This window comes from Microbacterium sp. LWH10-1.2, from assembly GCF_038397765.1.
Classification (GTDB): Bacteria; Actinomycetota; Actinomycetes; order Actinomycetales; family Microbacteriaceae; genus Microbacterium; species Microbacterium natoriense.
Window position 1 is genome coordinate 230,686 of sequence record NZ_CP151638.1, and the last position, 57,046, is coordinate 287,731.

Below are 57,046 nucleotides of genomic sequence, written 5' to 3' on the forward strand. Positions count from 1 at the left end.
CCGGTCGGCCGTCGAGGTGTCGAGCAGCGCCTCGTCGGGCCAGTCCGGGTCGTACACGACGTCGCCGTCGCGCTGCAGCAGCAGATCCTGCGTCCAGGACTCGAGCTCTCCCGGTTGGGTCTGGAAGCCGTTCACGTAACAGATGGAGTACACCCCGTCTGCGGGATCGGCGGAGCGATCGCGGCCCACGATGCCCACTCCGTCGGCGGGCGGATACGCGCCGCCGAGCTGGTAGTCGGGCACGGCACCGGATGGCGGGAGGGCGATATCGCCGGGGGCGTCCGTCGAGCATCCGGTCAGGGTGAGGAGAAGAGCGAGGGCGGCCGTCGCGGCCAGGCGGCGGATCAGCTCCCCGCCCCGTACAGCGCGCCGATCTCCTTCGAGCCCATGCCCTGGCTGTAGGTCGGATGCTGCGGCCAGCCCTCGGGGGAGTCCTCCCACTCCTCCTGGCGGCCGTAGGGAAGAAGGTCGACCAGGCCCTGCAGATGACTGAGGCGCTCGGTGCCTCGGCCTTCCGTGTGCCATGTCCGGTAGACGGTGTCTCCGTCGCGCAGGAAGACGTTCACGCCGAAGCCGGCGTTCGGCGGGGCGTCCATGTCGGCGCCGAACGTGCTGTCGGCGCTCGAGAACCACTGCATCCGGTTGCCCACCCGCTCGCGGTAGGCGAGCAGCTCCTCGATCGGGCCGTTGCTGACGATCACGAAGCGCGCGTCGTAGTACCGGTCCAGCACGTCGAGCCGCGTGAACTGCGAGGTGAATCCGGTGCAGCCCGGGCACTGCCACTCGTTGCCGTCTGACCACATGTGGTTGTAGACGATCAGCTGAGAGGCCCCGTCGAAGACATCGGCGAGGCGCACGGGGCCGTCGGCGCCGACCAGCGTGTACTCGGGCAGCTCGACCATGGGCAGGCGGCGACGCTGCGCCGCGATCGAATCGAGCTCGCGGGTCGCGGCCTTCTCCCGCACGCGCAGCGCATCGAGTTCACGACGCCAGGTGGCGGCGTCGACGACAGGGGGCAGAGGGGTGGTGCTCACGATGATCCTCCGGTTTCGTGGCGGTGCCCCCAGTCTGCGCCGGGCCACCGACACGGTCAACGGGGTGCGTCGGCGGCGTTCGCCGCCTGCGCCTCCTCGGCGGGGTTGCGGCGGATCCCGATCCACGACACGACGCCGCCGAGCACGAGCAGGCTCGCTGTCACCCAGGCCGCGCTGTGGAATCCGGCGAGGTTCAGCGTGCCGCCCACGATCGTCGAGAGCATCGCGACGACGAGCAGGCCGGCGACCCTGGCGACGGCGTTGTTGACGGCCGACGCGATGCCGGAGTGCGCCTCGTCGATCGCGCCGAGGATCGCCGCGGTCAGCGGGGCCACCGTCAGCGAGAGGCCGAGACCCATCACGATCATGGCCGGAAGCACCTGCCACCAGTAGTCGAAGTGCTCCGAGACGAGCAGCAGCATTACTGCGCCGACGGCCATCACCAGCGGGCCGACCGTCATGAAGATGCGGGGGCCGAGGCGCCCGGCCCAGGCGCCGGCGCGCGAGCTGACCAGGATCATCAGGATCGTCATCGGCAGGCTCGCGAGCCCGGCGGCGGTGGCCGTGAGACCCGCTCCCTGCTGCAGGTACACGCCGACGACGAAGCCGTTGAGCGACAGCGCGGCGTAGACGAACAGCGTCGCCAGGTTGCCCCAGGCGAAGTCCCGCACGCGGAACAGCGACATCGGCAGCAGCGGCGACGCCGAGTGATCCTGCCGCCAGAGGAACAGCGCGAACAGCAGGATGCCGACGATGCCCGGGCCCCAGATCACCGGAGAGGCCCAGCCCCTGGTCGGCTGCTCGATGAGCGCGAACACCACGGATCCCAGTCCCAGCGCGCACAGCGCCCCGCTCCACCAGTCCACTCGGACGCCGCTCCGGCGCTCGTCGAGCTTCAGCCGCGAGAGCAGGAAGAGCGTCACGGCGATCGGGAGCACGTTGATGAGGAAGACGAGGCGCCAGGACAGGAAGTCGACGAAGAGGCCGCCGAGCAGCGGGCCGACCAGCTGCGCCGCCGTGGTGAAGGCCGTCCACACGCCGATCGCGCGCGACTGCACGTCGGCGCGCATCGTCGCGGTGATGAGCGCCAGAGAGCTCGGCACGAGCAGCGCTCCTGCGGCGCCCTGCCCCGCGCGGGCGATGATCAGCACCAGCGGGTCGGGGGCGACGGCGACGGCGACGGATGCCACGCCGAAGGCGATGAGGCCGATCCGCATCACGAGCACGCGGCCGTAGGCGTCGGACAGCGACCCGGCCAGCAGGATCAGCGCGCTGAGTGTGATGAGGTACGCGTCGACGACCCACTGCTGAGTGGTGATGCCTCCGCCCAGCTCCCGGCTGATCGCGGGGAGCGCGACGTTGACGACGGTGCCGTCGAGGAAGGTCACGAAGGACGCGAGGATCGCGATCGTGATGACGAGCCGCTGCAGAGGGGCGAAGGATGACACAGCCCGACACTACTGCCGAAGAGGGAGGGGTGGATCGGAAACGCCTCTCCGCGTGCGTGCGGGGAGGCGTTTCCGATACGTGGTGGGCCCGTGGGCCCGCGCGACTACTCCTTGAAGCCGTCCCGCAGATTCTCGCCGGCCTTCTTGGCGGCGTCCCTGACGTCGTCCGCAGCCTGCTTCGCCGACGCCTTGACCTGGTCGGTTCGGCCCTCGGCCTCGAGCTTCTCGTTGTCCGTGACCTTGCCCACGCCCTCCTTGACCTTTCCGGCCAGCTTCTCGGCGGCGTTCTTGATGTCGTCTGCTGCGCTCATGCGCTCTTCCTCTCGTCGACGGATCACTCGAAGAGGCCACGTTCGCATCCGAGCGCGAGCAGGGCCACGGGGTTGACATCCGGCTTCTCGCATGACAGCGGAAACCGCCCATCGACGTGCGATGCGGCGGGGACTACTCTGGCGTCAGGCGGGCTGTCCTGCCCGCTGACCCCCAGAGGAGAGCGGTGTGCGATGGACTCGATGATGATGGGCGCCATGTCGAAGAACATGATGTCGATGCCCGACATGGCGATGATGGACATGTCCGTCATGCAGGCGTGCATGGACGCGTGTTCGGCCTGTGAGCAGGCCTGTACGGTGTGCTCCACGCAGATGATGGACTGCGCGCCGTCGTGCATGAACTGCGCCGACATGTGCAACACGATGATGCGCTCGATGATGCGGATGCAGGGCATGACCCCCGCGTCGATGATGTCGATGCTCGACGCCTGCATGGCGATGTGCCAGACCTGCATGGACATGTGCATGATGCACGCCGACGACAGCGAGGTCTGCAAGATGTGCGCTCAGGCGTGCAAGGCCTGCATGGACGCCTGCATGGCCATGAAGGACATGATGATGGCGGCCGCCTGATCCGGAACGGATCCGCGTCGCCTCAGACCGAGGCGACGTTGAACTGCGTCCGGCCGACGGCCAGCACGCCGTAGCGCACGTGCAGGGCGACCGGCGTTCCCGCTGCGGCTTCGAGCGCGGCGCCGGTGGCGTTCCACAGCGAGTGCGCCTCGCCGTCGAGCGTGCGCACCACGAGCTCGCCGGAGTCGGCATCCGACTGCTCGACGATCGCGTCGACCCACTCCGCCGGCGTCGCGGAGGCGAGTCGGGCCTGGATCAGGTGCAGACCGTGACCCGACGCGAACGAGGAGCAGACGTCTCCGTGCTGGCACATGCACGCCGCACGCTCACGCACCGGGAGGGGCGAAAGGCGGTTCAGCGGCGTGGACACGGGGTTCTCCTGTCGATCGGATGGCGTTCCCGCAAGAGTAGGCGCGGGATCACGGCGAGGGAACCGGCGCCGACACGAGACGAAACAAACGGGTGTAAGCTCGCCGGGTGCTGTTGTCGATGAGCGCCGGTCAGGCGCGGAACGGAGCCGCAGGCGCATTCAGCGCCGCGGGCAGAGGCTGACGATCAGCCGGAGGCGGAACCCCCGTCCCCGGTGCTGAGACGTACCCACCTCACCCCTTCCACGAAAGCACTGTTCTGTCATGCGTCCCATCGACGAGCGCGCCATCCGCGCATCCTTCATCAACGCCTCCCGCAAGGAGGTCTCCGACCTCACGCTGCCTCCGGGCTTCGCCGACATCGACTTCGATCGGCTCGACTACCTCGGCTGGGTCGATCCGAAGCAGCCCCGCCGCGCCTACGTGATCGCCTGGCGCGACGAGCAGGCGGTCGGCGTGTTCCTGCAGCGCGCCGAGCAGCGGGTCGCCTCACGCGCCCAGTGCTCCTGGTGCGACGACGTCACCCTCCGCAACGACGTGCAGCTGTTCGTCGCGCGCAAGGCAGGACCTGCCGGGCGCAAGGGCGACTCGATCGGCACGCTCATCTGCGCCGAGTTCGGGTGCTCGCGCAACGTGCGCGTGCTCCCGCCCCTCGCGTACCAGGGCTACGATCGCGAGCTCGCGAGGGACCTGCGGATCCTGCGGCTGGAGGAGCACGTGCTCGCGTTCCTCCGGGGAGTCGAGGACTCCGCCTGAGGTCCTGCGCGGGGCGACAGCTCCGGAGACCTCGGTGGTGTCAGTCGATGCCGCCGGTGACGCCGCGCACGTGCGCCCACGCAGGCTCGGCGAGGGCGGACGAGAGGCGGGCGTACTCGTCGAAGCTGCGCGCCCCCGGCCAGTCGTCCGGGAGCATCGAGGGTGGCAGCCCCGGATCGACGTACGGCAGCACGCGCCAGGTGTCGACGAGCTGCACGTAGGCGGCGAAGGGCGCGGTGGGGAGGGTCGAGAGCGACTCCTGGAACGCGAGGTGCTCGCGGCGCAGCGCGTCGAGATCCCACCACTTCGCCGCGGCCTCCACGACGGGCACGGCCGTGGTGGGCGCACCCGCGGGGAACAGGGTCACCCACTGCCGGGCGCCCAGGTCGTTGAGGATGCGCTCGACCTCGTCCTGCAGGTGGCCGGGGCAGATCCACAGCGCAGGGGAGACCACACCGGCCCCGATCCACTGCAGCCGCTTGCGCAGCTGGTGGCGCACGCTGCGCTCGCTCTCCGGGATCGAGAACGACACGAGACACCAGGTGTCGGCATCCGTCATCGTGCGCATCCGGAAGATGCGTCGATCACCCGCTTCCAGCATCGGCAGCGCCGCGGGGCTCAGTCGATACCCCGCCGTGCCGTCGCGCTCGGCGAGCAGCAGGCCCTTCTGCTTGAGCCGGGTGATGCCGGTGCGGGCCAGGGCGGACGGGATGCCGAGGTCCCCGGCGAGCGAGACGAGATCGGCCGCGGAGATCCAGCCGTCCAGGCGGCGCAGGTACAGGCCGACGATCGTCCGCAGCAGCGAGGCCGTGCTGCCGGGGCGGGCGTCGATGTCATCGAGCACCGGGAGCTGATCAGCGGCCATGCGACTCCAGGGCGTCGCGCACCGCGAGGACCCCCGTGATCGTCTCGACGTGCGAGGTGCTCAGCGGTGAGAGCCCGAGGCGGATGCCGTCGGGGAAACGGAAGTCGGGGATGATGCCGTCGGCCCACAGCCGCTGCGTGACCTCGCGGAAGTCCGGGTGGCCGATCGTGACGTGCCCGCCGCGGAGGTCCGCGTCGCGCGGGCTCAGCAGGCGCACCCCGAGCGGGGCCAGCACCTCGTCGTAGGCCGTCACCGCGAGATCGGTCAACGACTGCGACTTGGCGCGGACGCCCTCGATCGTCGCCTGCTCGATGAGGTCGAGCATGCCCTGCATGGCCAGCATCGAGGTCACCGGAGGGGTGCCGCTCAGCAGCTGGCGGATGTCGCCGGCCGGCACGTACTCCGGCCCCATCGCGAAGATGTCGGCAGCGCTCCACCACCCCTGGATCGGCTGCCGCAGCACCCCCTGCAGCGGCCGGCGCAGATAGGCGAAGGCCGGCGAACCGGGACCGCCGTTGAGGTACTTGTAGGTGCAGCCGACCGCGAGGTCGACGCCCCACTCGTCGAGCTGCATCGGGATCACGCCGACCGAGTGGCAGAGGTCCCACATCATCAGGGCACCGGCCTCGTGCACGGCCGCGGTGATCGACGGCATGTCGGCCAGAGCTCCGGAGCGGTAGTCCACGTGGCTCAGCGACACGAGCGCCGTGCGCGCGGAGACGACGCCCTCGACGTCGGCGACGGTCACCCCGTGCACGGGGTCTGGTTCGAGCCAGACGACGGTCATGCCGGTCTCCGCCGCCACGCCCTCCGCCATGAACCGGTCGGTGGGGAAGTTGCCGGCCTCGATCACGAGCTCCGTGCGCGTCGGGTCCGCCCCTGCGGCTGCGCGCATGAGCTTGTAGATGAGCACGCTGGTGGAGTCGGCGACCACGGTCTGCCCGGCCGCCGCGCCGAGGGCGAGAGCGCCGATGCGGTCGCCGAGCTGCATCGGCAGGGCCATCCACTGCTCGTCCCACGAGCGGATGAGCCGGGTGCCCCAGTCCTCGCGCACGAAGGCGGCGAGCTTCTCCGGGATGTCGCGCAGCGGGCGGCCGAGGGAGTTGCCGTCGAGATACGCGCCGACGCCGGGCATGTCGGCGAACGCCGCGAGGTGCGAGCGCAGCGGATCGGCGGCGTCGAGAGAGCGGGCGGTGGCGAGCAGGTCGGTCATGTCACACCTTCAGGGGTCGGGCGTCGATCGGGTCGGAGGTCGGGTGGGGGAGCAGGAGCAGCACGGATGCCGGGTCGAGCGGATCGACCGGGGCGAGCGCCCGCAGCAGCGCGGGGCCGTCGACGCCCGCCTCGCAGAGAGCGTCTAGTTCGCGCGGGTTCAGGTCGACCGGCGTGGGGCCGTTGCCCATGTCGGTGCCGTACTGCACGGCGCCGCCCGCGGCGTGGAACCGGCAGACGTTGTCGACGGCGATCGCCCGGCCGGCGTCGTCGTGGACGGCGAGGGTGGAGATCCACGAGACGGATGCCGCCTGCGCGGCGATCTCCGCGTCGGAGAGCCGCTCGGTGAACGGGGCGTGCGCGAGGGATCGGGCTCCGAGCCGTGCGACGCGCTGCGCCTGGCCTGGTCCCTCCGCATGGGCGACGACGGGGAGTCCACGCTGCGAGGAAAGCTCGACGATCGTGCGGAAGAGGTCGTCGTCGAGGACCGGCCCTGCGCTGCTGTTGCAGGCGACCTTGATGCGCGTGGCTCCGGCATCCGCCATCTCGGCGACGGCCGCGGCGGCATCCTCGGCGGTCGCGATCTCGCGGAACGATCCCGTCGGCGCCCAGCTCCGGTCGGACGGATACCCTCCGACCGCGGTGAGGAAGGCACCGGCGTACTCGACGTCGGTCGCGCGTGCGGCAGTCGGTTTTCGCAACTCCTCAAGATCTGCGGACTTCGAGGGGAATCGGCGCGATTCCCCGGGGTCGGCGGAGATTCTTGAGGAGTTGTGAACGGCGAGCCGGGCGACCACGTCCGGGTTCGCGCCGAGGTCCATCACGCGGCCCAGTCGCGAGCCGCTGAGTCGGGTGTGCTCGACGAGCTGAAGATGCACGTGGTGGTCGGTGAAGCCGCCGACGATCACGCCGTCGAGGCGTGGCAGGTCGGATGCCGGGGAGTCGGAGGCGAGCAGCATCCGGTCGCCGTGGACGGACAGCGTGCCCTCGCGCCATCCTTCTCCGTCGAAGAACGTCGCGGCCCTCATCAGCCGCCGATCTCGGTGCGCACGGTGTACAGCTCGGGGAAGAACGTGAGGTCGAGGGCCCGTTGCAGGAAGCCGACGCCGCTGGAACCGCCGGTGCCGATCTTCATGCCGATCGTGCGGGCCACGGTCTTCAGGTGACGGAAGCGCCAGAACTGGAAGTTGTCTTCCAGATCCACCAGGTCTTCGCAGGCCTCGTAGAGATCCCAGTTCTCCTGGTGGTTCTGGTAGATCTCGCGGATCGCCGGGACGAGCGCGGGGGTCTCGCGGTAGGGCAGGCGCACGTCGCGCTCGAGGATCTCGGCCGGGACCGGCAGGCCGCGGCGTGAGGCGTAGCGCAGGAACTCGTCGTACAGGGTGGGCTTCTCCCACTCAGCGGTAAGGAGGGCGAGGTTCGCGGGGTGATCGCGGAAGACGCTGAGCATCTTCTCGTTCTTGTTGCCCAGGGCGAACTCGACCGCGCGGTACTGCACCGACTGGAAACCGGAGGAGCTGCCGAGCGCACCGCGGAACTGCGCGTACTCGGTCGGCGTGAGCGTCGCCAGGACGGACCACTGCTGCGTCATCACGTCTTGGATCCTCTTCACCCGCGCGACCCGCTTCAGCGCCTCGCGGAGGTCGTCGCTCGCGAGCAGCTCGCGAGCGGAGGAGAGCTCATGCAGCAGCTGCTTGAGCCAGAGCTCGGTGGTCTGGTGCTGGATGATGAACAGCATCTCGTCATGGTGCTCGGGCACGCTGACCGGATGCTGCGCCGTGAGCAGCTGGTCGAGCGACAGGTACGAGCCGTAGGTCATCCGCCCGGTCAGGTCGGTGACGATGCCCTCTTCGAGTGCGCGCTCATTCTCGGTGCCCATGCCGTCGAAGATATCACTTCTGTGTCGGGCGTCACAATGATGAAATGTTGGCAGATGATGAGGAGCCCGCCGCCGTGCGGCCGTGACTAGAGGCGCGGGGTGCGGGGCGGGGGCGTGCGGCCAGAGCCGGGAGCCCCCGTCGCCTCGAACGCGGTGGCCAGCGCCAGCAGGCGGTTGTCGTCGTAGGAGCGCCCGGCGAAGGTGAGCCCGATCGGCATTCCGATGTCGTCCATCAGTCCCATCGGCACCGTCACGGTCGGCACGCCGAGGTGGCGCACCATGAGATTGCCGTTCGCGATCCAGGTGCCGTTGCGCCAGCCCAGGTCGGCGGATGCCGCGTTCACGTCCATGTCGGCAGGGCCCACGTCGGCGACCGCGGGGAACACGACGGCGTCGAGGCCGAGCCCGTCCATCCACTCCTCGAGGTCGAGTCGCCTGGTCTCCTCCAGCCCGCGCAGGCCGTCGGGGAGCTCGGGCATGTCGAGGAACCCGACACCGGGATTGTCGCGCACCCAGCCGGGGTACTCGGCGATGTCGTCGTCGAACCCCGTGTAGCGGTCGGGCAGGGCCCCATCAGGGTGCGGGAAGATCGCGGCGCCGTCGACGTCGGCGAGGGTCGACAGTGCCGGGTCGCCGTTGGCCTGCAGGAAGTCCTCCCAGCCCCACGCCGACAGGTCGACGATCTCGCGCTCGAGGTACTCCGGGGTCACCAGGCCACGGGTCGCGATGGTCGGAGCGCCGGGCCGGTCGCCCTCGTAGTTCGACACCACGGGGAAGTCGACCTCGACCACGGTCGCGCCGGCGGCTTCGAGGTCGCGCCGGGCCGCCTCCCAGCGGGCGATCACGGAGGCTCTGGTCTCGATGCGCTGTCCGGTGGGGCCGCCGATGCCGGGGTTCTCGGCCGTCCCGGCATCCGGGTCGGCGTTGATGTACATGCGCGGGATGCCGATCCGCACGCCGTCGAGAGCGACCGAGCCCGCGAGTGCCGGGTACGACTCGGGCCGGACGGCGGATGCCGCGGGCAGCGGCACCCACGGCTGCGAACGCCAGAAGTCGCCCCGGGTCTCCGCGTCGTCGGCGACGATCACATCGAGCACCTCCAGCAGGTCGGCCATGGTGCGCGCATGCGGCACGACGACGTCCATCGTGGGCACCAGGGGCCAGTTGCCGCGCGTCGAGATCACTCCGCGCGAGGGCGTGTAGGCGCACAGGGCGTTGTTGGTCGCGGGTCCGCGCCCGCTCGACCATGTCTCCTCCCCGAGCCCGAAGGCGCCGAAGCTCGCGGCGGTGGCCGTGCCGGAGCCGTTCGAGGAGCCCGAGGCGAACGGGGCGGTGAGGAAGTCGCCGTTGTACGGGCTCTCCGCGCGCCCGTAGACGCCCCGTTGCATGCCGCCGTTCGCCATCGGGGGCATGTTCGTGAGCCCGAGGCAGATCGCCCCGCCCGCGCGCAGCCGCTCGATCGTGAACGCGTCGCGCTGCGCCACGAGATCCGCGAACGCCGGGCTGCCCGAGGCCGCGGTGAGCCCCTTCACGAGGTAGCTGTCCTTCGCCGTGTACGGGATGCCGTCGAGCGGCCCGAGCAGGGCCCCCGCCGCCCGCCGCGCGTCGGATGCGGCGGCCTCGGCCGATGCGTCCGGGTTCGCGACGACGATGGCGTTCAGCGCGGTCGCCGTGCCGGGGGCGTCGTAGGCGGCGATGCGCGCCCGGTACGCCTCGACGAGCTCCACCGAGGTGGCGGCTCCGGTCTCGAGCGCGCGGCGCAGGTCGGCGATGGAGGCTTCGACGACATCGAACATGAGTGCTCCTTGGGGGTGAGGCGTTTCGTCTCGTTCGCTGTTGAGCGCCGTCAGAGGCTGGGCTGCTGCTGCGTGATGCAGTGAATGCCGCCGCCGCGGGCGAACAAGGGCCGGGCGTCGACCGTCACCACGGAGCGGCCGGGGTACGCGTCGGCGAGGATCGCGCGGGCGGCGGCGTCAGCCTGCTCGTCGCCGAAGCCGCAGGCGATCACGCCGTCGTTCGTGACGAGGTGGTTGACGTAGCTCCAGTCGACGACGCCCTCGTCGTCACTCAGGGTGGAGGGGGCGGGCAGGCCGATGATCTCGAAGCTGCGGCCAGCGGCATCCGTCTGCTGCTCCAGGTGTGCGCGGAGCTCCTGCGAGACGAGGAAGTCGGGATGCTCGGGGTTCCGCTGCTCGTGCAGGAGCAGACGGCCGGGGGAGGCGAGCGTGGCGACGATGTCGACATGGCCGTTGGTTCCGAAGTCGTCATAGTCGCGGGTGAGGCCGCGGGGCAGCCACACCGCCTTCGTGGCGCCGATCGTGCGGAGCATCTCTGCTTCCACCCGCTCGCGGTCGGCGAAGGGATTGCGACGGGGGTCGAGCTGCACCGTCTCGGTGAGGAGCACGGTGCCCTCGCCGTCGACGTGGATGCCGCCGCCCTCGTTCACGAGGACGGAGCTGACCAGCTCGGCGCCGACGGCGCCCGCGATGATGCGGGCGTGCTGCGACGCCTTCTGCCACTGCGCCCACTCGGGGGCGCCCCAGCCGTTGAAGATCCAGTCGACGGCGCCGAGGCGGCCGTCGTCCGACACCACGAACGTCGGTCCGGAGTCGCGCATCCAGAACTCGTCGACCGGCGCCTCGACGATCTCGATCGCGCCGCTCAGCATGCGCCGTGCGCGGTTGAGCTCGCTCGGGTCGACGAGCATCGACACGGGGGTGAACTCCGACGTGGCGTGCGCGACGGCCGTCCACGTGGCGTACCCCTCCTCGCGCTCCGCTGCGCTCTCGCCGAGCGTGGGGCCCTCGGCGGGGAAGGCCATCCAGATGCGGTCGTGGCGGGCTGTCTCGGCGGGCATTCGCCAGTTCATGGGGTTCTCCTCGCTGGTGGCGGGTGAGCGCGTCATCGCTATTGAACACCCGATCAACGAGTGCTACGGTATCTCCCGATGAGCACCACGTCAAGAGCCGCGGCACCGCGGAGGATGCCGCCGGAGGAGCGCGAGCGGTCGATCCTGCACGGCGCGACCGCGCTCGCGTACGAGAGCGGCCTGGAGGCCCTCACGGTGCGCGCGGTGGCGAGCCGCGTCGGCGTGACGCCCGCGCTCATCGCGCACTACCGCCCGGTCATGGACGAGTTCGTCGCCGAGGTCTTCGGAGACATCGTCTCCGCCGAGCGCGACGAGGTGCTCGGCGGCTTCGCCCCCAGCGGCGACCTGAGGGAGAACCTGCAGGCGCTGGTCGAGACGCTGCTCGACCGCACCCGAGACGACGTCGCACTGGTGTGGGTGCAGTCGTGGTCGCTCGGCGCCCGCAACGAGGCCCTCGGGCAGCGGGTGCGCGAGGAGATGGACCTGTGGCAGAGCGGGCTGGAGGACGTGATCCGCGCCTCGGGCCCCGGCGGAGTCGACCCCGCGTCGGCCGCCTGGCTGCTGCTCGCGATGGTCGACGGCATGAGCGCGCACTCGCTCGTCAAATGGGCCCCGCACGACAGGGCGGAGCTCGCCCGCCGCACCCTGTCGGCCGTGCTCGACCACGCAGACTGATCCGCCGACGCGACGACGCGACGGCCCAGATGACCAGGAGACACCCATGAACGATCCGCTCACACTCCTCCCCGCGGGGTCCGACGTCGCCGACGGCGTGCTGCGGATCTCCGGATGCCGGGTCGACGACCTCGCGCGCGAGTTCGGCACACCGGCGATCGTCGTGGCCGAGCCCGCCCTGCGCGCACGGGCGAGGGAGTACCGCGAGGAGCTCGTGCGCCGCTGGCCGCGGGCGCGCGTCGTGTTCGCGTCGAAGTCCTTCCCCGCGACGGCCGTGCAGTGCGTCATGGTCGAGGAGGGCCTGGGGCTCGACGTCGCGGGTGGAGGAGAGCTGCGCAGCGCGATGAAGGCCGGGGTGGACCCTGCGCTCGTCGTGCTGCACGGCAACGCGAAGACGACCGAGGAGATCGAGTACGCCGTGGCGCACGGCGTCGGCCTCATCGTGGTCGACAACGAAGACGACGTCGATCGCATCGAGGCGGCCGTTCCGGCGGGCTCTCGCCAGGGAGTCCTCGTGCGCATCGTTCCCGGCGTCGAGTCGTCGACGCATCCGCACGTCGCGACGGGACAGGTCGGCTCCAAGTTCGGCCTCACCCCCGAGGCCGCGCAGCCCCTGATCGAGCGACTGCGGCGTAGCGACCGCATCGACCTGCGGGGCGTGCACGCGCACGTCGGCTCGCAGATCCTCGACCCCGCCGAGCTCGCGGCCGCCGTCGAGCCGCTGGCCGCGATGGGCGAGTTCGAGGTGTACGACCTCGGCGGAGGGCTCGGCGCCCGCTACACGTACTCCGAGCATCCGGCATCCGTCTCCGACTACCTCGACGCGCTGATCGGCGCCGCCCGCGCGCACCTCCCCGCCTCCGCCGAGCTCATCATCGAACCGGGCCGGAGCATGGTCAACGCCGCCGCGACGACGCTGTACACGGTCACGACCGTCAAGCGCGATGCGCGCAACTTCGTCGCGATCGACGGCGGCATGGGAGACAACCTCGAGGTCGCGCTGTTCGGGCAGCGCTACGAGGCGGTCCTCGCCGAGCGGATGGGCGAGGAGGCCACCGAAGACGCCGTCGTCGTCGGCCGTCACTGCGAGAGCGGCGACGTGCTGATCGACGGCATCGCCCTGCCGTCGGCCCGAGTGGGAGACCTGCTCGCCGTGCCGGCGACCGGCGCCTATACGCACACCATGGCGAACAACTACAACGGGTACCGACGCCCGCCTGTGGTGTTCGCCGACCACGGCAGCGCACGTGCCGTGGTGCGCCGCGAGACCTGGGACGACCTCTTTGTGAGGGATCTCTGATCGCGGTACTGGTGGAAATCCTCTGACAGGAGGATTCTGTGGAGACGGTCGATGACGATCGTCCCGAAACAGTGGGGAGAACATCCATGTCGTCGTTGAGTCAGCAGCTGCTGCGCCGTAAGCCCACCACGCAGGAGATCGCGAGCGAGGAGGGCCTGAAACGCAGTATCGGGCTCTTCGCGCTGACGATGATCGGGGTCGGCGGCACGATCGGCACCGGCATCTTCTACGTGCTCTCCAGCGCCGTCCCGATCGCGGGGCCGGCGGTCATCTGGTCGTTCGTCATCGGCGGCGCCGTCGCCGGTGTCACGGCGCTCTGCTATGCGGAGCTGGCGGGGTCGGTGCCCGTCTCCGGATCGACATACTCCTACGCCTACGCGACGCTCGGCGAGGCTCCGGCGATGGGAGTGGCGGCCTGTCTGCTGCTGGAGTACGGCGTCTCCACGGCCGGCGTCGCCGTCGGATGGTCGCAGTACGTCAACCAGCTGCTCGACAACCTGTTCGGCTTCCAGATCCCGCCGGAGCTCTCCAACGCCCCCGAGCAGGGCGGCATCATGAACCTGCCGGCGGTGATCGTCATCGCTCTGTGCGCCCTGCTGCTGCTGCGCGGCACCGGGGAGTCCGCCACCATCAACGCGATCATGGTCATGGTCAAGATCGGCGTGCTGGTGTTCTTCGTCGCCGTGGCGCTGACCGGCTGGAACGCCGACCACTTCGCGAACTTCGCTCCGGCCGGGCTGCAGGGCATCATCGCCGGGTCAGGGCTCATCTTCTTCTCGTTCATCGGGTTGGATGCCGTGTCCACAGCCGGCGGCGAGGCCAAGAACCCCAAGCGCAACCTGCCGCTCGCGATCATCATGGCGCTGATCATCGTCGTCGTCGCGTACGTCGTCGTGGCCGTCGCCGCGATCGGCGCCCAGGCGCCCGACAAGTTCGAGGGGCAGACGGCCGGGCTCTCCGTGATCCTGGAGTCGATCATCGGCTCGTCGTGGCCGGGCACGGTGGTCGCGGCGGGAGCCGTGGTCTCGATCTTCAGCGTCACGTTCGTCGTGCTCTACGGTCAGACCCGCATCCTCTTCGCCATGTCGCGGGACGGCATGGTGCCGCCGGTGTTCTCGAAGCTGAACCCGCGCACGCTGGCCCCCGCGCGCAACACCGTGATCGTCGCCGCGGTGGTGGGCGTCCTCGCGGCGTTCGTCCCCATCAACTTCCTGCTCGAGATGACCAGCATCGGCACCCTCGTCGCGTTCCTCGTGGTCTCGGTCGCCGTCATCATCCTGCGCCGCCGCGAGCCGAACATCGAGCGGGGCTTCACCCTGCCGCTGCATCCGCTGATCCCCGTGCTGTCGATCCTCGGCTGCATCTGGATCATCACGCAGCTGCGTCCGATCACGATCATCGTGTTCGTGATCTGGACGGCCGCGTTCCTCGTCTACTACTGGTTCTACGGACGCACGCATTCGACGCTCGGGCGACAGGCCGCGGCCGGCGCCGACATCCCCTTCACCTCGACCGTGCGTCAGGTGGAGGAGGACGAGCGATGAGCATCCTGGTCGCGGTGAGCCCGGGGCACCGCTCGGTCGCGGTGCCGCAGCTGGCGGCGATGCTGGCGCGCTCGGCCGACACCGAACTGATCGTCGCGGCGGTCCTCCCGCTCACGTGGCCGCCGCTCGCGAGGAACGCCGACGTGGAGTGGCGCGACTATCTGCGCGGCTCCGCGGAGGTCGTGCTCGATCACGCGGCCTCCGAGCTCGGCGGAGTGAAGGCCACGTTCCTCCAGCACTCGGCGCGCTCCGCCCACCGCGGCATCCTGGAGCTGATCGAGGAGCACGACCCGAGCCTCGTCGTGGTCGGGTCGTCGTCGGGCGGGGCCTTCGGGCACATCACGCTCGGCTCGGTGAACGACGCGCTACTGCACGCCTCGCCGGTGCCTGTGGCGATCGCGCCGCGCGGGTTCAGGGCGAAGCCCACGGCCACGGTGCGCCGGGTCACGGCGGCATACGGGGGCACGGAGGCCGCGAAGGATCTGGTGCTCGGGGCCGCCGGCGTCGCGCAGAGCATCGGGGCCTCTTTGCGGATCGCCTCGTTCGCCGTCGTCCCCGAGGGGAGCGTGACGGCGGGCGTCGGACTCTCCGCCGAACAGGGCATCGCCGACGAGTGGGTGCGGATGATCGATGAGCACACCGCGGAGATCCTGCGCGACGTCTCCGCACTGCCGCGCACGCCCGCTCTCGACGGCGCGGTCGTCGGAGTCGGCGATTCCTGGGCGCGCGCGATGGAGGACGTCGAGTGGGCGGCCGACGACGTGCTCGTCGTGGGGTCCAGCTCGCTCGGACCGATCGCGAGGGTGTTCCTCGGCTCGCACGCGACGAAGGTGGTCAGGCATTCGCCGGTCCCGGTGATCGTCGTGCCCCGCGGCGCGGCGGGAGAGCTCCTGGAAGCGGCGGAGGACCCGGGCGCCTGAGCGCCTGCGTCAGGCGGGGCTGCTGGCCTGTACCTGGCGGCGCTGTGCGCCTGCGCCAGGTCGTGCTGCCGACCTGCGCCAGAACTCCGGAGATCCTGCCTGCATCGGCGCGGCTTGCGCCGCCTCCACCCGGATCGTGGCGATTCTCCGGAGTTCTGGCGACGGACGGATGTCGGGACGGATGCGACGGATGCCGGGACGGATGCGACGGGCGGATGCCGGGACCGCGGTCCCGGCATCCGTTGATCAGTCGCGCACGCGCACCGAGAGGCAGGTGACGCAGCCCTCGAGCTTCTCGAACTCGCTGATCGGCGTCTCGATCACGGTCAGTCCGCGGTCGCGGAACAGCTGGGCGCTCTGCGGCGCCTCGGACGACATGAGCACGGTCGTGTCGTCGAGGACGACGACCGCAGTGCCCTGCTCCTCCAGCACCGGGAGGAACTCGGGGTATACGGAGGCGTCGTCGACGAGCGGCGGGTAGCCGATGATGGTGCCGTCGGGGAGCGCGGTGACCCCGCTCTTGAGGTGGAGCACCTTGGTGACGGGCACGGCGACGACCGTCCAGCCACGAGGGGTGAGCAGGTCGCGCAGCTGCGCGAAGCCGTCGGCGTTCGAGCGCAGGGTCTGTCCGACGTAGACGGTCGTGCCGACTTTGAGCACGTCTCCGCCGTCGAGCGTGCCCGGGGCCTCGATCGCGACGAACGGGATGCCGGCGCGCTCCAGAGCCTCGCGCGTGGAGTCGATCTCGCCGCGGCGGGAGTCGGCGCCGGGGCGGCTGAGCACGGCGAGGTCGCCGAACATGATCACGGTGTCCTCGACGAAGACGCCGTCGGCGTGCTCGTCGGCGGCGTCGATCTCGATGACGTCCCAGCCGAGTCCGCGGTAGACGTCGACGTACTGCTCCCACTGTCGCTGAGCCAGTTCGGCGTCGACGGGGACGCGCTCGAAGTGGGTGAGCTCGCCTTCGGCGAGACGCGGAGAGGGACGGCGGACGAGAAGGCGTGACATGGCTCAAGAATACCGGCGGCCCGCGAGGGCGAGCCACCGGCGGTCCTGGCGGATCAGGTCACTCCATGGTGTCGAGAATGGCGACGAGGTCCTCGAAGGTGGTCAGCGGGTTCACGATCGCGAAGCGGGTGTTGGGTCGTCCGGCGTGCGAGCTCGGGACGACGAACGCGTACTGGGAGTCGAGCAGCCCGTCGGACCAGCGGGCGTAGTCGTCGCGGTCCCAGCCGTCGCGCTCGAACACGACGACCGTGAGCTGCGGGTCGCGGACGAGAGTGAACCCGGGGCGACGACGGATCTCCTCGGCGATGCGCTGCGTGAGCGCGAGCGTGCTCGACACCGCGTCACGGTACGCCTGCACCCCGTAGGTGGTCAGCGAGTACCAGAGCGGAAGCCCCCGGGGGCGCCGGGTGAGCTGGATCGCGTAGTCCGAGGGGCTGAAGTCGTCGCTGTCGGTGAGGGTGTCGAGGTACTCGGCGTGCTGCGTGTGCGCCCGACGGCCGGTCTCAGGATCGCGGTAGAGCAGCGCGCAGCAGTCGTACGGGGCGAAGAGCCACTTGTGCGGATCGACGATGGCCGAGTCGGCCCGCTCGACGCCGCGGAAGTGGTGCCGGGCCTCCGGGGCCAGGATGCCGGTGAGGCCGTAGGCGCCGTCGATGTGCAGCCAGAACTCGAACTCGTCCTTCAGCGCGGCGATGCCCTCGATGTCGTCGATGATGCCGAAGTTGGTGGAGCCGGAGGTCGCGACGACCGCGAACACGGCGTCGCCGTGCTCGACGAGGGCCTCGCGCACGGACTCCGCGTGCAGCTTGCCGTCGACGCCCGCGGGCACGGCGATGGTGTCGACGTCCATGACCTTCGCCGCCGACTTGTTCGAGGAGTGCGCCTCGGCGCTGCAGACGAGCTTCCACCGCGGCGGGAGCGGAGTGCCGGCCTCCTCGAGGCGGCGCTTGGCGGCGTCACGCGCGGCGACGAGGGCCGAGAGGTTGCCGATCGTGCCGCCCTGCACGAACACGCCTCCGGCGCCCTCGGGGAAGCCGATCTCGGCCGCGAGGAAGGACAGCACCTCGTTCTCGGCGTACACGGCGCCTGCGCCCTCGAGCCAGCTGCCGCCGTACAGGCCGGATGCCGAGACGACGAGGTCGAAAGCGATCGCCGCCGTCGTCGGGGCGGTCGGGATGAAGGAGAGGTAGCGCGGGTGGCTCGCGGTGAGGCACGCCGGCGCGAGGATGTGCTCGAAGAGCGCGAGCGCGCGGGTGCCGCCGATTCCCTCGTCGGTGATGGTGCGGCCGGCGAGGCGGCGCAGCTCCCCAGGGGGGAAGGGCTTGTCGAGCGGCACGTCCCGTGCCAGCATCCGCCGGCGGGAGTAGTCGAGCACAGCGTCGACGATCGACGCCTGCTCATCGGTCGCCGCGTGCATCCGCGTCGGGTTCATCGGACACTCCTCTTTCGCCCCGCGGCACACCCGCCGAGGCAGGGAAACGCTAACAGAACGGCGGCTCCGTGGCATCCTCCCGCCCTCTCCTCGGAGCACCCGCTCCCAGGGCTCCGAGACCGAGGACGCGACCGAGGCAGGTGCAGGATGAAGCGAAGGCGCTCCGATCGTGGAACTGCTGCGGGACCGTGCAGTCGTGCGCCCCGGATGCGCTCAGTCCCCGGCGAGCACCGATGCCGCGTCGCTGATCGTGATCTGCGGCGGGTACAGCCCCATCACGTGGAGTGCGGCGGCGTGGTTCTCGGCCGTCGAACCCGCGCACGCGTCGGCGGCCACCGTCACGCGCGCCCCGGCATCCGCCGCCGCCAGCGCGGTCGACAGCACGCAGCAGTCGGTCGAGACCCCGGCGAGGACGACGTGCGCTCCGCGGCCGACGATCGCCTCGATCTCCGGACCCCACTTCCCGAACGTCGGCAGGTCGAGGCTCGGATGCGGCGACAGGTCCGCGGCATCCGGCACCAGGTCGAACAGCGGGTCCGTCGGCGGTTGATCGGCGAACGGCCAGGCGGCGAAGTACTCGCCCCACGACGTGGAGCGGTCGGCCGTCGGCATCCACCTCGTGACGAGCACGCGCTCGCCGAAGGCATCCGCCAGGGCGCGGATGCGCGGCATGACATCGGCGAAGAACGGCGAGCCCCACGCCGAGTCGGGCGCCGCGAAGATGGCCTGCGGGTCGATCACGACCAGCCAGGCGCGTGTCGGCTCGCGTGGCTCGCTCAACGACCGGAATCTTCCTGCTGGCGGATCTTCGCGGCCCGCCCGAACCAGGTCACGAGGAACGACAGCACCAGCGCGAACAGCACGCCGAGGTTCGCGTAGCCCCAGTCATCGCGCCAGCCGAACAGGTCGAGGAAGTAGCCCTGCCAGTCGTTCCATCCGGTGTCGGGGATCTGGTTCATGACGAACCCCCAGCCGATCACGGTCGCGACGAGCATCGTGCCGATCGAGAGCCCGTCGAAGGCTCCGTAGCGTCCGCGGCTGTCGAAGAGCGCAGCGTCGTCGTAGTCCTTGCGGCGGCGCAGGATGTCGGCGATCAGGATTCCGGCCCACGACGCCATCGGTACGCCGAGAGTGATGAGGAAGGACTGGAAAGGGCCGATGAAGCTGGTCGCGAAGAACACGACGTAGATCGTGCCGGCGGTGAGGATCACGCCGTCGACCGCCGCCGCGGCCGGGCGGGGGATGCGGATGCCGAGGCTGAGCAGCGTCAGGCCGGACGAGTAGATGCCGAGCACGGCGCCGGACACGAGCGTGAGGATCGCGACGATCAGGAAGGGGAACAGCAACCACGTCGGCAGGAGCCCCGCGAGGGCGCCGATCGGGTCGGAACCGACCGCGGCAGAGAGGCCCTCGTTCGAGCCGGCGAGCAGGAGCCCGAAGAACACCAGGATGATCGGGGCCACCGAGCCGCCGATCGTGTTCCAGGCCACGATCTGCCCATCGGATGCCGTGCGCTTCTGGTAGCGGGACCAGTCGGCGGCGATGTTGATCCAGCCGAGTCCGAACCCGGTCATGACCATCACGAGCGCGCCGATCGTCTGTGCGAACGTGCCGTCGGGGCGGGAGAACGCGGTCTCCCAGTTGATCGAGTCGAACGTGAAGATCAGGAACAGCACCGTCATGGCTCCGGTCAGCCAGGTCAGCACCGACTGCAGCCGCATGATGGTGTGGTAACCGAGCACGGAGGCCCCGACGATCAGTGCGGCGACCGCGATCGTGGCGATGATCTTCACGGCGGTGTCGTCCTCGCCGCTCACCCAGCCGAGCGTGCGCAGGATCGTTCCGGTCGCGAGCACTGCCGTGATGGCGAGCGACGTCTCCCAGCCGATCGACGTCAGCCACGACACGATGCCGGGGAGCTTCTGCCCCTGCACACCGAAGGCGGCGCGCGAGAGCACCATGGTCGGCGCCGAGCCCCGCTTGCCGGCGATCGCGATGAGCCCGCACAGCAGGAACGACACCACGATCCCGACGATCGACACGACCGTCGCCTGCCACAGCGAGACGCCGAAGCCCAGGATGAAGGATCCGTACGACATCCCGAACACCGACACGTTCGCGGCGAACCAGGGCCAGAAGAGGTCCCGTGGCTTCGCGGTGCGATCCGACTCCGGGATGATCTCGATGCCCGCACGCTCGATCAGCGCGCCCGTGTTCTGCGTCATGACGACATCCTCCTCGCTCTCCGCGCGAAAAGTCGGAGTCTTCGCGCGGACACGCCGCTCCACGGCATCCGCCAGCCGGAGTGAACTCCTGAGGTGTGCAGGTGAGCGTCCGGTTGCCCTATGCTCACCCGCATGGGCGCTCCCGACACGGCACGGATCTCCGGGCGAACGATCCGCACGGTCGAGCAGACCCCGAGACTGGCCTACGAGCGCTACTGGTTCGACTCCGGAATTCGGGCTCCGTACACCGTGGAGCCCCGCTGGGGGTCTCTCGACGTCGTCGGGGAGTTCGCCGTCGAGGGCCTGCGGACCGGGCCGTTGCTGCTGTGGGACGAGGAGCTGGGAGACCGGGGCGATCTCGCGGCGCTTCGGGAGCGCTACTTCGACGGGAATATCGAAGCGTGGGAGCCGCCGCCGCCCGCGCTGGAGCGGGATGCCACAGGGCTCGATCCGCTGGACGATGACGACTTCTGGCCCTACATCGACCTGCTGGGCGGGCGCATGTGGGAGAAGACGCTGGCCGCCGCCTCCGTGGCCCTCGCGGAGCGCGACGAGGTGTTCATCCTCCGCTGGCAGGAGACCTGCGCGCTCAAACAGCTTGCCCTCGCGGACACTCTCGATGATATCGAGCAGTACGGGCACGATGGCTTTCCTCTCCTCGGCGCCGTCATCGGCAAGGGCAGAGCGGTGTACGAGTCGATGATCCCCGACTGGGTGCCGTGGGATCCGCGATGGGTGACTGATCATTCCCAGTCGGTGCCGCACCTCGGGTCCTTCGCGCTGCGCCGCAAACTGGGACGCTACGTTCATGTCACGACGTCCTTCACTCCTCTGCACGAGCGCCTGCTCGCCGCTGCGACGGCGCAGGGAGAAGCAGCAAGAGAGGCTTTCGAGTCACGTCCGGGCAAGGGGCGAGCGGAGGTCGAAGCGGATCTCGGGTCGGCGCCGAGCCTGGAGGAGACCGTGAACTACCTGCATGATCACGGTGACGAACTCTCGAAGGAAGGATGGGCTGCCGTCACGGAATTCCATGAGCCCGAACATCTGAGGGGCATGGACCGCATCTCCATGCGTGCGGCACGGGCGTTGATCGACGATGGACGGCGGATCCGCGTGCGGATCGTGTTCGGTGACGTCGATCGGCTGCCCCACGAACAGGTCGAGTCCGCGATGAGGGTCTCGCTAGAAGCCTTTGGCGGAGTGATCTGCTCCTCGGTCGAAATCGATCAGATGCAGTATGCCGGCCCGGCGGACACCGACGCGTTCGTGGTCAAGCGGCGCTTCAGGGGAACCCGCGAGGCGTACCTCGAGCGTTACATTCCTGCGTGAGCGGAGTCCGTCGCGCAGCGTCAGCCGCGGATGGCCGCGTCAGCCGCGGAAGAAGGCTCCGGCCACCAGGCTCAGGTCGTGCAGATCGGAGACCCCGGCGAGTTCGCGGGCCGAGTGCATCGACAGGATCGGGATGCCGACGTCGACGGTGCGGATGCCGAGGCGGGTCGCCGTGATCGGGCCGATCGTCGAGCCGCACGGCACGTTGTTGTTCGACACGAACTCCTGCGGGCGCACCCCGGCGCTCTCGCACCACGAGCGCCAGGCGGCGGAGCCCACGGCATCCGTCGCGTAGCGCTGGTTCGCGTTGAGCTTGAGGATGGGGCCGGACCCCAGCACCGGGTGCACGACGGGGTCGTGCTTGGCGGCGTAGTTGGGGTGCACCGAGTGCCCCACGTCGCTCGACAGGCACCACGACGAGGCGTAGGCGCGGCGACGTTCGGACCCGTCGGCGCCGAGACCGGCGTACACCCGCTCGAGCACGTCCTCCAGGAAGGGGCCGGCGGCGCCGGAGCGCGACCCGGAGCCGAGCTCCTCGTGGTCGAAGGCGGCGAGGACGGCGATGGGCCCCGACTCCGCGTCGTGCGTCGCGAGCGCCACGACCCCCGCGTGCACGGAGGCGAGGTCGTCGAGGCGGCCGGATGCGAAGAACGCGCTGTCCTTGCCGAACACGGCGCCGCGCGCGGTGTCGGCGATCACGACGTCGTAGCCGCGGATGGCGGATGCCGCGACACCGGCGGACACCGCGAGCTCGGCGAGGATGTCGGCCTGCGTCGGGTCGCCGAGGCCCCACACGGGCTGGGTCTGGAACTGCTTGTCGAGCGCGAGGCCGCTGTTGGCCTCACGGTCGAGGTGCACCGCCAGCTGCGGCAGACGCAGCAGCGCTCCGGTGTCGGCGAGCACGACGCTGCCGTCGGCGAGGGCGAGACGGCCGGCGAGGCGCAGCTCCCTGTCGAGCCAGGAGTTCAGCAGCGGGCCGCCGTACACCTCGACGGCGGCCTGCAACCACCCCGCGGATCCGGTCGTGGGCTGCGGCTTGAGCTTGAAGCCGGGGGAGTCGGTGTGGGCGCCGAGGACGTGCGATGGTGTGGTGGCGACGGCATCCGACGGGACGGTCCAGGCGATGGCCGCACCGTCCCTGACCACGACGAACCGGCCGCCCTGCTGAGCGGGCCAGGGGTCCTCCTCGCGCAGCCGGGAGAACCCGGCCGATTCGAGCCGGCGCGCCACCTCCTCGGCCGCGTGGTAGCTCGACGGTGAGGCGGAGACGAAGTCCGCGAGGTCGTCGGCGTGGGCGAGGGCGGATGGAGCGACGGGCATGAGTGGCCTTCCTGCGTGCGTGCACCTCCGATCGTAATCGGGTCTCGACCAGGCAACGGAGCACGGGGGAGGGCTTAAGTCGAGACGACCTCTCGGCTAGTCTCGACATCGGAGAGGTGCATCGTTCGAGCGATGCGCGGGGAGCCTCCGGGGAGAAACAGGGGGACTTCGGTGTCTTCAATCGCTCATTCGCGCGTCCGCCGCGCCGTCGCCGCCGTCACGTCGGCCCTGCTGCTGGCAGCCGGACTCACGGTGGTCACCGAGACGGTCGCGCCGACGACGGCATCCGCAGCGCAGAATCCGACGCAGTGCGCCGGATCGCTGTCGCTCACCAACGGCAGCTTCGAGCAGCCGGTGATGACGTCAGGCGTCACGATCACCAACGAGAACAACATTCCCGGCTGGCTGACGACAGCCACGGACAACCAGATCGAGATCTGGCGCTACCCCGGCAACCCGAACGGCTGGCAGGCCGGGCAGGGCACGCAGTTCGCCGAGCTCAATGCGAACCAGGCCAGCATGCTCTACCAGGACGTCGCGACCACCCCCGGGCAGACCCTGTACTGGTCGCTCAAGCACCGCGGGCGCGTCGGCGTCGACACCATGCGCGTGATGATCGGCGTCCCCGGCGGCACACTCACCAACGTCAGCGGCTCGCTCTCCGACGGCACCGCGGCGTGGGCCACGCACACCGGCTCGTACACGGTGCCCGCGGGTCAGACCCTCACCCGCTTCGGCTTCCAGGCCGTCAGCACGTCGACCGGCAACAACTCGGTCGGCAACCTCCTCGACGACATCTCCTTCGGCACCGGCCCCTGTCTCGTCTCCACCAAGTCGGTGCAGAACCTCACGGGCGGCGGCACGACCGCCAACATCGGCGACACGCTCCGCTACACCGTGACCACCACCAACGGTGGCGGCAACCCGGCGCTCCAGTCGGTCTCCACCGACATCGTCCCCGCGGGCGTCGACTACGTCCCCGGTTCCCTGAAGCTCGTGAGCGGGCCAGGAACCGGAGCGCTGACAGACGCGACGGGCGACGACCGCGGCGAGTACGTCCCCGGTTCGCGCACCGTCAGGGTACGCCTCGGTGAGAACGGGACGGCATCGGCCGGCGGTTCCATCGGCGTCGGCGCCGTGACGTCGTACACCTTCGACGCGAAGGTGCGAGCGGATGCCGCGACCACCACCATCGTCAACGAAGCCAGCGTCGCCTTCCGCGAGCCCGTCACCAACATCGACCGCACGTCGATCACCAACGAGACCCAGACCCCGGTGAACCCGGCGGCCGATCTCGCCATCACGAAGACCCTCGACACGGCCGCGCTGGTCGCTGGGCGCCCCGCGACCTTCACGATCACCGTGACGAACAACGGGCCGCAGACCGGAACCGGAGTGACGGTCACGGACGCGATCCCCGCAGGGCTCACGAACGTCCAGGCCACCCCGAGCGGCGGATCCTGCACGGTCGGCGGAACGGTCACCTGTTCCCTCCCCGACCTCGCCGTCGGCGCCAGCGCGACGATCACGCTGACCGGAACCGTGTCCCCGACGCTGAACCCGGGTGCGGCGCTGACCAACACGGCATCCGTCGCCGGCTCGCGGTTCGACCCGAACCAGGCGAACAACACCGCCACCGCGTCGGGCACGCTGAACGCCGAGGCCGACCTCTCGATCGTCAAGACCTTCCTGCCGACCGCTCCGGTCGCCGGCGACGACGTCACGTACACGCTCGCGGTCCACAACGCCGGCCCCTCCGAGGCGCGCGACGTCAGGATCACCGATCCGCTCGACCCCGCGACCGCCTTCGTCAGCGCGACTCCGCAGCAGGGCACCTGCTCGCTGAGCGGCGACGTGATCGGGTGCCTCCTCGGCACTCTCGCACCGAACGCCACCGTGACGGTGACCGTGGTCGCGCACCTCGATCCCGACGCCGTCGCCGCCGTGCAGAACTCGGCGAGCGTCACGAGCAGCACACCCGACCCCGACCCGTCGAACAACGTCGACTCGACGAGCTTCGACCCGACGATCATCGCCGATCTCGCCGTCACCAAGACGGCATCCGCGGCGCAGGTCTCCGCGGGCGGCACGGTCACGTACACGCTCGTCGTCACGAACAACGGCGCCTCGGATGCCGTGAACGCGGTGCTCGATGACACGCTGCCCGCTGGTCTCACCGTCGCCAGCGTCGCCACGACCTCCGGCAGCTGCGCGACGCCGTCGCCGTCGCGCATCCAGTGCACCTGGCCGATGCTCGCCGACGGCGCCTCCAGTACCGTCACCCTGCAGGCGCTCGTCGCGGCCGACGCCCCCACGGGAACCCTGACGAACACGGCATCCGTGGCCTCGCCCGCCGAGGACTCGAACCCGTCGAACAACTCCGACTCGGCCGACGTCGAGGTCGTGCAGAGCGCCGACATCAGCGTCGTCAAGACCGCCGACGCTCAGGCCGTGCCCGGAGGCGCCTTCGGCTACACCCTGACCGTGACCAACGGCGGTCCGTCCGTCGCCCGCGGCGTGGTGCTCACCGACACGCTCCCGGCCGGCTTCATCCTCGGAGCGACCCCTGCCGGGTGCACGCTCACCGGCAGCACCCTCACGTGCCCGCTCGGTGACCTCACCGTGGGTCAGATCGTGACCGTCCGTCTCGACGGGACGATCGCCGAGAGCGCGACCGGAACGCTGACCAACACGGCGACGGTGACCTCACCGACGCCCGACCCCGATCCGTCGGACAACACGTCCACGGTCGACAAGCCGCTCACCCCGAGCGCCGACGTGGTCGTCGAGAAGACGACGAGCACGCCGAGCGTCCCGCTCCAGGGCGAGGCGAGCTTCGTCATCACCGTGCGCAACGACGGACCGTCCACCGCTGCGGGCGTCGTCGTCGACGACGCGGTGCCCGTGGGCCTCGCGACCACCGGGGCCACCCCGTCGGTCGGCACCTGGTCGGCGGCCGACTCCCGCTGGACCGTCGGCACACTGCTGCCCGGCGAGTCGGCGACCCTCACCGTCACGGCGCAGGTCGTCGCGACCGGCTCGATGACCAACACCGCCACCGGCACCTCGCAGACGCCCGACCCCGACCCGTCGAACAACACCGACACGGCGACGGTCGTCGGCACGCCTTCCGCCGATCTCTCGGTCGTGAAGACGGCGTCCGCCAACCCCGCGAACCTCAACGCGCCGATCACCTACACGATCGTCGTGACGAACAACGGTCCGAGTCCGGCATCCGCCGTCGCGATCTCCGACCCGCTGCCCGCGGCACTGCTGACGCCGACCACGCCCACCGCCGGATGCTCGATCACCGCAGGCCAGCTGAGCTGCGCCGTCGGCACGCTCGCAGTCGGCGCCACGTTCACGGCCACCGTGACGGGAACGGTCGACCCGGCCACGGCCGACACGCAGCTGTCGAACACGGCCACCGTCACCTCGACCACGCCCGACCCCGACCCGTCGGACAACACCTCGACGAGCATCGTGCCGATCGCCGGCACTCCGCGGATCGAGCTCGTGAAGCAGGCGGCCGCCCCGGTCGACGCGAACGGCAACGGCCGCATCGACGCCGGCGACACGGTGGCCTACAGCTTCACGGTGCGGAACACGGGCAACGTGACGTTCACGAGCACGCAGATCACCGACCCGCTGCTGGGTGGGGCCGTGACCTGTGCCGCCCTCGCGACCCCGCTCGCTCCGGGAGCGGAGGCCGTCTGCGCGCCGGTGACCTACACGCTGACGCAGGCCGACCTCGACAACGGCACCGTGCACAACGAGGCCACCGTCACCGGCCAGTCGGCACAGGGAACCGCGACCGACGACGCCGAGGCGAACGTGATCGTCCCGAGCGTGAGCAGCATCGTGCTGACGAAGTCGCCGAACCCCGTGATCGACGTCAACGGCGACAACCAGGTGAACGCCGGCGACACGATCTCCTACACGTTCACCGTGACGAACACCGGCACGACGACGCTGACGAACGCCGCGATCACCGACCCGATGCTCGGGGGAGACGTCACCTGCTCCGCGCTCGACGGGGTCTCGCTCCAGCCCGGCCAGTCGGTCACGTGCGCCCCGATCGACTACACCCTCACGCAGAGCGATATCGACAATGGCGTGGTGCGCAACACGGCCTCCGTCACCGCCGAGTCCCCGACGGGAGACGTCGACGACACGGCATCCGCGTCCGCTGACATCGACCAGACCGCCGGCATCGAGCTGACCAAGAACGTGGGGCAGGTGCAGGACACCACCGGTGACGGATTCATCGGCGCGGGAGACACCGTCCTGTACGACTTCATCGTGCGCAACCCGGGCAACACGACCCTCACGGGCGTGACGGTCTCCGACCCGCTTCTCGGCGCCGGCGCGCTGTGCACGATCGGCGCGCTCGCCCCCGGAGCCAGTGCGAACTGCGGTCCGTTCGCCTACGTGCTGACTCAGGCCGACATCGAGGCGGGACACCGTCCGAACACCGCGACCGCAGAGGGCACCAGCCCGCTCGGCCCGGTCGACGACGAATCCGCCGCCGACGTGACCTTCACCGGCACACCGTCGGTGGAGCTCACGAAGACGCCCGGCACGATCGAGCCCGGCGAAGACGGCATGGTCGGCGCGGGCTACACCGTGCCGTACACGTTCACGATCCACAACACGGGCACGGTCACGCTGACCGACCTCGTCCTCGACGACCCGCTGCTCGGCGGAGCCGTCGACTGCGCGGCGCTCGACGGCCTCGAGCTGCTGCCCGGCGCCGAGGTCTCCTGCGGGCCGGTCGCGTATGAGCTGACCCAGGCAGATGTCGACCGCGGCACCGTGCACAACGTCGCGACGGTCGAGGGCGACAGCGTCGCGGGTCCGGCCGACGCCACGGACGAGGCCGATGTGCGCGTGGCAGGGACCGACGCCCTCTCGCTGCTCAAGTCGGCGGCGGCGATCGTCGACGCGAACGGCAACGGACGCACGGATGCCGGCGACACCATCGCGTACACGTTCACCGTCACGAACACGGGCACGACGACGCTCACCGGCGTCTCGGTCTCCGACCCGCGTCTGAGCGGCGACATCGTCTGCGACACGACGGAGCTGGCTCCCGGCGAGGCGACGGTCTGCCACGGCGAGCCCGCCGTGATCACGCAGGCCGAGGTCGACGCAGGCCAGATCGTGAACACCGCCACCACCACCGGCACAGGTACGAGCGAGATCCCGCCGACGGCGGAGGACACGGTGGTCACGCCCATCGAGGCGCAGCCGGCCATCGCCCTCGCGAAGACCGGCGGGGAGTACGCGGATGCCGACGGCAACGGCAAGATCAGCGCGGGCGACACGGTGAGGTTCCGCTTCACCGTGACGAACACCGGTGCGAGGACGCTGACGGCCGTGGCGATCAGCGACCCGATGCTGGGCGGTACGATCGCCTGCGAGATCCCCGATCTCGCGCCCGGGGCGAAGGCCGACTGCGGTCCGGTCGTCTACGTCCTCACGGCGGCCGACGTCGCGGCGGGCAAGGTCGTCAACGTCGCGACGGCGACCGGCACGGCTGGCGCCGTCACGGTCACGGCGGCGGCGACGGCATCCGTCGACCTGAACGTGCTCGCCACGACCGGCGGCGTCATCAACGGCGTGGGCTGGGCGCTCGCCCTGCTCGCGATCGGCGCGTTCGTGCTCCTGATCGCACGGCTCCGTCGCGACGAGATCGAGGTCTGACCCTCGCGGTCGGATGAGAGGCGCCCGGTGCGGAAGGTCGCACCGGGCGCCTTCGCGTTCACGTCGATGGGCTAGGGTGTACCGCGATAGCGCCTAGGGTTCCGGGGTCCGTCCCGTCTGGTCCGAGCGGCGCCACGGCTCTTCTCCGCAGGAGAGCCGTCATCTGACAGGACAAAAGCCCGGAGGACCCTGTTCGTCGCGCCCGCGGCGGATGGAAGGGTCTGTCATGTCCTCTCTCGCCTTCGTCCTCGTCTTCGCCGCGGCCGTGTCCCACGCCGCCTGGAACGTGATCGCACACGGGGTGAGTCGTGCCGGGGTGCCGTTCCTGTGGTGGGGAGCCGTCGGCGGAACAGCCTTCTGGATCGGAGCCATCCCGTTCACGGGCGGGCTCGGCACCGACGACCTCGGCGGGTTCCTCCTCGGCGTGGGCGTCTCCGCGGCCCTGCACGTCGTCTACATGGCCGTGCTGCAGCGCGGGTACCAGGAGGGCAACCTCTCGACCGTCTACGCCACAGCGAGGGGCACAGGGCCGTTCCTGTCGGTGATCGTCGCGGTGCTGCTGCTCGGGGAGCGCCCGTCCGTCGTCGCGCTGATCGGCGTCGCGGCGGTGATCGTCGGGGTCGTCGCGATCGGGCTGGTCGACCGTGGCGGGGATCGGGTCTTCGACCTCGGGCTCGTGTTCGGGCTGCTCACCGGCGTCGCGATCGCGGCGTACACGATCTGGGATGCGAACGCCGTGCGCACCTGGTCGCTGTCGCCGGTCGCGTTCATGGTCGGCACGATGGTGCTGGAGATCCCGTTCTACACGCTCGGCGTGCGCAGGCGGTGGGATGCCGTCGCGGCCCTGTGGCGCACGCAGTGGAGGCGGATCGTGGCGTTCAGCGTCCTGTCTCCGCTGTCGTACATCCTCGTCCTGACGGCGATCCAGATCGCTCCCGTCGCGCTGGTGGCTCCGCTGCGCGAGGTGAGCGTGGTGCTCGTGAGCCTGTTCGGGGTGCTCGTGCTGAAGGAGGACCGCCCTGGCTGGAGACTCGGCGCATCGGTCGTCGTGGTCGCGGGCATCGTGTTGCTCGCGCTGTAGGCGAGGTCGCGGCGTGAGGGCTCAGCGGAAGTCGACGAGCCCCGCGTGCGCTGCGGTGACGAGGATCTGCACGCGGTCGCGCACCTGCCACTTCGCCATGATGCGGCCGAGGTGAGCCTTGACCGTGCCCTCGGACACGATCAGCGACTGCGCGATCTCGGAGTTCGACATGCCCTGGGCGAGGCGTTCGAGCACCTCCGCCTCGCGCTCGGTGAGCTCTTCGAGCTCCGTGTCGCCGGGGAGCGGTTCCGTGCTGCGCACGTGCTTGACGAGGAGGGACGCGATGCGCGGCGACAGCGAGCTCGCGCCGCTGTGCACCTCGCGCACGCCGGTGACGATGCTCTCCGCGCTCGAATCCTTGAGGAGGTAGCCGGAGGCGCCGGCGCTCAGCATCGGCAGCACGGTGTCGCTGCCGTCGAGGGTGGTGACGGCGAGCACCCGCACCCCCGGCCACCGATCGGCGATAGCCGCGGTGGCCTCGATGCCGTTCATCTCGGGCATCTGGACGTCCATCATCACGACATCCGGCTGGTCCTTCTCGATGAACGCGATCGCCTCGAGGCCGTTCTCCGCCTGCCCGATGACATCGATCGCCGGATCCCTCGCGACGAAATGGGAGAGCGCGGAGCGCACGAGAGGGTCGTCGTCGACGATGAGCACGCGGATGTCCGGCATGAGGGAAGCCTATCGGCGCTGGCCGGGAGGTCAGGGGCAGATCTAGACCTTTGTCTAGTGAGGTCTGGACTCAAGGCAGATGTGCGCGCCGAGCGGAGCCGAGAAGATCAATAGGTACCTAGACGAAAGAACAATCTGCGGAGGTGAACTACTATGACTTTTTGGCAGCGTGTTGGAATGATCTTTGGTGTCTATCGCTAAGCGTACCTGGCTAAAAGGAGATAGTGAACCATGGCGTTTGACCAGTCGGTTCGCGAAGAACCCGGAGTGCTTCGGGTTGGTCGCGGCGAGAGGCTGGGAGCCGTTGAGAGGATCGTCATCCTCACGGCCATCGGCATCGTCGTCTCGATCGATGTCATCGGACTCTTCCTACCTCCTCCTGCGCAACTGGGAGCAGTGCTGATCAGTATCGCTTCCACCTCAGTATTCGCTCTCTATCTGTGGTCCCCGGTCTGGGCGACCGTGGCACTGGCCGTCATCTTCGGCCTCTCTTTTCTCAGCGGAACCGAGACCCAGGTCCTCACCGCCGCCGCAGTCGCGGCCGGAATGGTGATGCGACTGGGCAGGGGGTCCCTGATCTTCTCCTACATCGGAGTCTTCCTCCTGTCCTCGGCGCTCATCGCGTTCGGGGATACGGGGGTGCCCGTGAACGTCGGTGTCCAGATGATCCTGGCCGCCGTGTCGGGCGCCATCGGCTATGCGCTGCGGCTCGGCGCCGAGAGAGGAAGCCGACTCGAGCGCGAGCTCGTCGTGCAGGTCGAGAAGGAGCACGAGGCCGTCCTCGCCGAGAGGCGCTGGATCGCAGGAGAACTCCACGACAGCATCGCGCACCACCTCACCGTGGTCGCCCTGCACGTGCAGATGCTCGACGACCCGACCATGACCTCCGAATCCCAGGAGGCCATCCGGGTCGCCGCACGCAAGGCCATGGCCGATCTGCGCTTCGTGATCGAACTCGCCGACGACGGACCCCGCTCTGCCGGAATGCAGACGGGCGACCTCGATTCGGCGGTCGACGAAGCGAAGGCAGAGATCGAGGCCGCAGGCCACCCCGTCGTCGCGACCGGCGACCCCCGGGATGAGCGCATCCCCCGTGTCGCGGAGATCGCGTTCGCGCGCATCGTCCGAGAGTCGGCGACCAACATCCTCAAGCACGCCGGCCCGGGTGAGGTCGCGATCAGTCTGGACATCGACGACGACTCGGCCGCGCTGACGATCAGCAGTCCGATGCCGACGACCCCACGGAGGGATCTCCCCTCCAGTGGTACCGGTCTCAACCGCATGGCCGAGCGCGTGCTCGGAGCGAGCGGCGAGTTCACGGCGGGTGAGGTCGACGGCGCATGGCAGGTTGCCGCTAGACTGCCAATGGCCTGATCAGCGCCTCAATCAAGACCTAGACGAAAGTCTAGGCAAGTCTGAACGAACGTCCCTATTGAGGGCACCCTCACGCGACCTATCCTGGAATCTCCCCAGAATAAGCGTCCCCAGCGCTGCGATCGCGAGCGCGATCTTCTAAGGCTTCTGAAACCACTGCGCTCGCGATCGCGTTCTGTGTACGGGACACGTCCCGATCAGGCGGCTATCCGCCCACCGCGCGCATGTAGTGCCCGTCCGTCGAGATCCCGGATGCGGCGACCGTGAAGCGCACCACCTCGCTGAGGTAGCGGTCCTCCGACGCCTCGAAGATGCGCCCGTCTGCATCCCTCGAGATGCGACTCAGGCGCAGGATCGGAGTCCCCTGCGGAACGCGCAGCAACGCGGCATCCTGCTCGTCCGCTGCCACCGCGTCGATCACGTGCTGCAGGCCGACGATCGGATGCCCGACGGATGCGAGGTACTCGGTGATCGACACGCTGTCGAGGTCGACCTCGAAGAGCCGCCGCCCGGCGACCTCCGTGTAGAAGAGCCGCTCGAGCATGGTCGGGCGTCCGTCCAGCGACCGCAGCCGTACGACGCTGACGATGGTGTCGTCCGGAGCGACCCCGAGGAGCTCGGCCTTGGAGCCCGCGCGCCGCAGGCTCAGCTCCTGCGTCTGCGCGCCGGGAGTGACGCCGAGGTCGCGCGCCCAGCGGGTGAACGGCACGGACATGTCGACGGCCTGACTCGCCTTTCGCGCGACGACGCGCGCGGGGCGACCGCGGCTGGTCTCGATCAGCCCCTCGCCGCGCAGAGCGGCGAGGGCGTTGCGGATCGGGCCGCGCGAGGTGCTCCAGCGCTCGGCCAGTTCGGCCTCGGTGGGAACGTCATCGCCCGGACGCAGGATGCCGGAGGCGATCTGGGTGCGCAGCTCGTCGGCGATCTGGGTGTACACAGCTTCTGCCACATAGGCATACTACTTGGTCAGGTCGTTGAGGAGCGAGAGGTTTCTCCGGTGTTCATCCGGGAGAACCCTCGGTAAACGACCTCTGAACTCTTGCAAGTTAGGTACCTTTCTCGGCTCGTGACCTGAGAGAGTCATCCGTGGATCAACCCCCACACACCCGAAAGGTCCTCATGAAGCTCCGTGCTCTCCCCGCCCTCGCCGGCGCCGCGGTCCTCGCCCTCGGCCTCGCCGCCTGTTCCGGTTCGGCCGACGCCACCAGCAACGGCGGCACCGACGAGGCAGCCGCGACCTCCAGCTACGCGGTCGACGAGAACACCCTCGTCTTCGGCGTCGTCCCCGACTCGGTCGACACCGAGACCAACTACCAGCCGCTGATGGACTACATCGCGAAGATCACCGGCAAGACGGTCGAGTACCACGAGTCCACCGACTACGCCGCTCTCATCGAGGCCGCGGTCGCGGGCAAGATCGACGTCGCCTCGTTCTCGGGCTTCACCTACGTCACGGCCACCGCCAACGGCGCCAAGCTCACCCCCATCTCCTCCATCGTCACCGAAGAGGGTCAGGAGCCCGGCTACTACTCGCAGGCGATCGTCCCCAAGGGCAGCAGCATCTCGAGCATCGCGGACTTCAAGGGCAAGAAGGTCTGCTTCGTCGACCCGTCCTCGACCTCCGGCTACCTCTTCCCGTCGTACAACCTGCTCAAGGCCGGCATCGACCCGAAGACCGACATCACCCCCGTCTTCGCGGGCAAGCACGACGTGAGCGTGCAGAAGGTCGGCGAGGGCGTCGAGTGCGAGGCGGGCTTCGCCGAGGACTCCGAGGTCGAGAAGTCCGACGCCGTGAAGGTCATCGACGAGACCATGGTGCCCGGAGCTCCGCTGGTCTACTCCTCGACCCTCCCCGACGACGTCACGAAGAAGCTCAGCGACGGCCTCGCCGAGGTCACGATCGACGACATCATCGCCGCGGGCATCAAGAGCGCCGACACGGACTCGTTCCGCAGCGTGTTCTACGCCACGAAGCCGGTCGACGACAAGTACTACGACCTCATCCGCGACATCTGCAAGAAGACCGAAGCGGAGCAGTGCCAGGGCTGACGCCCTGAGCCACGCACCCGGCCGTCGAGCGAGGTCACGACCCGCTCGACGGCCGGGACCGACTCATACAGGAGATCTGACATGAACGCGGCATCCGATGCCCTCATCCGCCTCGACGGCGTCACGAAGACCTTCGGGTCGACCACGGCGCTGAAGGACGCGTCGCTCCAGGTCTCCCGGGGCGAGATCGTCGTGCTGCTGGGGCTCTCCGGCTCCGGCAAGTCCACACTGCTCCGCCACCTCGACGGGCTCGAGGTCCCCACCTCCGGCTCGGTCGAGGTGCTCGGCCAGCAGGTCCCCGCGCTGAAGGGCGGCGCGCTGCGCCGGCTGCGCAGCCGCGTCGGGTTCATCTTCCAGCAGTTCGAGCTGGTGCCGTCGTTGACCGTGCTCGAGAACGTGCTCACCGGATCGCTCTCCACGGTGCGCGGCCCGCGGCTGGGCCTGTGGGGCTACTCGAGGGCCGCCAAGCTGCAGGCGCTCGAACACCTCGACCGCGTGGGTCTCCTCGACCGCGCCTACCAGCGCAGCGACACCCTCTCGGGCGGACAGCAGCAGCGCGTGGCCATCGCCCGCGCCCTCATGCAGAAGCCCGACATCCTGCTGGCGGACGAGCCCGTCGCGTCCCTCGACCCCGAGTCCAGCGACCAGGTCATGGCGCTGATCCGCGAGATCGCGGCGGATGCCGGTCTCACCGTCGTGTGCAGCCTGCACCAGGTCGACCTCGCGATCTCCTGGGCCGACCGCATCGTCGGCCTGCGGCACGGCGAGATCGTGCTCGACACCGTGACCGACGGACTGAGCAAGGCCGCGGTCATGGAGATCTACGGGCGGGTCGCGACGACCACCGCCGAGATCCAGGCCGTGCAGGTCGAACTCGCGGATGCCGTCGCCGAGGTGGCTGCGCAGTGACCACCCTCACCGGCGCCCCGACCGGGGCCGCGACCCAGGGGCCTCGTGGCTCCGTCTCCGAACGCGCCCCGCGGCCCCGCATCTCTCCGGAGCGCATCGCGGCATCCCTCACGCTCGTCGCACTGGTCGTGCTCGGCATCCTCGCGGTCAACGAGGTGGGCATCTCGATCCCGGCGATGGTGGAGAGCTGGGGCAACGCGGAGAACTTCTTCGCCCGTGTGCGCGGTCTCTCCTTCCCCGAGGCCGGAGACCTGATCTGGCTGATCGCGCTGACCGTGGGCCTCGTGCTCACGGGGACGCTGCTCGCGGCCGTCCTCTCCGTGCCCATCGCATACCTCGCCGCATCGAACACGACCCCCGGCAACGGATGGCGTCTCGCCGCGCGCTTCATCGGCGTCCTCACCCGTGCCATCCCCGACGTCGTGCTCGCGATGGCGTTCGTGCTCATGTTCTCGCTCGGAACGCTCCCCGGCATCCTCGCCATCGGCATCCACTCGATCGGCATGATCTCGAAGATGTTCGCCGACGCGATCGAGCAGATCGACGAGGGGCCCCGTCTCGCGATCCGGGCCGCGGGCGGGTCGAAGATGCAGGAGTTCACCTCCGGCGTCCTGCCGCAGGTGCTGCCCAGCTGGGTCGCGACCGTGCTGCACCGCAACGACATCAACCTGCGCGGCAGTGTGGTGCTCGGCTACGTCGGCGTCGCCGGACTCGGCCTCGAGATGTCCTACGCGTTCAAGGCCCTCAACTACGGCAAGGGCCTCGGCATCGCCCTGGTCATCTTCGTGCTCTGCATCGTGATGGAGATCGTATCCAGCCTGGTGCGCGGCGCGATGCTCGGACAGCAGCAGCAGACGCGCTCGTGGATCGACCGCATCGTGCACCCCCGCCTGGGCGGCCGCACCCCCGCAGCGCCGGAGGTGCGAGCAGCATGGGCCGCGAGCCCGCAGACGGCCGTGCGCCGACCGTGGACCGGCCAGCGCGTGCGGCACACGATCGCCGGAGCCGTCGCCGTGCTCGTCGTGATCGGCGGCGTCGTCGTCAGCGACATCAACTGGCTCGACTTCGTCACGTTCTGGGGGCGCGTCCCCGAGGTCGCCGCGAAGTTCTGGCCGCCGTCCTTCGGCAACTACGACGCCACCGTCATGATCGTCGCCATGCGCGACACGGTCGCGATCGCCCTCGCGGCCACCGTGCTCACCCTGCTCCCGTCCCTGGTGCTCGGCTCGCTCGCCGCCAGCAATGTGGCGCCGAGCAGGGGTGCGCGAGGCGTCGCGCGCTTCCTGCTCGTCGGCATCCGCGGCATCCCCGAGCTGATCCTCGCGATCGTGCTCGTCGTGATCACCGGTCTCGGACCGCAGGCGGGAGTGATCGCCCTCGCCATCGGCGGCATCGGGCTGCTCGGCAAGCTCATCGCGGACTCCTTCGAAGAGGTCGACAGTGGCCCGGAGCGCGCGCTGCGCGCCGTCGGGGCGACCCGCCTGCAGACCTACACCTCGGCGACCGTGCCGCAGGGCACCCGTGCGCTGATCGGACACAGCTTCTACATGCTCGACACGAACATCCGCGCGGCGACGATCCTCGGCATCGTCGGCGGTGGAGGCGTCGGCTACTACCTGCTCAACGCCAGCCAGGGCTCCCGGTACGAGACGGTCACCGCGATCGTGCTGATGATCCTCGCCACGGTGCTCGTCGTCGAGGGGCTCGCGATGTGGATGCGGAAGGTATTCCGGTGAGCCGCGCCGACGTGGTCGTCGTGGGTTCCGGCATCGTCGGACTCGGAGCCGCGTACGCCGCCGTGCGCCGCGGGCTGCGCGTCACCGTCGTGGACCGGGCGGATGCACCGGTCGGAGCGACGATCCGCAACTTCGGGCACCTCTGCATCGGCGCGCAGACCGGCGAAGCCCGCCGCTACGCCGACCTCTCGCGAGAACTGTGGATGATGCTGTCGCGCGACGCGGGGTTCTGGCTGCGCGAGTCGGGGACGCTCGTCGCCGCCCGGCACCGCGACGAGCTGGCCGTGCTGGAGGCTGCAGACGGAGACGACATCCGGATGCTGGATGCCGACGAGCTGCTGCGCCTCGCACCGCTCCGGCCCGAGGGTCTTCTCGGCGGAGCGCACATCGCAACGGATCTGCAGACGGATCCCCGCACCGCGGCATCCGCGATCGTCCGTCATCTCGCCGACCTCGGCGTCTCGTTCCTCTTCCGCACGGCGGTGACGTCGATCGCCGCGGGGCGGGTGGGCACCACCCGTGGCGCGATCGAGGCCGGGCAGATCGTCGTCGCGGTCAATCACGATCTCGATCAGCTGCTGCCCGAGATCGCCGAGCGCGTCGGCGTAGAGCGCTGCGCGCTGGACATGATGCGCGCGGCGGTGACGCTGCGGCATCCGCTCGCCGCCCCGCTGCTGACCGGGTGGTCGCTCGTGCGCTACGGGCGCTTCGCCGGATCCGCCGAAGCCGCGGCACTGCGCGAGCGCCTGCACGCCGAGCGGCCCGATCTCGCGGCGATCGACCTCAACCAGATGTACACGCAGCTGCCGGACGGCACGCTCATCATCGGCGACTCGCACGCCACGTCGGCGGCGCCTCCGCCCTTCCAGCCGGAGTCCGCGTTCGACGCGTTCCTGACGGAGGCGCGGGCGCTGTTCGACATGCCGGAGCCCCGCGTGATCGAGCGCTGGCAGGGCGTCTACGCCAAGGGGCCGCAGGAGTTCCTCGTCGAACGTCCTGAGGAGGGGGTGCTGGTGCTCGCCGCGACCACCGGCATCGGAATGACAACGGGTCTGGGGCTCGCTGAAGAGAATCTCACCGCCGCCTTCGGGTGGGCACCCGCAATGGAAGGAACATCATGACCACTCCTCTCGAACTCGCCGTCCTCGACATGGCAGGAACCACGGTGCTCGACGACGGCGTCGTCGAGCAGGCGTTCCAGCGCGCAGCCGAGCGCACGGGCGTCGCCGATCGGATGCCGTGGGCCGAGGCCCTCGACTACGTGCGCGTCACCATGGGGCAGTCGAAGATCGACGTCTTCACCCACCTGTCGGGCGGCGACGCGCTGGCCGCAGCCCGCGCCACCGCCGAGTTCGAGGGGGCCTACGCCGAGATCGTCGCGGAGCAGGGGGTCTCCGAGATCCCCGGCGCCGCCGACGCGATCCAGGACCTGAAGGATGCCGGTCTCGCGGTCGTGCTCACCACCGGCTTCGCGCCCGTCACGCGCGATGTGCTGCTGAACGGACTGGGCTGGGGTGACCTCGTCGATCTCGCGCTGTCTCCCGTGGACGCCGGGCGTGGACGCCCCGCCCCCGACCTCGTGCTCACGGCGCTGCTGCGCACGGGCGCCACCCGGGTGTCGGCCGTCGCCGTCGCGGGTGACACCACGAGCGACGTCGAGTCGGGTCGCCGCGCGGGCGCGGGCTTCGTCGCCGGCGTGCTCAGCGGAGCGCACGATCACCGGGCGCTGTCCGCCGCGGGCGCCGACGCGGTTCTCGCCGACGTCACGGGTCTGCGTGGCGTGCTCGCCGAGCGCGGGTTGCTCCCTCTCGCCTCCCGCGTCTGAGCCGGACATGGGCACGCTGCTGATTCGCCCGCCCGGCCACCGCAGAGACATCGCGCTTCGCCCGGCGGCCACGGCCATGGTCTGGATCGGCGAGGGCCACCCGCACGAGATGATCGCGGTGCCGGGCGTGGCCCTCGGCGACCGCGACGCGCTGGTCGCGGTCGAGATGTCGACGATCTGCGGGTCCGACGTGCACACCGTGCAAGGGCGCCGCTCGGCGCCCACACCCCTCGTGCTCGGGCACGAGAGCGTCGGTCGTGTGATCGCGCTCGGGGATGCCGGGGCGCTCGCCGTCGACGGCACACCGCTGCGCATCGGCGACCGGGTCGTCTGGTCGGTCACGGTGTCGTGCGGAACGTGCGACCGCTGCCTCGCCGGCCTCACGCAGAAGTGCCGGTCGCTGGGCAAGTACGGCCACGACCGGATCGGGGTGCACGGAGACCTCACGGGCGCGTTCGGCAGCCACGTGCAGCTCCGCGAGGGCACGGCCATCGCGCGCGTGCCGGAGACGCTGCCGGCGTCGGTGCTGGCGCCGGCAGCGTGCGCGACCGCCACCGCCTGGGCCGCGGTCGCCCGCGCTCGCCGCAGCCTCGAGGGGGCGACCGTGCGGATCCACGGCGCGGGACTCGTCGGACTCTCCGCCGCGGCCATCGCCGCGGAGCAGGGAGCGCTCGTCGAGGTGCGCGACCCGAACCCGCAGCGCCAGGCGCTGGCCACGGCCTTCGGTGCGACGACCCTCGACCGTGACCCGGAGGTCGTGATCGAAGCCTCAGGGCATGCGGTCGCCGAGGCGATCGACGGGGTCGCCGTCGGCGGCGTCGTCGTGCTCGTGGGCAGTGTGTTCCCCGCAGAGCCTGTTCCCCTCGACGCCGAGAGCATCGTCCGCAGGCTCGTCACGATCGCCGGGGTGCACAACTACACGGGCGCGGAGCTCGCCGAGACGGTCGCCTTCCTCTCCGGCCGGGGCCGCGCCTATCCGTTCGCGGACGCGGTGGGCGAGATCCGTCCGCTGGGCGAGCTCGACGAGGCGCTGGCCGCGGCATCCGCTCCCGGAGCCCCGCTGCGGATCGGACTCGTGCCGGGCTGACGCCGGTACCCGGTCGTCGAGCGAGCGGAGCGCGCCCGGACGGGCTCCCGGGGCGCACGGCCGCGGGGCACGCCTCACCCGGTCGTTGAGCGAGCGGAGCGAGTCGAAACGGTTCCCGGGGCGCGCGGCTCCGGGGCCCGCCCCTAGGCTGGAGGGGTGCAGCAGCCAGCGTCGTCCCGCCCTCTCGTCGGCGTCGCCCTCGTCGTCGGCTCCTGCGCCTCACTGCCCTTCGGGGCGGCTGTCGCGGCGCAGCTGTTCCCGAAGCTCGGGCCCTGGGGCGTGACGTCTCTCCGGGTCGCGATCGCCGCGCTCCTGCTGCTCGTCATCGTGCGTCCGCGCCCGCGCAGCTGGAGCCGACAGCAGTGGATCGCCGCCGTCCTGTTCGGTGTGTCGCTGGCGGCGATGAACGGATTCTTCTACGCCGCGATCGACCGCATCCCCCTGGGTCCCGCCGTCGCGATCGAGTTCGTCGGACCGCTCGTGCTGGCGGCGGTGCTCACCCGACGGCTCGCCGATGCCGTGTGGGTCGGCATCGCCCTCGTCGGCATGGCGCTGCTCGGGGTCGACGGCATGGTCGGCGCCGAACCTCTCGACCCGCTCGGGGTCGTGTTCATCCTCATCGCCGCCGGTTTCTGGGCCATGTACATCCGCATGAGCGCCCGTGTCGGCGCGTTGATCCCCGGGACCAGCGGACTGTCGATCGGTCTCGTCGTCGCGGCCGTGCTGTTGCTCCCGGTCGGAGTCCCCACGTCCCTCGTGGTGGCGGGGGAGCCGGATCTGCTCGTGCTCGCCGCGATCACCGCCGTGCTGTCGTCGGTGATCCCGTACACGTTCGAGCTGGCGGCGCTGCGGCGGCTGCCTCAGCGCGTGTTCGGCATCCTGCTCAGCCTCGAGCCCGCCTTCGCGACCCTCGCCGGCTGGCTGGTGCTCGGACAGGACGCGACCGTGCTGCGGATGCTCGCGGTGGGCCTCGTGATCGCGGCCAGCGTCGGCACCACCCTCGGCGTGCGCAGGGATCGGCGCCCCGACGGGCCGTTCACGGCGCCGATCCCTCTTCCCGACTGAGTCAGACCCGCGCGGGAGCCGCCTCCGGAAGCGGGTACCGCCGGCGCAGCACGACGCGCTGCACGAGGGTCCACGCCACCGTGACCGTCAGGTACAGCGCCGCCGCGAGCGGGACGAACACCGCGAACACCGCGGTGAGGTAGTGCATCGCACTCATGATGCGCAGCATCCCGGGGGAGGACAGCGGAGAGTCGTCGACCGGCGTGGGGCGGAACACCCTCCGGGTGATGTCGGCGATCACGATCATGATGGCGATGAGCACGCCGTAGACCAGCAGGGTGGGGAGCTGGAACGGCCCCGCGGTGAGCATGTGCAGCAGGCTCGTGCCCAGCGGTGCGCCGAACAGGTCGTGCTCGAGCAGGGCGTTGGGGTGCCCGGCGATCTCCGGCCGCAGGAACAGCGTGTAGAGGATGCCGACGACGGGCGCCTGAGCGAGCACGGGGAGCATGCCCGCGAAGGGGGAGGTGTTCTCGGAGCGGTACAGCTCCAGCATCTCCTTCTGCAGCCGCTCCGGGTTCTTCTTGTGCTTCTGCTGCAGGGCGCGCAGCCGCGGTGCGAGGCGCGCTCTGGTCTGCTCGGCCTTCGCCTGGGAGATCCCGACAGGGATCAGCAGGGCGCGCACCAGCAGGGTGACGAGCACGACCGCGAGGGCGGCCGCGGATGCTCCGGCGAGCGGGGTGAGGATGGTCGAGAGTCCGGCGAGGCCGCCGTAGGCCGCGTCGAGCAGCCAGGTCAGGGGAGGGAAGGCGAAGATGTCCAAGAGGGGTCCGTTCGTGTGCGGGAAGGGTCGGCGAAGACCGCGCAGTCCCGTACGAGAGACGGACTACGCGGCGACGGCGACTCCCGGCGCACGAGGGCGCGGGTGGCCTGCGGCATCCGGATCGCTCTGACTCAGCAGCGCGCCGATGTCGATGGCGCGCAGCGGGTGTGGAGCATCGGCATCCGGAGCGGGCCCGACGGCCAGGGCGAGGGCGATGGTGAGGGCGGCCAGCGCGACCAGGGCGATCGCGAGACCGAGCGCTGCGGCATCGGGCATGGACACGAGGCCGAGGGCGGTCGCGACGAAGCCCAGCATCTGGCTGATCCACTCGCTCATGCGCACCCCTCTCCGAGCCGAGGGTATCACCGCGTGCGGGGAACGGTCATACTCCGCCGCGGCTGTGCGCTGCGGGCGTAACGTCGAAGCATGAGCCTCTTCGACGTCGCGCATCCGATCGTCCTCGGCCCGTTCGGCGGGCTGTCGTCCGTGCCGCTCACGGCCGCCGTCAGCGAGGCGGGAGGACTCGGATCGTACGGGCTGTACGGCTACGACGCCGACAGGATCCGTGCCACGATCGCGGCGTTGCGGAACGCGACGGCCCAGCCGTTCGCCGTGAACATCTGGCTGCCGACGGGCGACGAGGTCGAGCCGAACGCGCAGCACGCGATCTTCGCGCAGGCCCTCGCGCCCTTCTACGAGGCCGTCGGCGTCGACGTGCCTCCGCGCCCCGCGCAGTACCTGCCGTCGCTGGAGGAGCAGACGGATGCGATCCTCGCGGCCGCCCCCGCGGTGCTCAGCGTCGTCTTCGGGGTGCCGTCAGCCGAGCTGGTCGACGACGCGCATCGCCGCGGCATCCGTGTGGTGGGCACGGCGACCACCGTCGGCGAGGCGGTGGCGCTCGCCGGGTCAGGGGTGGATGCGATCGTCGCGACCGGGGCGGAGGCCGCGGGGCACCGAGTGTCGTTCCTGCGGCCTGCCGAGGAATCGCTCGTCGGACTCTTCTCCCTGCTCCCGCAGGTGGTGGATGCCGTCGACGTGCCCGTGATCGCGGCAGGCGGCATCGCCGACCGTCGCGGCGTCGCCGCCGCCTTCGCGCTGGGCGCCTCCGGGGTGCAGATCGGCACGGCGTTCCTGGCGACGGAGGAATCGGCGGTGACCGATGCCCATCGCGATGCGATCCGCGCGACGGCGGCCGACGAGACCGTGCTGACCAGGGCGATGAGCGGTCGTCTCGCTCGCGGGGCGCGCAACAGGGCGATGAGGGCGATCGAGGCAAGCGGCACGATCGCGCCGTTCCCGATGCAGAACTGGCTCACCGGGCGGTTCCGCGCCGCCGCGGGGGAGCAGAACCTCGGGGAGCTCCAGTCGCTCTGGATGGGGCAGTCCGCCCCGCTCGCGCGCTACGCCACGGCATCCGAGGCGTTCGCCGAACTCGTGGCGGGAGTCCCGGTGCGCTGAGGGCGCGCGTGCGGCGCGTGCGGCGCGTGCGAGCGAGGAGTCAGGAACGGTCGGGTGTGGACGCCGTGAGGCGACGTTTTCCGACCCCTCACATTTGGCACGAGGTGAGGGGTCGAGAACGGTCGGGTGTGGGCCCTCGAAGGCGGCGGTCTCTGACCCCTCGCGCCTTGACGACGCGTGCGCGCGGAGGCGGGCGGGCTAGAGGATGACGGTCGAGCGGCCGTGCACGATGACGCGGTCCTCGGCGTGCCACTGCACAGCGCGGGCGAGGACGAGGCGCTCGACGTCGGCGCCGCGGCTCTGCAGCTCGGAGGCCGACTCGGAGTGCGTCACCCGGGTCACGTCCTGCTCGATGATCGGCCCCTCGTCGAGGTCGGCCGTCGCGTAGTGCGCGGTCGCGCCGATGAGCTTGACGCCGCGGTCCTTGGCCCTGGCATAGGGGTTCGCGCCGATGAACGCCGGCAGGAACGAGTGGTGGATGTTGATCACCGGGGCGCCGAGGCGCTCGATGAAGTCGTCGGTGAGGATCTGCATGTAGCGGGCCAGGACGACGAGGTCGACGTTGCCGCGCAGCAGCTCCAGCTGCCGCTCTTCCATGAGCTGCTTGTCACCCGAGGGGATGTGCACGAACGGCACGCCGAAGGAGCGGACCGACTCCGCGAGGTCGGGGTGGTTCGACACGACCATCGTGATGTCGATGTCGAGCTGGCCGCGCTGCGTGCGCCACAGGAGTTCCATGAGGCAGTGGTCGTACTTCGAGACGAAGATCGCGACGCGCTTGCGGCGAGCGGTGTCGTGCAGCGACCACTCCATGCCGAACCGTTCGGCGACCTTCTCGAGGTCCGCTTCAAGGGCGGTCCTGGCGGCGGAGAGACCGGGCAGGTGGATGACGGTGCGCTGGAAGAATCGTCCGCCTTCGGAGTCCGTGGAGTGCTGGTCGAGGGAGATGATGTTGGCCCCGTGCTCCGCGAGCACGCCGGCGACGGCGGCGACGATGCCGGGCTGATCGTCGCAGGCGATGAGCAGGCGGGCGGTATCTGGCTGAGACATGGGGGCTCCTCGAGGGTGTGCAACGATTCTGCCGTGGATGCGACGACCGGGCGAATCGGCTCCTAACCTGGAGGCGTGGACACTGCCGCACAGCTGCTCGATGACGCCCGAAGCGCCCTCTCCGGCGCGCCGAAGGAGGGGCTCGGCGAGGAGCGCGAGTCGCGCTGGCGAGGGCACCGCATCGTGAGGGTCGGCGAGGCCTGGCACCTCGGCGTGCTGCTGCTCACCGAGTCGCACGCGCTCGCGACGGCCGAGGTGCTGCGGGCTGCGGAGCTCGGACGTCGGGGGTTCACCGCCGAGTCGGCGCGCGATCGGGCGGAGCGGCGGGCGCTGGCCCTGCGCGGCGGATTCGGCGAGGGCGACGTCGCGCACGTCGGCTGGACCGTGATCGACGTGGATGCCGTGGATGCCGGCGGTGCGTCCGGTCCGCTGGCGTCGATCGACGGTGTGCCGTCCGTGAGATGGAGCGCGGCGGGCGGGTTCATGCCTCTGGAGGCGTACCTTCGCGAGCGCGTGGAGCTGCTGCGCGACGCGGGTCGCTGAGCGGAGTCCGTGGTTCTGTCTGAGGCGATCGTGGCATCGGAGCAGGGCCCAGTGCCGGTTGCTCAGGCGAAGTGCTCGGCGAATCGTCGAAGCAGTGCCGCGCCCTCGGTGACGGATGCCGCGAGCACCTGGCCCTGCACGAGATCGAACTCGTCCGGGTCGAAGTAGCCGGTGGTGCGGTAGAACGTCATCCGGTCGGCGAAGTCGCGCGGGGTGGGTTCCGGGTGGAACTGCGCCGTGTACAGGTGGGCGCCCACGCGGTACGCCTGCACGGGGCAGGTCGCGTTCGTGGCGAGCAGCACGGCGCCCTCGGGGACGGCGACGGCGCTCTCCTTGTGCGCGGTGAACACCGTGAGCGCCGGCGCGCTCGGACCGAAGATCGGGTCGACGTCGCCCTCGGGTGTGGTCTCGATGACGGTGGCGCTCGCCGACTCCGGGGTGTCGTTCGCGACTTCTCCGCCGAGCATCCGTGTGACCACGCCGATGCTGAAGCAGGTGAAGAACGCCGCGATCCCGCCGTCGATGGAGTGCTGGGCGAGGCGTTCGAGATCGGCTTCGACCCGACGTTGCAGCGGCGACTTCGCGGCGTCGCTCACGTTGAAAGGGGACCCTCCGATGACGACGCCGCGGTAGCGGGCGAGGCGCGTGAGGTCGAGCGGCTCGTCGAGGAGGTTGAGGCGGTCGACTACGTCGACCCCGAGGGCGCGCCGGAAGGATGCGTGTTCGGCATCCGCCGCCCCGGTCTCCGGGCGCACGCAGACGTAGAGAAGCGAGGCCATTCGGAGATTCTACTGAGCGCGGGCTCAGCGCGACGAGTTGGCGGTGCGGCCTCGAACGATGCCGACGAAGGTGTCGACGTCGGCTGTTGTGCGATCGCGGGGCCAGGCGAGAGCGACCGTCGAGATCGGGCCGTCGGTGAGGATGCGGTAGTCGACGTCCTTGCGGTGGTGCAGTCGGGCGATGGACATCGGCACCACCACGATGCCGGCTCCGGAGGCTGCGGTCTCGATCGCGTTCTCGGCGGAGAGCGGCGCGAACGAGGCGAGAGTCGTACCGGGTAGGTCGAGCTGGCTGAGGGCGTCGTCGAGCAGGGGGATCACGACCTCGCCGTCGAGGTCGGACGAGGTCAGCTCGTCAGCGGCGAGGAGATGCGAGTCGATTGCGGCGACCACGACGGGCAGCTCGTCGTACAGCGTGATGACGTGAAGAGCATCATCGGTGAGCGGCAGTCGCACCAGCGCCGCGTCGACCTCGTCGATCGCGGACTTCTGGGTGGACACCGTGATCGGCACGAGCTCGAGCGGAACCTTGGGCATCCGGTCTTTCCACGCATCGATCCATTTGCCCGGGGTCGCGCCGGCGACGGCGCCGAGGCGGAACGTGCGTGCCTCCTCGGTCGTGAGGTCCTGCGCGTCGAACACCACCGGAGACGTCTTCTTCGGGGGCTTGCTCGGAGGATAGCGTTCAGCCGGAGCCGCCTTGTTCTTGCGTACGGGCCCGGCCGGGCCGCGGGGACGCGAGGGGCGCCGCGGTTGTTTCGCCATCAGACCAGGGTATCCCCGGACTAGGGGGTTCGGGATGCCGCACGTCGTTGAACGCGGCGGATCAGACCGATCGCGCCGAGGAGGAGGACAAGCCCGCCCGCGACCAGCAGAGCGAAGGATGTCACGGTCATCGGTGTGAGATCGAGCATCCATCCCGCGATCCCTTCACGCCGTGCATCGTCGGCGAGGAGGAAGATCGCGTTGCCCGCGATCACGGCGAACAGCGTTCCCCAGATGATGGCCGCCCAGCGTGTACGCGGAGGGGCCGGGGCGGACGCCGCTGCCATCGCGGCGGCGGGGGAGGGAACCACGGTGGCGGTCGCGGCCGCGGGAGGCTCCAGCGCCACGGTCGGCACGGGCGGTGCCGTGTACTCGTCGGTGCTCATCGTTCTTCCTCTGCGGGTTCATGGATCGTGACGGTGATGCTGCCCGATCGCTGGGTGATGGTCACAGGCTGGATGGTGGTGATCGAACCTCGGTCCGCGACGACGCTGGTGTTCAGCGTCTGTGAACCGTGCCGGTCGGCGGACGTCCAGATGCCGCTGTCGACCACCGTGCCGGTCTCGTCGTCGATGCGCACCCACTCGACGGGGAGCGCGCCGACCGTGGCCTTCAGATCAAGCCGGACCCCGGCTTCGAGGTCGATCTGCGTCGAGCCCGAGCCCTTGTTCACCACGAGCGGTCGGGGGCCGTCGTCATGGGGCATGAGCGTCATGTAGAGGTCGCCGAAGGGCTGATTGATCGTCTGAGCGGCGACATTCGAGATTCCCCGCGATCCGAAAGCGAGGTCTGAGAACGACGCGACGCTCCCGGTGATCAGGCCCGCGGCGAGTGTGAGCGCTGTCACGAAGGCGAGGAAGCCACTGCGTCGGCGCCAGGCGCCGGCGACGATCATCCCGAGGGCGAGCATCAGAGCTGCCGAGAGGAGACCGATCGCTCCTGCCGCCTCGCCGAGCCCGCTCTGCAGGGTGAACAGCGTGACGCCGGAACCGGCGACGATCGCCAGCCCGATGACAGCGGCGACGTAGGCGAAGCTCGCTCGAGGATTCGATGCCCTGCGTACGCGTCGGCGCTCAGCGGCCTCTGTGGCGAAGACCGCCGCCTCAGCCTGACGTTCTCTGCGCAGCTGGTCGCGCACGGCACGCTCGGCATCCTGCTGCTGGCGTCTCCAGGCCTGGTCCTGTTCCTTCCACGCAGCATGCTGAGCTCGCCACGCCGCGAGGGATTCGGGGTCGTTCGCCACCGGTGCGCCCGGAGGCTCCGGGCGATCCGGGGCGGCGGCGGGCGGTGCGAGGTTCGAGGGAGTGGCGCCCGTCCCCTCAGCGGTACCCGAGTCGCTGAGGGTGACGGGCGCGCCCGGGGCGGCGGGATCTGCGGAAGCCATCGGCAGATCCGGCGCAGCGGCACCCGGGGTGCGGCTTGCGGCACGCACGATGAGGAAGAGCAGTCCGGCGACGATCACGAGTCCGACGAGCCAGCTGATCAGCGAGAGCGCAGACCATCCGGCGTAGCCGAGACCGAAGACGGTTCCGGTGATGGGGGCGGTGGGGATGAGCCCGATGACGGCCATCGCGAGGATGCCGATCTGGACGGGCTGGTAGTCGCCCCGCAGCAGATCGCGGGTGTGGATGCGTCCGTCCGAGTCAGGCAGGAGCGCCCACGCCAGTGCGTAGAGGAAGATCACCGGCAATCCGAAGAGGGCGGCGACGACGAGCACGCCGCGCACGATCAGCGGATCGATGCGCAGGCGGACGGCGATGCCCGCGGCGACGCCGCCGAGCCACCCATCGGTCCTGGCGATGCCGAGGCCGGATACCCAGAGGAAGAATCGATCGGTGCTGTGAGGAGGGGCGGTGTGCGCACCGGCGGCCGTTCCCGTCCAGGAGTCCGAGGCCGGGGGAGTCGCGGCGGGAGAGGGATCGGGGGCGGCGTCAGAGGGAAGAGCCTCTGCAGCCTCGTCGTCGGTCTCCGCTGCCGCAGGTGGCGGCTCTGTGGGAATCGTCATGCATCGATCTTCTCGACATCGGATGCCGGGTTCCATGGGGTGAACCCCTGAGCGGACCCTGATTGTCGTCGACTGGAGGCTCGGATCGTCGTCGCGGATGATTGGATGTCGTCATGTCCTCTTCGGCCGCGTCTGCACGACCTCCCCAGGTCTCCGCGCCCGCGCGCCCTCCGCTGGTGCGCGATCGCGAGTGCGTCGTCGCCGGTGTGAGCACCGGAGTGGCCAGGCATCTCAGTGCGCCGTTGTGGACGGTGCGCGCGTTGTTCGTCGTCCTGCTGCTGTCCGGCGGGGCCGGCCTACTCCTCTACCTCTGGTTCTGGGCGTTCATGCCGTGGGCCGAGGGTGAGCAGACTCCGACCAGGCGAGCGCCTGTGGCCTGGATGCTCCTCGCCCCGGCGGCTGTCGGCGTGATCGTCGTGCTCTCGTGGAGCATCGGCGGCAGCTGGCTCGGCGGGGTGTCCGCCGGTGAGGCCGCGGTGGTGGTCACCGCGACGACCTCGCTCGCTGCGGGGGCAGGGCTGTGGGCGACGCTGTTCGACCGCACCGACGCGGACCGCGGACCGCGGCATACTCTGATCGTCAGAGCGCTGGCGGTCCTGCTCCTCGCGCTCCTCTTCGCCCTTCTGCTCATGCGGCCCGCAGGCGAGGCCAGCGTCGCCCTCGTGCTGCTGCCGCTCGCCGGTCTGCTCGCCGTGCTGTCGTCGACGCTCATCCATCGGTGGAAGGAGCTGACCGGCGAACGCGTGCGCCGCATCCGCGAGGAGCAGCGCAGCGAGATGGCTGCGCACTTGCACGACTCGGTGCTGCAGACGCTCGCGTTGATCCAGAACAGGGCAGGAGCGTCGAGTGAGGCGGCGCGGCTCGCTCGAGCGCAGGAGCGGGAGCTTCGAGCGTGGCTGTACGACGGCGATGCCCCGGCGGACAGCGATCTGCCCACCGATCTGAGGGACTATGCGGGTGCTCTCGAACTCGACTTCCCGGTGCGGATCGACGTCGTGTCGGCGGGCCTCTCAGCCGAACGAGCGAGCGGAGGGCTCGCCGCCGCGGCGCGGGAGGCGATGCTGAATGCGGCCAGGCACGCCGGCGGGGAGATCTCCGTCTACATCGAGGGCAGCGCGGCGGGGGTGGATGTGTTCATCAGAGATCGTGGCGCAGGGTTCGCTCTCGACGAGGTGCCGAGCGATCGCCTCGGGGTGCGCGAGTCGATCGTCGGACGCATGCGCCGGTACGGCGGTACCGGAACCGTACGCAGCGACGACAAGGGCACCGAGATCCATCTGCACCTCCCGACCCCAGGAGAGAACCGTGGCTGAGGCCATCCGCGTCGTGATCGTCGACGACCACTCGATCTTCCGATCCGGTCTTCGCGCAGATCTCGATGCGACGGTCGACGTGGTCGGAGAAGCAGCCGACGTCCCGTCGGCGATCGCCGTCATCCGCGAGACCGGCCCCGACGTCGTGCTGCTCGACGTTCATCTCCCCGGGGGTGGGGGTACGGATGCGACCGGCGGTGAGGAGGTGATCCGAAGCTCCACGTCGACGACCGCCCGCTTCCTCGCGCTGAGCGTGTCGGATGCCGCGGAAGACGTGGTTCGCGTGATCCGTGCCGGAGCCCGGGGGTACATCACCAAGGGCTCGTCGGGCGTTGAGGTGAGCAGCGCCGTGCGCGCAGTGGCGGACGGGGACGCGGTGTTCTCGCCTCGGCTCGCGGGTTTCGTGCTCGACGCGTTCGGTGCCGTCGCAGGGGAGACCGCCACCGCGCAGGATGAACTCGACAGGCTGTCGTCGCGTGAGCAGGAGGTCATGCGACTGATCGCGCGAGGCTATGCCTACAAGGAGGTCGCGTCCGAGCTGTTCATCTCGATCAAGACAGTCGAGACGCATGTGTCCGCGGTGCTTCGCAAACTCCAACTGTCATCACGACATGAACTGACGGTCTGGGCGTCGGAGCGGAGATTGCTCTGACGCGTGCCGTCACGCACCCCGCGGCGGAGATTGCTCTGACGCACGCACACCGTCATGCAACCCGCGGCGGTGGCTGAGCCCGCTCAGGCCGCGAGCCAGAGGCCCTTCGGGTCCGTCGCAACGGTGAGACCGGCGGCGACGGTCTCGTCGTCACCGATACGCGCTCCACGCACGATGCGTGCACCAGCGCCGATCTCGGTGCGGACGCCCACATGCGCCCCATCCCCGATCGCAGCGCCCTGACCGATGTGCGCGTGCGCATCGATGTGCGCGTTGTCGCCGATCACGGCATCCGCGTCGACCCACGCTCCGCGCGCGATCGTCGCCCCGGCGCCGACGCGCGCGCCGGGTTCGATATAGGCGCCGGCCTCGATGTGCGCCTTGGGATGCACCTTCGCGCCATGCGCGACGAGACCTCGGCCATTCGCGTGCTTACGGTAGCGCAGCGTCCCGCCCTGGTCGTTCTCGATGTCGACGTAGTTCTTGCCCACGATTCCTCCCGTGTCCGGAGTTCTCCGGATATAGCAACAACGACGGGACAGCCGATTTCATTCCCGAACCGGGATGCTGCTCATCGTTGGCAGCTCGGACACCAGAACGTCACCCGTTCACGGGTCGGATCCGCGCCCTGAGATCCCTTCCGGATCGGGGTCCCGCAGCGTCGACAAGGGCGTCCGGCCCGTCCGTAGACCCACGTCGTCTGCCCCGGACGATTGACTCCGGTGAAGGTGCGGTCGGCCCGGTCGCGATTCGCTCGGATCGTCCTGACACCGAGATCCACCAGGGCGGCGACGTCCACGTCCTGCACGGGTCTCTCGGGGAGGATTCCGCGCAGGAACAGGAGTTCCGCCGCGTACTCATTGCCGAACCCGGCGACATTGCGCTGATCCAGGAGGGCGACGTGAACGCTCCTCGGATCCGCCTCGAGTCTGCGGATCGCCTCCTCGGCATCCCAATCCTCCGAGAGGGGATCGGGGCCGAGGTAGCCGATGAGTTGAGCCTCGTCGCGAGTCGGCACCACCTCGATCTCAGCCAGGTCGACGCCGACCGCCTCGCGCTTCGCCGTGCCGACGATCGCGCGGACCTTATACGCCGGATGCCGCCACTTCTCCCCGGGGGCGTACACGAACCAGGCGCCGTCCATGCGCAGATGCGAATGCACCGTGCTGTCCCCGATCCGCAGCAGCAGGTGCTTGCCCCTGGCCACCGCGCCGTGAACCAGCTGACCGGTCAGATCCACGGTCGCGGCCCGCGGCACCCTGAGGTCGAAGCGGGTGACCTCGGCGCCGGCCAGAGCGTCGTCGAGTCGCTTCGCAGTGCGGAAGACGGTGTCGCCTTCGGGCATCAGATGGGCCGAGTTCCCGGGGGTGTCAGCGGTGTCAGCGGGGTGCGCGCCATCATGTCGCGCGCGAGCATCGTCGACGCGGCGACGGCGACCGGCATGACGACGACGGCGCCTCCGGGGATCAGGAAGCACAGCTGCGTCGCCACACCGAAACCCAGCACCCGCGCCCTGCTGCCCGAGAAGAGCGCCGCCCTGTCGAGCGGGCTGAAGTCGCGAGCGTCGAACGCACGGCCCGTGAGCTCCCGAGCGAGAAGCCGACCGGAGAGGATCACCCCGAGCACGGCCGCCAGGAAGCCGCCGATCAGCGGGACGAAGCCGATCAGGAGCACGACCAGGGCGATCAGGATGCCGAGAACGACCAGGCGCAGGCCTTCGGCGAGGGCCGACCAGAACCCGCCTCCATCGGAAGGCGGCGGGTCGCCGAGGTCGACCTCGACGGCATGCCAGATGCGCTGGTAGAAAGGGTCGCCGATCGTCAGCGTCAGTGCGCTGAACAGCACGGTGGACAGCGCGATGGCGGCCGCGACGACGACGAACCCGACGGCGCCACGGACCAGTCCCTTCCACGGCGCGGGCCACTCCTCCGCGAACGGGGTCAGCCACGCCGAGATCGACGTCATCCCGAAGACCAGCGGCAGCAGCACCGCCGCGAGGATCGCGAGCGAGATGAGCGCGGGGACGAGACCGAGGTTCATCAGCCCTGGACGCGTGCGCCACAGCGTGAACCCGCGCAGCAGCGTCCGCACACCGATGCCGAACTCCTGGATCATGTGACCAGGGTAAGCGTCGAGGACGACATCGCGATGACGGCCCGATCAGATCGGATGCTCGGAGAAGCGACGAGCGTCGTTCGGACGGGCACACCTTCGGAGCGCACGGAGGACGCGCCGAGTGTGTTGCTTCGTCTCCGGCGTGTCGGGCGTCGGCTCCGAAACTGTGCCCGGCAGGCCGGCTCCGAAACTGTGTCCGGAAGGTCGGCTCCGAAGTCGTGCAGGAACGGCCGGTCAGGAGCAGGAGCTCAGATCGCTCTGCGGAGCGTGTACCCGCGCGGGGTGACGACGAACCCGGCCTCCTGCAGGGCGAGCGCGAAGTCGGTGCCGTAGACGCCGTCGCCGTTCACCTTCTCGACTGTGAGGGTGTCGAGGCGCCTGGCTCGCGCCGTCGCCGCCAGGTCGGACGAGGCCGCCCGCAGCACATCGAGGTCGTCGCTGAACGACAGCACCGTGCGACCACCCCGTTCGAGGTACAGCACGAGCGCTCCGTCGACCAGCACGACCAGCCCGCCCGCCTTGCGCCCAGGACGGTGGGAGACGCCCTCACGACGCGGCCAGCCGAGTGCGGCGCCGTACGGGTTCGCCGGATCGGTCGCCGCGAGCGTGACCGCCGTACGCGGCGGAGGGTCGGCGAGACCGGCGAAGGTGCGGAGCCGGTCGACGGTCGCGGATGCCGCGAACTGCGCGGCCCCCAGCTTCTCGATGACGTAGCCGCGGCGGCAGTGCCCGGCCTCTTCGAAGCCCGCCAGCACCCGGTACGCCTGAGCGAAGCCGCCGGGCACGCCCTCGGCCTGCACGGCGCCGCGGGTGACGACGCCGTACCTGTCGAGGAGGAGCCCCGCCGTGACGGTCGCGCGGCGCGCGGCATCCGTCTCCACTGCGGGCAGGAGCGACCAGCGGCCTCCGATGGACGTCGGCCTCGGGGCGGTGCGGGTGAGGGACACCCCGCGGTAGGTGCGCGCTCGCGGCGCCCGGCGGGTGACCTTGTGCGCCTGCGAGCCGCCGGCGAGCAGCGATCGCAACGGCGAGAAGGTGTCGTTGGTGACCCGCCCCGCCCAGGTCAGCGACCACAGTGCGTCGAGCACGGACTGCTCGTTCTCGGCGCCGGTCATCTCCTTCAGCTGTGCGGCGAAGTAGGCGCCCCCGGCGTGCAGGGCCGACAGCACCTGCGCCTCCAGGGATCCGGTCGCCTGCTCCGTCTCGGGCTCGGGGAGCGTGAAGGGAGCGAGGTCGGCAGGGTGCAGCGACACCCAGCCGTCGCGACCGGGGAGCGTGCCGTTGCCGGCCCAGACGACCTCGCCGGCGGCGGTCAGCTCATCGAGCATCGCGGGAACGTAGTCGTGCACGCGCGAGGGGAGCACCAGCGACTCCCAGGCGCTCGCGGGGATGGGCACCCCGGCGAACTGCTCGATCACGCTGAGCACCCCGTCGAGGCCGTCGAGAGGGCGCTTCAGATGCTGCCAGTCGGGGAGGAACCGCGCGTACGCCTCGGGGGACACCGGCTCGACGCTGCCGCGGATGGCGGCGAGCGAGCGCATCCGCAGACGCCGCAGCACCTCGGTGTCGCACCACTCCAGATCGGAGGCGCTGCCTGCGGCCTCCGGCAGGAAGTAGCCGCTGGTGATGCGCCCGGCGGTCTCCAGCCGCTGCAGGGTGTGGCGTGCGACGGCCGCGCCGAGACCGAAGCGAGAGGCGACGGCATCCGTCGTGAACGGACCGTGCGTGCGGGCGTGCCGGGCGACGAGGTCGCCGAGAGGATCGGCCACCGGTTCGAGGAAGGCCACGGGGATGCCGGTCGGGAGCGCGACCCCGAGGGCGTCGCGCAGTCGACCCGCGTCTTCGATCGCCGCCACCCGCGACACCCCGGCGACGGTCACGGGGATCGCCCGGCGAGCGGCGACGAGGGCGTCGAGGTGTGAGGTGGCATCCGTGGGTTCCTCGAGCCGCTCTGCGACCTCCGCGGCATCCAGCGGTCCCAGCATCCTGAGCAGGTCGGCGACGCCCTCGAGACCCCGAGCTCGGCGCTCGGGGTCGAGGCGCTGGGCCTCTCGCTCGAACTGCGCGATCACCGCGGGATCGAGCAGTTCACGCAGCTCGACCGTCCCCAGCAACTCGCCGAGCAGGGCGGGGTCGACCGAGAGCGCGGCGGCCCTGCGCTCGGCGAGCGGCGAATCGCCCTCGTACATGAAGGCGCCGACGTACCCGAACAGCAGATCGCGCGCGTAGGGCGACGGCTGCGCGGGCTGCGTCTCGACGAGCCGGACGCGTCGGTCGGCGATCGCGGTCGCGAGCTTTCGCAGCGACGGCAGGTCGTAGACGTCCTGCAGCACCTCGCGCAGGGTCTCCAGGATCACCGGGAAGGTCGGATGCCGCCTCGCCACCTCGAGCAGCTGCGCCGAGCGCTGACGCTGCTGCCACAGCGGCGTCCGCTTGTTCGGGTTCATGCGCGGCATGAGCAGCGCCCGGGCCGCGCACTCGCGGAACCGGGAGGCGAACAGGGCAGAGCCGCCGACCTCCTCCGTGACCAGATGCTCCAGCTCGTCGGGGTCGAACACGAAGAGGTCGGCCCCCGGAGGCTCGGCCTCGGCATCGGGGATGCGCACGATGATGCCGTCGTCGCTCGCGACCGCCGATCCCTCGACGCCGAGTCGCTCGCGGACCCGCGCGTTGATCGCGAGCGCCCACGGGGCGTGCACCTTCATGCCGTACGGGGAATGCAGGATGACGCGCCAGTCGCCGACCTCGTCGCGTCCGCGCTCGACGGTGAGAGTCCTGTCGGTGGGAAGAGTGCCGGTGGCCTCTCGCTGCTCGGTGAGGTGCGCCATGAGGTTCGCCCTCGCCTGCTCGTCGAGACCCGCCTCGATCAGGCGCTGCGCCGCCTTCTCGGGCGTCGCCGCAGACACCTCGCGCGAGAAGCGGCCCAGGGCCTCTCCGAGCTCGTACGGGCGGCCGATGCCGTCGCCGTGCCAGAACGGGACCTTGCCCGGCTGGCCGTACGCGGGGATCACGTTGACGCGGTCGTGCGTGATCTCGGCGATGCGCCAGCTGGTGGTGCCGAGCGTGAACACGTCGCCGACGCGCGACTCGTAGACCATCTCCTCGTCGAGCTCGCCGACCCTCGCGCCCGTGGTCTCGCCGGCCACGAACACCCCGAACAGACCGCGATCGGGGATCGTGCCGCCGCTCGTCACGGCGATGCGCTGCGCACCGGGACGGCCGGTCAGTGTGCCGGCATCCCTGTCCCACACCAGACGCGGCCGCAGTTCGGCGAACTCGTCGGACGGGAAGCGTCCCGCCAGCAGGTCGAGCGTCGCCTCGTACGCCGAGCGGGGGAGCGACTGGAAGGGGGCCGAGCGGCGGACCGTCTCGAACCACTCCTCGACGCTGATCTCGCCGAGCGCGCTGGCGGCGACCGTCTGCTGGGCCAGGATGTCGAGCGGATTGCGCGGCACCTGGATGGCCTCGATCTGCCCCGCCAGCATCCGCTCGGTGACGATGGCGGTGTGCAGCACGTCGCCTCGGTGCTTGGGGAAGAGAGCGGCGCGGCTGATCTCGCCGACCTGGTGCCCCGCGCGTCCGACGCGCTGGAGGCCGGAGGCGGCGGAGGGCGGCGCCTCGACCTGGATCACGAGGTCGACCGCGCCCATGTCGATGCCGAGCTCGAGGCTGCTGGTCGCCACGACGCAGCGGAGGATGCCGGACTTCAGCTCCTCCTCGACCTGCGCCCGCTGCTCTTTCGACACCGAGCCGTGGTGGGCCTTCGCGAGCACGGGGTCGGCGCCCGCTGTCGCCCCCGCCTGCGCCATCATCGCGGCGGGGATCGTCGCCTCGGGCAGCGGGATGCCGTTGCGCTCCGAGTAGATCTCGTTGAGGCGGCCCGTGAGCCGTTCGGCGAGCCTCCGCGAGTTCGCGAACACGATCGTGGAGTTGTTCTCGAGGATGCGATCGACGATCGCCTCCTCGACATGGGGCCAGATCGAGCCGGTGACCTCCGTGTACTCGGCGGGCTCTCCGTCGACGGGGGCGGCGACCCCCGGGGGTGGCGGCGGGTTCGTCATGTCATCCATCGGAACGACGACGGCGAGTTCGAAGGTCTTGGACGCGGGAGGCGCGACGATCTCCACCGGCGCCGCTCCGCCGAGAAAGCGCGCCACCTCGTCGATCGGCCGCACCGTGGCCGACAGACCGATGCGCTGCGCCGGGCGCTCGGCGCCGTGGGCGCTGCGCAGGGCGTCGAGCCGCTCGAGGCTCACCGCGAGATGCGCGCCGCGCTTGGTCGCCGCCACCGCGTGCACCTCGTCGATGATCACGGTGTGCACGTCGCGCAGGGTCTCCCCGGCGCGACTGGTCAGCATCAGATACAGCGACTCCGGGGTGGTGATGAGGATGTCCGGAGGATCGGAGACGAGCTTGCGCCGGTCGCTCGACGTCGTGTCGCCCGACCGCACCCCGACCGTGACCGACGGCGAGGTCGTTCCGAGGCGCCGGGCCGACTGCCCGATGCCGATGAGGGGGGAGCGCAGATTGCGCTCGACATCGACGCCCAGCGCCTTCAGCGGCGAGATGTAGAGGATGCGGGTGCGGGCGGCATCCTTCTTCGGCTCCGCTCCGCCCGCCGCCATGCGCTCGCGGAACACGCTGTCGATCGCCCAGAGGAACGCCGAGAGCGTCTTGCCCGAGCCCGTCGGTGCGACGACCAGGGCGTGCTTGCCCGCCGAGATCGCGTCCCACGCACCCGCCTGCGCCGGAGTGGGCGCGGTGAAGGCCCCACGGAACCAGTCCTGCGTCGCGGGGGTGAACCGGTCGAGCACGCGATGCTCTGAGCCTGTCGAAGCGTCGCTCATCCCTCCATCATCGCCGAGGGGACCGACATGGGCTCCGGTCACTCGTTCGGGATGACGATCCAGAGCAGCACGTACGCCCACAGCGACAGACCTGCGAACAGCACCAGCAGCACACTGAGCACGCGGACGGTGGACGCCTTCACCCCGAAGCGCAGGGCGAGGG

General features: G+C 70.2%; 51 protein-coding genes (2 of these 51 running past the window's edge). 20 read left to right on the forward strand and 31 right to left on the reverse strand.

The window, feature by feature from the left end:
* The 6 genes from MRBLWH10_RS00945 to MRBLWH10_RS00970 form a co-directional block, all read right to left on the reverse strand.
* Window positions 1-300: the 5' portion of an endo alpha-1,4 polygalactosaminidase gene (locus MRBLWH10_RS00945; protein ID WP_341942615.1), read on the reverse strand. Its footprint begins 453 nt before the window's first position; only the first 300 of its 753 coding nucleotides appear in the window; the start codon lies at window positions 298-300; its stop codon lies beyond the left edge, outside the window.
* Window positions 301-344: 44 nt separating this feature from the next.
* The gene (locus MRBLWH10_RS00950; RefSeq protein WP_341942616.1) at window positions 345-1,037 is read right to left on the reverse strand and encodes a DUF899 family protein; all 693 of its coding nucleotides are present in this window, start codon (window positions 1,035-1,037) and stop codon (window positions 345-347) included.
* A 53-nt stretch (window positions 1,038-1,090) separates the two neighbouring features.
* Window positions 1,091-2,482 carry an MFS transporter gene (locus MRBLWH10_RS00955; protein WP_341941306.1) on the reverse strand — a complete coding sequence of 464 codons (1,392 nt, stop codon included), beginning with the start codon at window positions 2,480-2,482 and terminating at the stop codon, window positions 1,091-1,093.
* Between the two features lie 104 nt (window positions 2,483-2,586).
* Window positions 2,587-2,793, reverse strand: a complete 207-nt coding sequence (locus MRBLWH10_RS00960; RefSeq protein ID WP_341941307.1) for a CsbD family protein — start codon at window positions 2,791-2,793, stop codon at window positions 2,587-2,589.
* Window positions 2,794-2,816: 23 nt separating this feature from the next.
* A complete protein-coding gene (locus MRBLWH10_RS00965; RefSeq protein ID WP_341941308.1) occupies window positions 2,817-3,311 on the reverse strand; it encodes a hypothetical protein in 495 nt (164 codons plus the stop codon).
* Window positions 3,312-3,409: 98 nt separating this feature from the next.
* Window positions 3,410-3,757 carry a hypothetical protein gene (locus MRBLWH10_RS00970; RefSeq protein WP_341941309.1) on the reverse strand — a complete coding sequence of 116 codons (348 nt, stop codon included), beginning with the start codon at window positions 3,755-3,757 and terminating at the stop codon, window positions 3,410-3,412.
* Window positions 3,758-4,019: 262 nt separating this feature from the next.
* Between MRBLWH10_RS00970 and MRBLWH10_RS00975 the strand changes: the two genes are divergently transcribed.
* The gene (locus MRBLWH10_RS00975; RefSeq protein ID WP_105672871.1) at window positions 4,020-4,511 is read left to right on the forward strand and encodes an FBP domain-containing protein; all 492 of its coding nucleotides are present in this window, start codon (window positions 4,020-4,022) and stop codon (window positions 4,509-4,511) included.
* A gap of 40 nt (window positions 4,512-4,551) precedes the next feature.
* On the opposite strand, the gene MRBLWH10_RS00980 is transcribed toward MRBLWH10_RS00975, so the two are convergent.
* The 6 genes from MRBLWH10_RS00980 to MRBLWH10_RS01005 form a co-directional block, all read right to left on the reverse strand.
* On the reverse strand, window positions 4,552-5,376 hold the full coding sequence (locus MRBLWH10_RS00980; RefSeq protein ID WP_341941310.1) for a PaaX family transcriptional regulator C-terminal domain-containing protein: 825 nt from the start codon (window positions 5,374-5,376) through the stop codon (window positions 4,552-4,554).
* Entirely contained in the window at window positions 5,366-6,589 is a 1,224-nt protein-coding gene (locus tag MRBLWH10_RS00985) for an aminotransferase class V-fold PLP-dependent enzyme (protein WP_341941311.1), read from the reverse strand. Before MRBLWH10_RS00985 ends, MRBLWH10_RS00980 begins: the two co-directional genes overlap by 11 nt.
* A gap of 1 nt (window position 6,590) precedes the next feature.
* Window positions 6,591-7,616: a hydrolase gene (locus tag MRBLWH10_RS00990; RefSeq protein WP_341941312.1), complete on the reverse strand. Its 1,026-nt coding sequence runs from the start codon at window positions 7,614-7,616 to the stop codon at window positions 6,591-6,593.
* Window positions 7,616-8,467 carry a tryptophan 2,3-dioxygenase family protein gene (locus MRBLWH10_RS00995; protein ID WP_341941313.1) on the reverse strand — a complete coding sequence of 284 codons (852 nt, stop codon included), beginning with the start codon at window positions 8,465-8,467 and terminating at the stop codon, window positions 7,616-7,618. Before MRBLWH10_RS00995 ends, MRBLWH10_RS00990 begins: the two co-directional genes overlap by 1 nt.
* 86 nt (window positions 8,468-8,553) lie before the next feature.
* Complete coding sequence (locus MRBLWH10_RS01000) at window positions 8,554-10,263, reverse strand: amidase (protein ID WP_341941314.1); 1,710 nt, start codon at window positions 10,261-10,263, stop codon at window positions 8,554-8,556.
* 50 nt (window positions 10,264-10,313) lie between these two features.
* A complete protein-coding gene (locus MRBLWH10_RS01005) occupies window positions 10,314-11,336 on the reverse strand; it encodes an agmatine deiminase family protein (protein ID WP_341941315.1) in 1,023 nt (340 codons plus the stop codon).
* A 78-nt stretch (window positions 11,337-11,414) separates the two neighbouring features.
* Between MRBLWH10_RS01005 and MRBLWH10_RS01010 the strand changes: the two genes are divergently transcribed.
* The 4 genes from MRBLWH10_RS01010 (at window position 11,415) to MRBLWH10_RS01025 (ending at window position 15,775) form a co-directional block, all read left to right on the forward strand.
* The gene (locus tag MRBLWH10_RS01010) at window positions 11,415-12,011 is read left to right on the forward strand and encodes a TetR/AcrR family transcriptional regulator (protein WP_341941316.1); all 597 of its coding nucleotides are present in this window, start codon (window positions 11,415-11,417) and stop codon (window positions 12,009-12,011) included.
* Between the two features lie 46 nt (window positions 12,012-12,057).
* Window positions 12,058-13,311: a diaminopimelate decarboxylase gene (lysA, locus tag MRBLWH10_RS01015; RefSeq protein ID WP_341941317.1), complete on the forward strand. Its 1,254-nt coding sequence runs from the start codon at window positions 12,058-12,060 to the stop codon at window positions 13,309-13,311.
* 86 nt (window positions 13,312-13,397) lie between these two features.
* A complete protein-coding gene (locus MRBLWH10_RS01020) occupies window positions 13,398-14,855 on the forward strand; it encodes an amino acid permease (protein WP_341941318.1) in 1,458 nt (485 codons plus the stop codon).
* Window positions 14,852-15,775, forward strand: a complete 924-nt coding sequence (locus tag MRBLWH10_RS01025; RefSeq protein ID WP_105672861.1) for a universal stress protein — start codon at window positions 14,852-14,854, stop codon at window positions 15,773-15,775. The genes MRBLWH10_RS01020 and MRBLWH10_RS01025 overlap by 4 nt, the downstream gene beginning before the upstream one ends.
* A 246-nt stretch (window positions 15,776-16,021) precedes the next feature.
* Here the strand turns inward: MRBLWH10_RS01025 and ddaH are convergent, their stop codons facing one another.
* The 4 genes from ddaH to MRBLWH10_RS01045 all read right to left on the reverse strand — a co-directional run bounded on the left by ddaH (window position 16,022) and on the right by MRBLWH10_RS01045 (window position 20,440).
* On the reverse strand, window positions 16,022-16,783 hold the full coding sequence (gene ddaH, locus MRBLWH10_RS01030; protein ID WP_223585897.1) for a dimethylargininase: 762 nt from the start codon (window positions 16,781-16,783) through the stop codon (window positions 16,022-16,024).
* Window positions 16,784-16,841: 58 nt separating this feature from the next.
* On the reverse strand, window positions 16,842-18,215 hold the full coding sequence (locus MRBLWH10_RS01035) for a pyridoxal-dependent decarboxylase (protein WP_341941319.1): 1,374 nt from the start codon (window positions 18,213-18,215) through the stop codon (window positions 16,842-16,844).
* 213 nt (window positions 18,216-18,428) lie between these two features.
* Window positions 18,429-18,995, reverse strand: coding sequence for an isochorismatase family protein (locus MRBLWH10_RS01040; protein ID WP_341941320.1), 567 nt, complete (start codon window positions 18,993-18,995; stop codon window positions 18,429-18,431).
* A complete protein-coding gene (locus MRBLWH10_RS01045; RefSeq protein ID WP_341941321.1) occupies window positions 18,992-20,440 on the reverse strand; it encodes a cytosine permease in 1,449 nt (482 codons plus the stop codon). The genes MRBLWH10_RS01040 and MRBLWH10_RS01045 overlap by 4 nt, the downstream gene beginning before the upstream one ends.
* Before the next feature lie 249 nt (window positions 20,441-20,689).
* Between MRBLWH10_RS01045 and MRBLWH10_RS01050 the strand changes: the two genes are divergently transcribed.
* On the forward strand, window positions 20,690-21,769 hold the full coding sequence (locus MRBLWH10_RS01050) for a hypothetical protein (protein WP_341941322.1): 1,080 nt from the start codon (window positions 20,690-20,692) through the stop codon (window positions 21,767-21,769).
* Window positions 21,770-21,808: 39 nt separating this feature from the next.
* Here MRBLWH10_RS01050 and MRBLWH10_RS01055 read toward each other — a convergent pair whose 3' ends face one another.
* Window positions 21,809-23,089, reverse strand: coding sequence for a M18 family aminopeptidase (locus MRBLWH10_RS01055; protein ID WP_341941323.1), 1,281 nt, complete (start codon window positions 23,087-23,089; stop codon window positions 21,809-21,811).
* 171 nt (window positions 23,090-23,260) lie between these two features.
* On the opposite strand from MRBLWH10_RS01055, the gene MRBLWH10_RS01060 reads away from it, so the two are divergent.
* A complete protein-coding gene (locus tag MRBLWH10_RS01060) occupies window positions 23,261-28,795 on the forward strand; it encodes a hypothetical protein (RefSeq protein ID WP_341941324.1) in 5,535 nt (1,844 codons plus the stop codon).
* A 226-nt stretch (window positions 28,796-29,021) separates the two neighbouring features.
* A complete protein-coding gene (locus tag MRBLWH10_RS01065) occupies window positions 29,022-29,876 on the forward strand; it encodes an EamA family transporter (RefSeq protein ID WP_341941325.1) in 855 nt (284 codons plus the stop codon).
* A gap of 21 nt (window positions 29,877-29,897) precedes the next feature.
* Here the strand turns inward: MRBLWH10_RS01065 and MRBLWH10_RS01070 are convergent, their stop codons facing one another.
* A complete protein-coding gene (locus MRBLWH10_RS01070; protein ID WP_105672852.1) occupies window positions 29,898-30,551 on the reverse strand; it encodes a response regulator transcription factor in 654 nt (217 codons plus the stop codon).
* Between the two features lie 462 nt (window positions 30,552-31,013).
* On the opposite strand from MRBLWH10_RS01070, the gene MRBLWH10_RS01075 reads away from it, so the two are divergent.
* Window positions 31,014-31,925, forward strand: coding sequence for a histidine kinase (locus MRBLWH10_RS01075; RefSeq protein ID WP_341941326.1), 912 nt, complete (start codon window positions 31,014-31,016; stop codon window positions 31,923-31,925).
* 205 nt (window positions 31,926-32,130) lie between these two features.
* Here MRBLWH10_RS01075 and MRBLWH10_RS01080 read toward each other — a convergent pair whose 3' ends face one another.
* On the reverse strand, window positions 32,131-32,874 hold the full coding sequence (locus MRBLWH10_RS01080) for a GntR family transcriptional regulator (protein ID WP_341941327.1): 744 nt from the start codon (window positions 32,872-32,874) through the stop codon (window positions 32,131-32,133).
* 170 nt (window positions 32,875-33,044) lie between these two features.
* Here MRBLWH10_RS01080 and MRBLWH10_RS01085 point away from each other — a divergent pair, with 170 nt between their 5' ends.
* The 7 genes from MRBLWH10_RS01085 (at window position 33,045) to MRBLWH10_RS01115 (ending at window position 40,596) form a co-directional block, all read left to right on the forward strand.
* On the forward strand, window positions 33,045-33,974 hold the full coding sequence (locus MRBLWH10_RS01085; RefSeq protein ID WP_341941328.1) for a phosphate/phosphite/phosphonate ABC transporter substrate-binding protein: 930 nt from the start codon (window positions 33,045-33,047) through the stop codon (window positions 33,972-33,974).
* An 81-nt stretch (window positions 33,975-34,055) separates the two neighbouring features.
* Window positions 34,056-34,883 (forward strand): phosphonate ABC transporter ATP-binding protein, encoded by an 828-nt coding sequence (phnC, locus tag MRBLWH10_RS01090; RefSeq protein WP_105672848.1) that lies wholly within the window; start codon window positions 34,056-34,058, stop codon window positions 34,881-34,883.
* Window positions 34,880-36,619 (forward strand): ABC transporter permease subunit, encoded by a 1,740-nt coding sequence (locus tag MRBLWH10_RS01095; RefSeq protein WP_341941329.1) that lies wholly within the window; start codon window positions 34,880-34,882, stop codon window positions 36,617-36,619. Before phnC ends, MRBLWH10_RS01095 begins: the two co-directional genes overlap by 4 nt.
* Window positions 36,616-37,740, forward strand: a complete 1,125-nt coding sequence (locus MRBLWH10_RS01100; RefSeq protein ID WP_341941330.1) for a TIGR03364 family FAD-dependent oxidoreductase — start codon at window positions 36,616-36,618, stop codon at window positions 37,738-37,740. The genes MRBLWH10_RS01095 and MRBLWH10_RS01100 overlap by 4 nt, the downstream gene beginning before the upstream one ends.
* Complete coding sequence (locus MRBLWH10_RS01105) at window positions 37,737-38,444, forward strand: HAD family hydrolase (RefSeq protein ID WP_341941331.1); 708 nt, start codon at window positions 37,737-37,739, stop codon at window positions 38,442-38,444. The genes MRBLWH10_RS01100 and MRBLWH10_RS01105 overlap by 4 nt, the downstream gene beginning before the upstream one ends.
* A gap of 7 nt (window positions 38,445-38,451) precedes the next feature.
* Window positions 38,452-39,531, forward strand: coding sequence for an alcohol dehydrogenase catalytic domain-containing protein (locus tag MRBLWH10_RS01110; RefSeq protein ID WP_341941332.1), 1,080 nt, complete (start codon window positions 38,452-38,454; stop codon window positions 39,529-39,531).
* A gap of 156 nt (window positions 39,532-39,687) precedes the next feature.
* Window positions 39,688-40,596: a DMT family transporter gene (locus tag MRBLWH10_RS01115; RefSeq protein WP_341941333.1), complete on the forward strand. Its 909-nt coding sequence runs from the start codon at window positions 39,688-39,690 to the stop codon at window positions 40,594-40,596.
* Window position 40,597: 1 nt separating this feature from the next.
* Here the strand turns inward: MRBLWH10_RS01115 and yidC are convergent, their stop codons facing one another.
* Both yidC and MRBLWH10_RS01125 read right to left on the reverse strand, forming a co-directional pair.
* Complete coding sequence (gene yidC, locus MRBLWH10_RS01120; RefSeq protein ID WP_341941334.1) at window positions 40,598-41,356, reverse strand: membrane protein insertase YidC; 759 nt, start codon at window positions 41,354-41,356, stop codon at window positions 40,598-40,600.
* A 63-nt stretch (window positions 41,357-41,419) separates the two neighbouring features.
* Window positions 41,420-41,692, reverse strand: coding sequence for a DUF6412 domain-containing protein (locus MRBLWH10_RS01125; RefSeq protein WP_341941335.1), 273 nt, complete (start codon window positions 41,690-41,692; stop codon window positions 41,420-41,422).
* A gap of 90 nt (window positions 41,693-41,782) precedes the next feature.
* Here MRBLWH10_RS01125 and MRBLWH10_RS01130 point away from each other — a divergent pair, with 90 nt between their 5' ends.
* Window positions 41,783-42,814 (forward strand): DUF561 domain-containing protein, encoded by a 1,032-nt coding sequence (locus MRBLWH10_RS01130; RefSeq protein ID WP_341941336.1) that lies wholly within the window; start codon window positions 41,783-41,785, stop codon window positions 42,812-42,814.
* Between the two features lie 198 nt (window positions 42,815-43,012).
* Here the strand turns inward: MRBLWH10_RS01130 and purU are convergent, their stop codons facing one another.
* Window positions 43,013-43,864, reverse strand: a complete 852-nt coding sequence (gene purU, locus MRBLWH10_RS01135) for a formyltetrahydrofolate deformylase (protein ID WP_105672840.1) — start codon at window positions 43,862-43,864, stop codon at window positions 43,013-43,015.
* A 75-nt stretch (window positions 43,865-43,939) separates the two neighbouring features.
* Here purU and MRBLWH10_RS01140 point away from each other — a divergent pair, with 75 nt between their 5' ends.
* Complete coding sequence (locus tag MRBLWH10_RS01140; protein ID WP_341941337.1) at window positions 43,940-44,407, forward strand: glutaminase; 468 nt, start codon at window positions 43,940-43,942, stop codon at window positions 44,405-44,407.
* 62 nt (window positions 44,408-44,469) lie between these two features.
* Here the strand turns inward: MRBLWH10_RS01140 and MRBLWH10_RS01145 are convergent, their stop codons facing one another.
* Genes MRBLWH10_RS01145 through MRBLWH10_RS01160 form a run of 4 tightly spaced genes read right to left on the reverse strand, consistent with a single transcriptional unit; the run spans window position 44,470 to window position 47,956 of the window.
* Complete coding sequence (locus tag MRBLWH10_RS01145) at window positions 44,470-45,186, reverse strand: GMP synthase (RefSeq protein WP_341941338.1); 717 nt, start codon at window positions 45,184-45,186, stop codon at window positions 44,470-44,472.
* A gap of 24 nt (window positions 45,187-45,210) precedes the next feature.
* Complete coding sequence (locus tag MRBLWH10_RS01150; RefSeq protein ID WP_341941339.1) at window positions 45,211-45,951, reverse strand: LysR substrate-binding domain-containing protein; 741 nt, start codon at window positions 45,949-45,951, stop codon at window positions 45,211-45,213.
* Between the two features lie 20 nt (window positions 45,952-45,971).
* Complete coding sequence (locus tag MRBLWH10_RS01155; RefSeq protein WP_341941340.1) at window positions 45,972-46,337, reverse strand: hypothetical protein; 366 nt, start codon at window positions 46,335-46,337, stop codon at window positions 45,972-45,974.
* The gene (locus MRBLWH10_RS01160) at window positions 46,334-47,956 is read right to left on the reverse strand and encodes a PspC domain-containing protein (protein WP_341941341.1); all 1,623 of its coding nucleotides are present in this window, start codon (window positions 47,954-47,956) and stop codon (window positions 46,334-46,336) included. Before MRBLWH10_RS01160 ends, MRBLWH10_RS01155 begins: the two co-directional genes overlap by 4 nt.
* A 113-nt stretch (window positions 47,957-48,069) precedes the next feature.
* On the opposite strand from MRBLWH10_RS01160, the gene MRBLWH10_RS01165 reads away from it, so the two are divergent.
* Window positions 48,070-49,269 (forward strand): PspC domain-containing protein, encoded by a 1,200-nt coding sequence (locus tag MRBLWH10_RS01165; RefSeq protein ID WP_341941342.1) that lies wholly within the window; start codon window positions 48,070-48,072, stop codon window positions 49,267-49,269.
* Entirely contained in the window at window positions 49,262-49,921 is a 660-nt protein-coding gene (locus tag MRBLWH10_RS01170) for a response regulator transcription factor (protein ID WP_341941343.1), read from the forward strand. The genes MRBLWH10_RS01165 and MRBLWH10_RS01170 overlap by 8 nt, the downstream gene beginning before the upstream one ends.
* An 83-nt stretch (window positions 49,922-50,004) precedes the next feature.
* Here the strand turns inward: MRBLWH10_RS01170 and MRBLWH10_RS01175 are convergent, their stop codons facing one another.
* The 5 genes from MRBLWH10_RS01175 to MRBLWH10_RS01195 form a co-directional block, all read right to left on the reverse strand.
* Complete coding sequence (locus MRBLWH10_RS01175) at window positions 50,005-50,412, reverse strand: DapH/DapD/GlmU-related protein (protein WP_105672833.1); 408 nt, start codon at window positions 50,410-50,412, stop codon at window positions 50,005-50,007.
* An 80-nt stretch (window positions 50,413-50,492) separates the two neighbouring features.
* Window positions 50,493-51,266, reverse strand: coding sequence for a DNA-formamidopyrimidine glycosylase family protein (locus tag MRBLWH10_RS01180; protein WP_341941344.1), 774 nt, complete (start codon window positions 51,264-51,266; stop codon window positions 50,493-50,495).
* On the reverse strand, window positions 51,266-52,036 hold the full coding sequence (locus MRBLWH10_RS01185) for an EI24 domain-containing protein (protein WP_341941345.1): 771 nt from the start codon (window positions 52,034-52,036) through the stop codon (window positions 51,266-51,268). The genes MRBLWH10_RS01180 and MRBLWH10_RS01185 overlap by 1 nt, the downstream gene beginning before the upstream one ends.
* 248 nt (window positions 52,037-52,284) lie before the next feature.
* Entirely contained in the window at window positions 52,285-56,883 is a 4,599-nt protein-coding gene (locus tag MRBLWH10_RS01190) for an ATP-dependent helicase (RefSeq protein WP_341941346.1), read from the reverse strand.
* 38 nt (window positions 56,884-56,921) lie between these two features.
* Window positions 56,922-57,046: the 3' portion of a PspC domain-containing protein gene (locus MRBLWH10_RS01195; RefSeq protein ID WP_223585913.1), read on the reverse strand. The gene runs 55 nt beyond the window's last position; 125 of the gene's 180 nt are visible here — the last part of the coding sequence; its start codon lies beyond the right edge, outside the window; the stop codon is at window positions 56,922-56,924.

Bases quoted from the DNA above. Each gene is read 5' to 3' on its own strand.
- MRBLWH10_RS01085 (WP_341941328.1), top strand. From the start codon at position 33,045: ATGAAGCTCCGTGCTCTCCCCGCCCTCGCCGGCGCCGCGGTCCTCGCC.
- MRBLWH10_RS01160 (WP_341941341.1), bottom strand. From the start codon at position 47,956: ATGACGATTCCCACAGAGCCGCCACCTGCGGCAGCGGAGACCGACGAC.
- MRBLWH10_RS01065 (WP_341941325.1), top strand. From the start codon at position 29,022: ATGTCCTCTCTCGCCTTCGTCCTCGTCTTCGCCGCGGCCGTGTCCCAC.
- MRBLWH10_RS01025 (WP_105672861.1), top strand. From the start codon at position 14,852: ATGAGCATCCTGGTCGCGGTGAGCCCGGGGCACCGCTCGGTCGCGGTG.
- MRBLWH10_RS01125 (WP_341941335.1), bottom strand. From the start codon at position 41,692: ATGAGCGAGTGGATCAGCCAGATGCTGGGCTTCGTCGCGACCGCCCTC.
- MRBLWH10_RS01000 (WP_341941314.1), bottom strand. From the start codon at position 10,263: ATGTTCGATGTCGTCGAAGCCTCCATCGCCGACCTGCGCCGCGCGCTC.
- lysA (WP_341941317.1), top strand. From the start codon at position 12,058: ATGAACGATCCGCTCACACTCCTCCCCGCGGGGTCCGACGTCGCCGAC.
- MRBLWH10_RS01070 (WP_105672852.1), bottom strand. From the start codon at position 30,551: ATGCCGGACATCCGCGTGCTCATCGTCGACGACGACCCTCTCGTGCGC.
- MRBLWH10_RS01010 (WP_341941316.1), top strand. From the start codon at position 11,415: ATGAGCACCACGTCAAGAGCCGCGGCACCGCGGAGGATGCCGCCGGAG.
- MRBLWH10_RS01130 (WP_341941336.1), top strand. From the start codon at position 41,783: ATGAGCCTCTTCGACGTCGCGCATCCGATCGTCCTCGGCCCGTTCGGC.
- MRBLWH10_RS01105 (WP_341941331.1), top strand. From the start codon at position 37,737: ATGACCACTCCTCTCGAACTCGCCGTCCTCGACATGGCAGGAACCACG.
- MRBLWH10_RS00990 (WP_341941312.1), bottom strand. From the start codon at position 7,616: ATGAGGGCCGCGACGTTCTTCGACGGAGAAGGATGGCGCGAGGGCACG.
- MRBLWH10_RS01155 (WP_341941340.1), bottom strand. From the start codon at position 46,337: ATGAGCACCGACGAGTACACGGCACCGCCCGTGCCGACCGTGGCGCTG.
- MRBLWH10_RS01145 (WP_341941338.1), bottom strand. From the start codon at position 45,186: ATGGCCTCGCTTCTCTACGTCTGCGTGCGCCCGGAGACCGGGGCGGCG.
- MRBLWH10_RS01045 (WP_341941321.1), bottom strand. From the start codon at position 20,440: ATGACGCAGAACACGGGCGCGCTGATCGAGCGTGCGGGCATCGAGATC.
- MRBLWH10_RS01055 (WP_341941323.1), bottom strand. From the start codon at position 23,089: ATGCCCGTCGCTCCATCCGCCCTCGCCCACGCCGACGACCTCGCGGAC.
- MRBLWH10_RS01165 (WP_341941342.1), top strand. From the start codon at position 48,070: ATGTCCTCTTCGGCCGCGTCTGCACGACCTCCCCAGGTCTCCGCGCCC.
- MRBLWH10_RS01150 (WP_341941339.1), bottom strand. From the start codon at position 45,951: ATGGCGAAACAACCGCGGCGCCCCTCGCGTCCCCGCGGCCCGGCCGGG.
- MRBLWH10_RS00980 (WP_341941310.1), bottom strand. From the start codon at position 5,376: ATGGCCGCTGATCAGCTCCCGGTGCTCGATGACATCGACGCCCGCCCC.
- MRBLWH10_RS00995 (WP_341941313.1), bottom strand. From the start codon at position 8,467: ATGGGCACCGAGAATGAGCGCGCACTCGAAGAGGGCATCGTCACCGAC.
- phnC (WP_105672848.1), top strand. From the start codon at position 34,056: ATGAACGCGGCATCCGATGCCCTCATCCGCCTCGACGGCGTCACGAAG.
- ddaH (WP_223585897.1), bottom strand. From the start codon at position 16,783: ATGTCACGCCTTCTCGTCCGCCGTCCCTCTCCGCGTCTCGCCGAAGGC.
- MRBLWH10_RS01035 (WP_341941319.1), bottom strand. From the start codon at position 18,215: ATGAACCCGACGCGGATGCACGCGGCGACCGATGAGCAGGCGTCGATC.
- MRBLWH10_RS01020 (WP_341941318.1), top strand. From the start codon at position 13,398: ATGTCGTCGTTGAGTCAGCAGCTGCTGCGCCGTAAGCCCACCACGCAG.
- MRBLWH10_RS01190 (WP_341941346.1), bottom strand. From the start codon at position 56,883: ATGAGCGACGCTTCGACAGGCTCAGAGCATCGCGTGCTCGACCGGTTC.
- MRBLWH10_RS00975 (WP_105672871.1), top strand. From the start codon at position 4,020: ATGCGTCCCATCGACGAGCGCGCCATCCGCGCATCCTTCATCAACGCC.
- purU (WP_105672840.1), bottom strand. From the start codon at position 43,864: ATGTCTCAGCCAGATACCGCCCGCCTGCTCATCGCCTGCGACGATCAG.
- MRBLWH10_RS00960 (WP_341941307.1), bottom strand. From the start codon at position 2,793: ATGAGCGCAGCAGACGACATCAAGAACGCCGCCGAGAAGCTGGCCGGA.
- MRBLWH10_RS00985 (WP_341941311.1), bottom strand. From the start codon at position 6,589: ATGACCGACCTGCTCGCCACCGCCCGCTCTCTCGACGCCGCCGATCCG.
- MRBLWH10_RS01005 (WP_341941315.1), bottom strand. From the start codon at position 11,336: ATGAACTGGCGAATGCCCGCCGAGACAGCCCGCCACGACCGCATCTGG.
- MRBLWH10_RS01185 (WP_341941345.1), bottom strand. From the start codon at position 52,036: ATGATCCAGGAGTTCGGCATCGGTGTGCGGACGCTGCTGCGCGGGTTC.
- MRBLWH10_RS01180 (WP_341941344.1), bottom strand. From the start codon at position 51,266: ATGCCCGAAGGCGACACCGTCTTCCGCACTGCGAAGCGACTCGACGAC.
- MRBLWH10_RS01110 (WP_341941332.1), top strand. From the start codon at position 38,452: ATGGGCACGCTGCTGATTCGCCCGCCCGGCCACCGCAGAGACATCGCG.